This window comes from Tardiphaga sp. 20_F10_N6_6 (genome assembly GCF_052076045.1).
GTDB lineage: Bacteria > Pseudomonadota > Alphaproteobacteria > Rhizobiales > Xanthobacteraceae > Tardiphaga > Tardiphaga robiniae.
The window spans coordinates 2,486,262-2,543,197 of the sequence record NZ_CP197239.1 but is presented as its reverse complement, the minus strand read 5'-3'; the positions used below and the strand labels follow the sequence as shown (position 1 = coordinate 2,543,197).

Sequence of the window (56,936 nt, the reverse complement as noted above, 5' to 3'; positions counted from 1 at the left end):
TGGATTTCCTCGATCACGTTCATGGCGAGAATATCGCCGTCCGGCTTGCGGGTGAACTTGTAGGCGCCGTGCGAAGTGCCCATGGCAATCGCCAGCGCGTCGACCTGAGTTTCTTTGACGAACTTCACGGCCTCATCGGGATTGGTCAGCAACTGGTCATGGCTGAGTTGGCCTTCGGCGCCATGGCCGTCTTCGGCCTCGCCCATGCCGCTCTCCAGCGAGCCGAGCACGCCGAGTTCGCCTTCCACTGATATGCCGCCGAGATGCGCCATATCAGTGACGGTCTTGGTCACGCCGACATTGTAGTCCCAGTCCGCCGCCGTCTTGCCGTCCGCTTTCAGCGAACCGTCCATCATCACCGAGGTGAATCCGGCCTGGATTGCGGTCATGCAGGTTGCAGCTTCGTTGCCGTGATCGAGATGCACGCAGACGGGAATGTGCGGATAGATTTCGGTGACCGCGTCCATCATGTGCTTGAGCATGATGTCGTTGGCGTAGGAGCGGGCGCCGCGCGAGGCCTGGATGATGACCGGTGCATCGACACCCGATGCGGCTTCCATGATCGCCAGCGCCTGTTCCATATTGTTGATATTGAAGGCCGGCACTCCGTAATCGTGTTCTGCCGCGTGATCGAGCAGTTGACGCAACGTAATACGGGCCATGCAGGAAGCTCCTTGTAAATTGGGACAGGCGCAAACGCCGCGCCGAGGGATATATGGCTCTTAGCGCGAGGAGACGGCGAATCCAAGACGCCATCAGTCGCGCATACAGCCAACGTTAATCGCCACGATGGCCCAGCGTTCCAGCTAATGGAATTCCCAACGCGTTAGTATTTCCGAACGTCAGTGCTCGCTGGCGTCCTGCAAAGCGATCTGCTGCTCTACGGCTGCAAGCCGCTCTTCGAAATCACCGGCTGCTGAACGCATCATGACCAGCATCGCAGCGCCATCACGGCGTTGTTTGCGCACTAATGTCTCGACGCGCTCCAGACGGCTATCGACTTGCTCGAAACGTTTATCGGCCGCCCCGCGAAACGCAGCAACATCACCCTGAATTTTCTTCAGGATCTCGAACATTGCTGTTTGCACATTCTCGCTCATGGAAAGAACATACCATAAACATTGCGGCACCCACAAGTCTTGCGGGCAAAAATGTACCGCTGCTACTTCTTCAACACTTCCACACCCGGCAGCGGCTTGCCTTCCATCCATTCGAGGAAAGCGCCGCCGGCGGTCGAGATGTAGGAGAAGTCATCGGCGACGCCGGCGTGATTGAGCGCGGCCACCGTGTCGCCGCCGCCGGCGACTGAAATCAGCTTCTTCGCCTTGGTGCGCGCCGCTGCGTGTTTGGCGCCGGCAACCGTGCCGCGGTCGAACGGTGTCATTTCAAATGCGCCGACCGGGCCATTCCAGACCAGCGTGGCGGCATCGTCGATCGCTGCGTTGATGCGTTCGATCGACTGCGGACCGACATCGAGGATCATGCCCTCATCTGGGATCGCATCGAGGCCGTAGGCGTGAGACGGCGTATTGGCGGCGAAGTGGAATGCGACGATGGCGTCCACCGGCAGGATGATGGCGCAGCCGGAGGCTTCAGCTTTGTCGATGATCCGCAGCGCGGTGGCGGCGAGATCTTTCTCGCACAGCGACTTGCCGACCTTGACACCCTGCGCATGCAGGAAGGTGTTGGCCATGCCGCCGCCGATCACGAGCGCATCGACCTTGGTGACGAGATTTTCGAGGAGATCGATCTTCGACGACACCTTGGCGCCGCCGACGATGGCGATCACCGGCTTGGTCGGCGCGTCCAGCGCCTTGCCGAGGGCGTCCAACTCGGCCTGCATGGTGCGGCCGGCATAAGCGGGCAGCTTGTGGCCGAGGCCTTCCGTGGAGGCGTGGGCGCGATGTGCAGCCGAGAATGCATCGTTGACCCAGATATCGCCAAGCTTGGCGAGTTCGGCGACGAAAGCCGGATCGTTCTTCTCCTCAGCGGAATGGAAGCGCGTGTTCTCAAGGCAGAGAATGTCGCCGTCCTTCATGGCGCCAACGGCCTTGGCTGCGACGTCGCCAACGCAGTCGTCGGCAAAGGCGACCGGCTTCTTGATCACATCGGCAAGTGCCGCAGCCACGGGCTTCAGTGAGTTCTTGTCGTCGCGGCCCTTGGGGCGGCCGAAATGCGCGAGCAGGATGACCTTGCCGCCCTTGTCCGAAATTTCGGTGATGGTTGGCGCGATGCGTTCAAGCCGCGTTGCGTCGGTAACCTTGCCACTGTCCATGGGGACATTGAGATCGACGCGCACGAGAACGTGCTTGGACTTCACATCGACGTCGTCGAGGGTGCGAAATGTTGCCATGCGAGATTGGGCCGTTCTTGAAGTTTAAGGTTGCTCGCCCGGATAGCTCGGCGGTGTACTTTCAGGGTCGGTATTCACCGTCGCGCCTTGGCGGAGCGCAAAAACGATAAAGGCAACGAAAAGGACGCCGACTGGAATAACAATCCACCACGGAAGTGCCATTCCAGTCTCCTGTTCGTTGCCAAGTATATTTTAGAGCAGCTTGCCCATCGCGACGGCGGTGTCGGCCATGCGGTTGGAGAAGCCCCACTCGTTGTCGTACCAGGAGAGTACCCGCACCAGCGTGCCGTTCTGCACCTTGGTCTGGTCGAAGGCGAAGGTCGACGAATGCGGATCGTGATTGAAGTCGATCGACACGTTCGGATGCGAAGTGGTGCCAAGCACGCCCTTCAGCTCGCCGGCCGCAGCCTTCTTGATCGCTTCGTTGATCTCTTCTTTTGTGGTGCTCCTTTTGGCGATGATCTTGAGATCGACCACGGAGACGTTCGGGGTCGGTACGCGGATCGAAACGCCGTCGAGCTTGCCGGCCAGTTCGGGCATCACGAGGCCGATGGCCTTCGCGGCGCCGGTCGAGGTCGGAATCATCGACATCGCAGCGGCGCGGCCGCGATAGAGATCGCTATGCAGCGTGTCCAGTGTGGGCTGGTCGCCGGTGTAAGCGTGGATCGTGGTCATGAAGCCGGTTTCGATGCCGACGGTCTCGTTCAGCACCTTGGCGACAGGCGCCAGGCAGTTGGTGGTGCACGAACCGTTGGAAACGACCAGATGCTCCTTGGTCAGGGTCTTGTGGTTGACGCCGTAGACGATCGTGGCATCAGCACCATCGGACGGAGCCGAAACCAGCACGCGCTTGGCGCCTGCGGTCAGATGCGACGTCGCCTTCGCCTTGGCGCTGAAGATACCGGTGCATTCGAGCGCGATATCGATGCCGAGATCCTTCCACGGCAACGTGTTCGGATCGCGCACCGCAGTGACCTTGATCTTGTTACCATTGCCAAGCTGGATGCTGTCGCCGTCGACGGTGACTTCGCCGGGGAAGCGGCCATGCACGCTGTCGAAGCGCAGCAGGTGGGCGTTGGTTTCAACCGGCCCCAGATCGTTGATGGCGACGACTTCGATGTCGGTGCGCTTGGACTCGTAGATCGCCCGCAGGACGTTGCGGCCGATGCGGCCAAAACCGTTGATCGAAACCCGGACTGCCATTCAACTTCTCCCTTTTATTAGGCTCAAACCTCGCGTGAGGGCCTTCATATAGTGACGTGTGACGGGCGTTTCATGCCCTGAATGGAACGCTGGTGCAATGTGTCAAATTTACCAGCGTTCCGATAGAGTTAAGCCGCGTTGTGCTTGCAGGTTGCAGCCTCGACCACGGCCTCGGCCGTGATGCCGAACAGCTTGTAAAGCTCCTTGGCCGGCGCGCTCGAGCCGAAGCCCTTCATGCCGATGAAGGTGCCATCGTGTCCGATCACGGCATCCCAGCCGAACCGGACCGCGGCTTCGACGGCGATCTTGATCGGCGCGTCGCCAATGATCGCCTTCTGGCGCTCTTCAGGCTGCTCCAGCAGTAGTTCGAGCGAGGGGACCGATACGACCCGCGTCGCGATGCCCTTGTCGGCCAGTTGCTTCTGCGCAGCGACTGCGATCTCGACTTCCGAACCCGAGGCGAAGATCGACACGGCGGCTTTGCCCTTGGCCGCGATCAACTCATAGCCGCCAGCGGCGCAGAGATTGTCGTCGTGATGGGTGGTGCGCACCGGCGTCAGGTTCTGGCGCGACAGGGCCAGCATGGTTGGGCCGTTGGTCTTCTCCATGGCGAGCTGCCAGCATTCGGCCGTCTCGACCGTGTCCGCGGGGCGGAACACGCGCATGTTCGGCATCGCGCGCATCGCCGCCAGATGCTCCACCGGCTGATGGGTCGGGCCGTCTTCGCCAAGGCCGATCGAGTCGTGGGTCATGATGTAGATGACCGGGATCTGCGCCAGCGCCGAGATGCGCATCGCCGGTCGCGCATAGTCGGTGAAGCACATGAAGGTCGCGCCGGCCGGGATGAAGCCGCCATGCAGCGCGATGCCGTTCATGGCTGCGGCCATGCCCATTTCGCGAATGCCGTAGTGAATGTAGCGACCCTTGAATTCGCCGGGCTTCACTTCGATGGCGCCCTTGGTGCGGGTGTTGTTCGATGGCGTGAGATCGGCTGAACCGATCACCATTTCCGGCACGACCTGCACCAGCGCTTCGAGCGCGAGTTCGCTCGCCTTGCGGGTCGCGACGGTCTGCGGCTCGGCGATCAGCTTCTTCTTCAGCGTGAGGATCGCGTCCGCTATGGCTGTCGGTCGAACGTGATCGTTGCGGCGGGTGAATTCGCTGCGCTTGTCGTCCGGAAGGGCATCAAAACGCTTCTGCCAGTCCGCGTGCGCCGATGCGCCCTGCTTGCCGACATTGCGCCAGGCCTGCAGGATATCATCGGGCACCTCGAACGGGCCGTAATTCCAGTCCAGTGCCTTCTTGGCGCCTGCGAGTTCTTCCGCGCCGAGCGGTTCGCCGTGGGCCTTCGAGGTACCGGCGCGGGTTGGTGCGCCAAAGCCAATCTTGGTCTTGCAGGCGATCATCGATGGGCGGTCGGACGCCTGCGCTTGCTTGATCGCAGCGGCGATGGCGACCTGGTCGTGGCCATCGACATGCACGGCATTCCAGCCATGGGCCTTGAAGCGTGCGACCTGGTCGACGCTGTCGGCAAGCGACAGCGGACCGTCGATGGAAATCCCGTTGTCGTCATAAAGGAAGATCAGCTTCGACAGCTTGAGATGACCGGCCATGGCCAGAGCTTCGTGGCTGACACCTTCCATCAGGTCACCATCGGAGCACAGCACGTAAGTGTAGTGATCGACGATATCGCCGTATTCGGCGGCCAGCATGCGCTCGGCGAGCGCGAAGCCAACGGAGGTGGCGATGCCCTGACCGAGCGGGCCGGTCGTGGTCTCGACGCCCGACGTGTGGAAATTCTCGGGATGGCCGGGGGTCTTCGAATGCAGCTGACGGAAGTTCTTCAGCTGGTCGAGCGTCATCTCCTTGTTGCCCGTCAGATAGAGCAGGGCATAGAGCAGCATCGAGCCGTGGCCGGCCGAGAGGATGAAGCGATCGCGATCCGGCCACTTCGGATCGGCCGCGTCAAATTTAAGGAACTGTGTGAACAGCACGGTGGCGACGTCGGCGGCGCCCATCGGCAGCCCAGGGTGACCGGATTTGGCCTTTTCCACGCCGTCCATGGCGAGGGCACGAATCGCGTTGGCCATTTTCGAGTGATCAACCTGCGCCATGTCGGTTTCCGTCTAAATTGAAGGGAATGGAATATTCTGCGTCCGCAAGAGGGGCGGTCTGCAGCGAGATGTTGGGATCGCTTTGGAGAAACTGGTGGATAGCATCTGGGTTCCTGGGAGTCCAAGGTCTCCCGGACAGTTCTGGTCTGTGGATATCTACCGGCGGTTTTTGTCGGCTTTGCGGTGCATAGCTTTTAAGCTTTGTTGCGTCCGGCTCGCTTGCAACCTAAGTTTCAGGGCCTAAAGGCTTGCGGAGCCGTGGTTTTTGAGCTCCCGTCGCATCACACCCAAGGTCCCGCGTAACCCAGTATGATCGAACGACCCGCCCATCTCACAGCCTCCGATCCCGCCAATGGCGGTGCGGCCGAGATCGACTCTGCCACGCGGCGGTTGATGGCAGCGCTGGATGCTCTGGAAAGTGCGGTCGAGCGCCGCCGTGAGGCGGATCGCGACGAGGATGAGCTGGCCACCCGCATTCAGGCGCTTGGCGCCGACCGGTCCCGGCTGGCGGATGAGCTTGATGGCACGCTGGTGAAATCGCGCCGGCTGGAGCGCGCCAATCGCGACATCGCCGACAAGCTCGACACCGCCATCGGCACCATCCGCGCGGTGCTGGCGACTGACAACGCGCATGAGTAAAGCGAGATGAGCCACGTCAACGTTACAATCAATGGCCGGCAATATCGCATGGCCTGCGAGGAGGGGCAGGAGACCCGCCTGCTGCGGCTGGCGGAAAGTCTTGAATCCCGCGTCGAAAACCTGCGTGGCAAATTCGGTGAGATCGGCGATGCGCGGCTGACGGTGATGGCGGCGCTGACCATTGCCGACGAACTGGTCGATGCCAATCAGCAGATCCGTGCCCTGCAGGAAGAACTCGCCGCATTGCGCGATGTGCGCGTTGTCGCCGCAGATCGCGCACGGGCGACGCAGACGGCGGTTGCCGCGGCCCTGAATGCTGCGGCAGAGCGGATCGAGAAGACCACCCAGGTGCTCAACCGCACCATCGGCGGCGGCGTTGCTATTGGATAACGCAGGCTTTGATGCCAAGCGGGCACTGGCGCATCCGTCTCATAACCCCTACATTGCTCAGGCGAGGCTGCGTCGCGCGTCAGGAGCCATATATCCCCGGGGCCTTATCGATCCTTCAGGGAACTGTCCCTGACCAGGTCCGTGGACCTGGTCACATGGTGCCCACCTACTTTCGTAGGTGCTCCGGGATCGAGTGCTTCAACGGCCATCGTGGCTTCGCACTTTTACTTTTTTGATGGCTGTGGCCCTTGCATGGCGTTTGCCGTGCAATCTTGGCCTCGCTCGCCAAAGATGATCGCGAAGACCGGTCCTGCGCTTCCGCAGGCTCTGCGGACAGCATATCGTGCGGCATGTCCGACACGCCGCCCACTCCGACAAAGATTGAACTCCGCATAGCCGCGCTGGCACGCCGCACGGCGCTGAGCGAGGCCGAACGGTCGGCAGCCGCACAAGCCGTCGCAGCGCGTGGGCTGCCTTTCCCGGTCAGGGCCGGCGACATCGTCGCCGGCTATTCTCCCATCCGCAGCGAGATCGATCCGATCCCGCTGATGCAGCATCTCGCCGCCCAGGGTGCGCAACTGGCGCTCCCTGTGATCATCGCCCGTGACGAGCCCCTGATGTTCCGGATCTGGAGCCCGAACGATGCGCTGGTGCGCGGTTCACTGGGCATTCCGGAACCAGCACCGGAAGCGCCACCACTGATTCCCGATATCCTGCTGGTACCACTCGCGGCATTCGACCGCGCCGGCCACCGCATTGGCTATGGCGCAGGACATTACGATCGCACTTTCGCGCAACTGCACGCCATCAAGCCATTTATCTCCGTGGGCGTCGCCTTCGACACCCAGGAAATCGAGGCCATTCCCATGCAACCGCACGACGTGGCGCTGGATTATGTGCTAACCGAAACCCGGACGATCTATTTTCGGAGCATCTGACTTGCGTATTCTCTTCATCGGCGACGTGGTCGGCAAAACCGGCCGCGTGGTGATCCTCGAAAAACTGCCGGGCCTGATCCGCGACTGGAAGCTCGATCTTGTCATCATCAATGGCGAGAACGCCGCCGGCGGCTTCGGTATCACCGAGACGATTTATAACGATCTTGTCGACGCCGGCGCCGATGCGGTGACGCTCGGCAATCACGCCTGGAATCAGAAAGAGGCGCTGGTGTTCATCGAACGCGCGCCGCGTCTGATCCGTCCGTTGAACTTCCCGCGCCACACCCCCGGCCGCGGTTCTGCGCTGATTGACGCCAAGAACGGTGCGCGTGCGCTGGTGATCAACGCCATGGGCCGCGTCTTCATGGAGCCGCTCAACGATCCGTTCAGCGCTGTCGGCAAGGAAATCGATGCCTGTCCGCTGGTGGAAGCCGCGGACGCCATCGTGGTGGATTTCCATGGCGAAGCCTCGAGCGAAAAGCAGGGCATGGGTTACTTCTGCGATGGCCGCGTGAGCCTCGTCGTCGGCACGCATACGCATGTGCCGACCGCCGATCATCAAATCCTCGCAGGCGGCACCGCCTACATGACCGATGCCGGCATGACCGGCGACTATGATTCCGTGATTGGCATGCAGAAGGAAGAGCCTGTCAGGCGCTTCACGACCGGCATTCCCTCCGGCCGTTTCGAGCCCGCCTTCGGCCCGGCGACTTTGTCGGGCGTTGCGGTCGAGACCGATGACAAGACCGGCCTCGCATCACGCATCGCGCCGGTGCGACTCGGTGGCCGCTTGTCGCAGGCCGTGCCCGAGTTCTGGCTGAACTAGTTCGGCCTACTGCTCCGTCTGTTTGCGCAGATCCGCGACATCGCTTGCCGTGATCTGCGATCCCTTGCTGCCGAAGCGCGCGGTCACGTAATTCGCGACAGCCGCGATCTCCGTATCTGAATGGCTCTTGCCGAAAGCTGGCATCGAGAGTGCGCCTTGCGGCGTATGCCGCTTGGTGCCGGAGATCACGATCTGCGCCACGTTCGTCGCGCCGGGATCGTTAACGGCCCACGCGCCAGTTAGCGTAGCCATGGGCGAGAGTGCGCTCTCGCCTGTCCAGCCATGGCAGCTCACGCAGGCGCCCTGGAAGACCGTCTTGCCAAGCGCGTTCGCTGTCATGCCGTCCCTGTGCGAGGGCGGTGCGGGTGGCGCGAGTTTCGCGGGCAGATCAGGCGAGGGCATCGCCGGCACTGTGCGCAGGAATGCGACCATCGCCTTGATATCCGTCGGCGCCATCTTGCTGAAACTGTGATCCACGGCTTCGCCCATCGGCCCCGAAGCGGTGCCGTGACCTTTGGCATGTCCGATCGACAGATAGGAAACGACATCGTCGTCGCTCCAGCTGCCAAGGCCTGTCGTCTTGTCCGAGGTGATATTGAAGGCCCGCCATCCGGCGGTCAGGGCGCCAGCGAATTTCTTGCGGTTGTCGAGTGCGAAGCCGAGATTGCGCGGGGTATGGCATTCGCCGCAATGTGCCAGCGCTTCGACGAGATAGGCGCCCCTGTTCCATTCCGGGCTTTGCGACGTATCGGGTTCGAAGCGCGTATTGGGATTGAACAATGCCGACCAGAACGTCATTGCCCAACGCTGATTGAACGGAAAGGCAAGCGTATTCTCTGGCGGCGCTGCGCGCACCGGTGCGAGGCTGAACAGATAGGCCTTGACCGCGAGCGTGTCCGCATCGGTCATGTAAGTGTAGGACGTATAGGGCATCGCCGGATAGAGCCGGGCGCCGTCGTGGCGCTTGCCGCTTCGAACGGCGTCGAGAAACTGCTGATCGGTGTAGTTGCCGATGCCTGTCTCTTTGTCCGGTGTGATGTTGGTCGAGTAAAGCGTGCCGAACGGCAGCTTGAATGCGAAGCCGCCGGCATATTCCTTGCCACCGGGCGCAGTGTGGCAGACCATGCAATCCGCCGCACGCGCAAGATATTCGCCGCGCTCGATCGGGCTGGCGTTGGCCATGTTGGCGGGAACGCCCGTGGGATTGGGACCCTTGTAATCGGCCAGCGCCACCTTCGGGCCGCCCGAGAAGGCCATCGGTCCGGGACCGCGAACATAGAGCGCGGCGCCGGCTGCAGCCACGACACCGATCACAATGACGCTGCCGAGAATGCGACGTGCGGCGGGCGTCATGACTTCTTCCTTTCGGCGATCGCATCGCGGTCGATCGGCATCCTCCGCAGCGCAACGCCAGTCGCAGCATAAATTGCATTGCGCAGTGCCGGCGGTCCGCCGATCACGCCGCACTCGCCTATGCCGCCGGGCGCTTCGCCGCTCTTGATGAGGTGGACATTGATTTTCGGCATCTGGTCGATCCGAAGCATGCGGTAGTCATGGAAATTGGACTGCTGCACGCGCCCCTTCTCGATGGTGATGTCGCCATAGAGCGCGGCGGTGAGGCCGAACACGATGCCGCCTTCGATCTGCGCCACGATGGTGTCGGGATTGACAGCGATGCCGGTGTCGACCGCCACGTTGACCTGACGCAGACGGATCTCGCCCTGAGAATCCACCTCCGCTTCGACCACAGTCGCGATCGAAGTATCGAAGGTGGGCTGGATGCTCACGCCGCGTCCGACGCGCGCTGGCAGCGGCTGACCCCAGTTGGCCTTCTCCGCCGCGAGATTGAGGGCCGCCAGCATCCGTGGTGCCTTGCCGAGCAATTCACGCCGGAACACGACGGGATCCTTGCCGGCCTTGCGAGCGAGCTCATCCATGAAGCTCTCGATCGCGAACACGTTATTGTTCGGGCCGACGCCGCGCCAGAAGCCGGTCGGCACCGCCGGTGGTTCGACACGGACATATTCACACTGGAAATGCGGGAAGTCGTAGGGCTGGTCCGCGGCACTATCGATGGCGTCGATGTCAATGCCCTTCTGGAACGCAGGCGGCAGCCAACGCGCGATCACGGCCGAGCCTGCGATCTTGTACTTGAAGCCGACCACTTTGCCGTTGGACAGTGTCGCCGAAATGTTGTCGCGATAGACGGGGCGATAAATGTCGTGCTGGATGTCCTCTTCGCGGGTCCACACCACCTTGACCGGTCCATTGACCTGTTTGGCGATGCGCACCGCCGCCACGACCATGTCGGGCTCAAGCCTGCGGCCGAAGCCGCCGCCAATCATGTGCTGATTTACTGTGACCTTGTCGATCGGCAGGCCCGCGGCCTTGGCGGCTTCGGATTGCACCCGCGACATGATCTGCGTGCCCGTCCAGACCTCGCAGGAATCACCCTTGAAGTGCACCGTGCAATTCAAGGGCTCCATGGTCGCGTGCGCAAGGAACGGCATCTCGTAGGACGCGTCGATCCGTTCGCCGGTCGCGAGACCCTTGGCGATGTCGCCGACGGATTTGGCGATTACGCCGTCCGTCTCGCTGGCCGTGCGCAAATGCGCCCAGATGTCCTTCGAACTGATCTTCGCGTTGGGCCCTTCGTCCCAGGTGATGTCGAGTGCTTCGAGCCCAGACTTGGCGGCCCACATGTGGTCGCCGACCACGGCCACGAGGTCGTCGAGCACCACGATCTGCCGCACGCCCGGAATCTTCTTCGCCGCGCGGTCATCGACCTTGGCGAGTTTGCCGCCGAACACCGGGCATTGTGCCAGCGTCGCGAATGTCATGCCCGGTATCATTGCGTCGATACCGTAGATCGTTTTGCCGTTGACCTTGTCCGGTGTATCGAAGCGCTTCAGCGGCTTGCCGATCACCGAGAAGTCTTTCGGGTCCTTGAGCGCGACGTCCTTCGGCGGCGTGAGTTTGCCGGCGGCGTCGCACAACTCGCCATAAGACAGTTTGCGCCCGCTGGCCGTATGCATCACTTGCCCGTTCGACGCCGTGCAGCTCGCAGGTTCGACCTGCCACTGTTCGGCTGCGGCTTGCACCAGCATCGCACGCGCGGTTGCACCGGCATTGCGCAGCGGTTTCCAGAATGCGCGCACCGAAGTCGATCCGCCGGTCGCCTGGATGATGAAAATTGGATTGCCGTAGAGCTTGTCGCTGGGCGGCGCATGTTCCAGCGTGATCTGCGCATAGTCGGCGTCGAGCTCTTCGGCGAGGATCATGGCGATGGCGGTATAGATGCCTTGCCCCATCTCGACTTGCGGCATCACCAGTGTCGTCTTGCCGGTGGTGTCGATGCGGATGAAGGCGTTGGGGGCGAATTTGCCCTCCGTCGTATCGGGAGGTTGCGTCGGCTCATTGGCCGCGCGTACCGGAAGCTGGAAGGCGAACATAAAGCCGCCGGCAAAGGCGCCAGCGAGCAGATTGCGCCGTGACAGGCCAGAAGGCTTGTTTGCAGGACTGGTCGCAACAAGCATGTTGTCTGCAAGTTTCATGACCGACTCCTAGGTTTGCCGTTCGGAGGCAGCATGCTTGATGGCTTCACGAACCCGGACATAGGTGCCGCAGCGACATATATTTCCGGCCATGGCGGCGTCGATGTCAGAATCGTCGGGGGTCGGCGTAGAAGCGAGGAGCGCGGCCGCCGACATGATCTGCCCGGACTGGCAGTAACCGCATTGAATGACTTCGAGATCGAGCCAGGCCTTCTGCACCTTGGCGCCGACCGGTGTGGTGCCGACGCCTTCGATTGTGGTGATGGCGCGTCCGCTCACCGCACTGACCGGCAGCAGACAGGAGCGCACGGCCTTGCCGTCGACATGCACGGTGCATGCCCCGCATAGCGCAACGCCGCAGCCGAATTTTGTGCCGGTCATGCCGAGAATATCGCGCAGCACCCAGAGCAGGGGCATGTCGTCTGGTGCGTCGAAGGACTTCTGCTCGCCGTTGATATTGAGATTTGCCACAGTGAGACCCCCGTTTGCTCGACTCGATGATGCAATGGCGAATGGTTCGTCATCGACCAACGACGGTACTATAGGCGTACGGTCATCATTTCAAAAGCAGCAATAAGATGCAGCAGGACTATACATTGGTTTGTATGTCGCGCGAGCGTGTCTGTCGGATAAATCGCGGTAAAATCTGCGCGACGTCATCCGACGCCCTCTTCGTGGGCGTCGGATGACTTTTATTCAAAAGAATATTGCGGTTGCGTTAGGCTCGGCCTGCCCGAAAAACGTTACGCGATCTGCCGACTGTGGGGCTAGTACCGCTCCGGCACATACATTTCGGCTGGCACCGGCGTGCGGTGATAGTCGGGATTGCGTACGCGCGCAGGCAGGACCACAGGCGGATGCTCGATCTCCTGATAGGGAAGCTGTTCGAGCAGATGCGCGATACAGTTCAGGCGGGCCTTCTTCTTGTCGACGGCCTGCACCACATGCCACGGGGCTTCCGGAATATGCGTATGCTCGAGCATCGCTTCCTTGGCCTTGGTGTATTGCTCCCAGCGGGTGCGCGCCTCGACATCCATCGGGCTGAGCTTCCACTGTTTGAGCGGGTCGGCGATACGCATCGAGAAGCGCAGGTGCTGCGCTTCGTCGGTGATCGAGAACCAGTATTTGACCAGGATGATGCCCGAGCGCACCAGCATGCGTTCGAATTCCGGCACCGAGCGGAAGAATTCCTCCACGTCATCCTCGGTGCAGAAACCCATCACGCGCTCGACGCCGGCGCGGTTGTACCAGCTACGATCGAACAGCACGATCTCGCCGCCGGCGGGGAGGTGCGAGACGTAACGCTGGAAGTACCATTGGGTGCGTTCGCGCTCATTCGGCGCGGGGAGTGCGGCAACGCGGCAGACGCGTGGATTGAGCCGCTGGGTGATCCGCTTGATGACGCCACCCTTGCCAGCGGAATCGCGACCCTCGAAGATCACCACGACCTTGAGCTTGTTCTGCTGCACCCAGCTCTGCAACTTCACCAATTCGCCCTGCAGGCGGAACAGTTCCTTGAAATAGAGGCGTCGCTCGATGGTCTCCGCCGGGCTGTGGTCGGACATTTCGTTGGTCAGGGCGTCGAGACGATCGTCATCGATCTCGAGCTCGAGTTCTTCGTCGAAGCCGTCCAGCATCTCTGCACGAATGCGGTCGTGGATTGCTTGCGCGTCGTCGAGGGAATGTTCGGTCATGGCAGCTCCGCTTGTATCGAATGGGTTCACGGTTATGGACCGATGCAAATGTCAGCGGTGTGACACTGCCCCCCAGGCCCGGGGCGAATGGGCAAACGGCCCCAATGGGTCTCGCCGCTGCTGTCCATGCAGGACGGGGTACCGCAAGCCGAAATTCAACTACGCGTGATTGGCGCTACCTTGAGAGCCAAGCGTGCGCATCTGAGGTCGCGGGGCTCGTTGACCAAGGAAAAATGTGATGAATAAATTCATTCTGTTGGGCGCCGCTTTACTGATCGCTGGCACTGCGAGCTGGACCGCGCAGGCCAAAGACGGGCATAGCGCTGCCAGCAAGCATCGACGGATCATGTCCTCTCACGCGCGGTATGAGGGAAGCGCCCCCGTAACGGTCTATCGCGGATTTGGTGCCGGCCCCGGTTCATATGGATACAGCGCGCCATATGGATATGGCGGCGGTTCATACGGCGGAGATGACAATGCGGAAGGCCGAACGAGCGGCGGCTAGGACGCCTTGGCAGTTTCGGCTGCTAGCCCACTCGCAGACGGAATAGGCGGCGCTGCGCCAGGTTTCAGGTGGCAGCGCAGCGCCGTGTGCAAACCCAAATCATAATTTGTACGCCGTGCGGAAGCCGCCCCAATGGCGTCCCTGTATGCGCACAGGCACGTCGATCTCGCGCATCATCACGGTCTGGCCGTTGCCCATGTCGCGGGCATAACTCTGGATCAGGTAGGAACGTGTATTGCGACCGGCGGCCAATCCAGCCGGATCGTTGAAGATGCGGCGATTGCGGCAGTTGGCCGTGTTCCAGGCGACATCACCCGGGCGCTGCGGCTTGGAATAGATGCTGTTATGTACCGGTAGATAGCCGTTGCGGTCGATCATGGCGCAGAACGCCATGCGGCTGTCCTTGGCGAGAAATGCATCCTGGAATTCGGGGAGTGCGCGGTCGGCCCAGCCGAGAACCTTTGTCCGGTACTGCACCGGACTGGAGCCAGGGATTTCGACGTAGTTGTCGTCGAACATGTCGTCGATGCTGATAGCGCCGGATGCAATACCGTCGGCAAAGATCTTGTTGAGCACGGCGCCGGCGTCGATGGCGCGGGTGACGAATTCGGTGTTCTCGTCATGGATCGCCCATAGTCGGTCTTCGATCCGGCTGATGAGAGCCCCGTCGGGCGCGACGAACAGTGCCTGTGCGCCGGCGGGGGAATGTTCGGCAATGCGCAGGCGGCAGGGGCCGACCTCGCTGAGTTCAGCAGCAACGATGTCGTGCAACGGAAGCCGGTTCGCGTCCGGTCCGCCGATGAGAATGCCGTCCATCGAGATTTCATAGACCGGCGCGCTGATCTGGCCGGCGCGCGCCTGAAGATCGACGTTGAGGTGACATGGCAGCTTTTCGCGTCGTCGCTCGTCTTCCCGCTCGCTTTGTTTGAGCAGCACCGCGCAACGCGACTTCAGCCGCGAGGCAAACATCGTCACAGCCTGGCCGGCCTGCGCGACATGCTCGCCGTGCGCAGCCGCTTCCTTTGCAGCGCTATCGATTTCTGCGGCGCTGTCGCCGACCGAGACGATGAATTGCGAGGCAGTGGCAGCGTTATGCGACATCTCGCTGGTCGTCGCGTTCTGTTCGGCGACCGCGCCGTTGACATTGGCAAAGACCGGGCGGATCGCGTCGATGGCGGTGGAGATGCGATGCACGGCGTCGACCGAACTCGCAGCGTCGCGCTGCAGGGTATCGATCTTCTTCCTGATCTCTTCGGTGGCGTTCTGAGTCTGCACTGCCAGCGCCTTGACCTCGGTGGCGACGACCGAGAAGCCGCGGCCTGCAGCGCCGGCGCGTGCCGCCTCGATGGTCGCGTTCAGCGCCAGCATTGTTGTCTGCCGGGCAATCTGCGCGATCAACTCCAACACATTGCTGATGGCAGCGGAGGAGTCGCGCAGGCGATCCACATTGGCGCTGGCTTCATGGGCGGCGGCGCCGGCCTCGTCCGCGAGCCGGCTGGCATCGCGCACCTGGGTGCCGATGCCCTCGGCCGAATGGGTGAATTTGTCGGCGGCCTGCGCAAAGGTGATGGCGGTGGATTGCGCGGCGCTGCTGCGGTCGGCCAGCACGTCGGTGCGGGCGCGGATGGCGGAGAGGGTGGTGGCGGTCGATTCGGCGCCGCCGGCGACGGATGTCGCGGCACGCTCGAGCTGGCGGATAAGCGCGCCCAGCTCGAGTTCCAGCAACTCAAGGATGTCCCGAGCGGTATCTGGTTCAGGATGCTGCGGTGCCACAGAAGGTGCTGTGTTTTCAGCAATCATCACCACTTCAGCCGCTTCCGGCTGCCGCTTGCGGAACAGTCCAAACGCCATCGGTGACCCCAATGAATACAATCTATGCGGGTAACCTTGCACCTCGGCGTGAAGTGATGGTTAAGGTCGGTCGCGGTATTGCGAAGATCTGCCGGATTCGGCTGCAAATTTTTGATTTTGCCGATTTCGCGGCCTATAACCCCGCGCCGCAGCCCTAACTACCCTGACGCTTCAAGAGAGACCGCATGGCCGGACATTCCCAATTCAAGAACATCATGCACCGCAAGGGCCGGCAGGATGCCCAGAAGTCCAAGCTGTTCAGCAAGCTGGCGCGCGAAATCACCGTCGCTGCCAAGATGGGGACGCCCGACCCGTCGATGAATGCCCGTCTGCGCTCCGCCGTGATCGCCGCCCGGCAGGAGAACATGCCGCGCGACAACATCGAGCGTGCCATCAAGAAGGCGATCGGCAGCGATGGCGAGAACTACGATGAAATCCGCTACGAGGGCTACGGCCCCGGCGGCGTCGCCGTCATCGTCGAGGCGCTGACCGACAACCGCAATCGCGCCGCCTCCGACATCCGTTCTTACTTCACCAAATCTGGCGGCAATTTGGGCGAAACCGGCTCAGTTTCCTTCATGTTCGACCATGTCGGCGTGATCGAATATGACGCCGACAAGGCCTCTGCCGACGACATGCTCGAAGCTGCCATCGACGCCGGCGCGGATGACGTGGTGTCGGGCGAGGGCGGCCATGAGGTCTATGCCTCGCAGGAGACGTTCCGCGAGGTTGCCAAGGGACTGGAAGCCAAGTTCGGCGAAGCCCGCAAGGCGGCGGTGATCTGGAAGCCGCAGAATACGCTCTCGGTCGATGACGAGACCGGCGAAAAGCTGATCAAGCTGATGGACCTGTTGAACGAGCATGACGACGTGCAGAACGTCTATGCCAACTTTGAGGTGTCCGACGCACTGATGGCCAAGATGGGCGGCTGAGCAGGGGCTCAGCTTCCCTCTCTTTCCTTTGGGACGGCTTCGCGTTTCTATTTCGTTCCCTGCCCTCCGGCGTTATCCCTGTGGGATGACAAACCCTGCGATTCGCCCTCCTGTCCGTATCATCGGCATCGATCCGGGCCTGCGCCGCACCGGCTGGGGCGTGATCGAGATCGACGGCAACCGGCTGACCTATATCGGCTGCGGTTCGGTGGAACCGCCGGACAATCTGCCGTTGGCAAGCCGGCTGCTCGGCATTCATGAAGGTCTCGCCAAGATCCTCGGCGACTTCCAGCCGGCCGAAGCTGCGGTGGAGCAGACCTTCGTCAACAAGGACGGCGTCGCGACGCTGAAGCTCGGCCAGGCGCGCGGCATCGCCATGATGACGCCGGCGATGTTCGGCATTGCCGTCGCCGAATACGCGCCCAATCAGGTGAAGAAGACCGTGGTCGGCGCGGGCCACGCCGACAAGAACCAGATCCAGGTGATGCTGAAGATCCTGCTGCCGAAGGCTGAGCCGAAATCCGCCGATGCGGCCGACGCGCTGGCCATCGCCATCACCCATGCGCATCACCGTCAGAGCACGGCACTGCGCCTCAAGGTCGTCGGCGCGTGATCGGCAAGCTCAAAGGCCTGATCGACAGCTATGGCGAGGACTATGTGATCCTCGACGTACAGGGCGTCGGTTATCAGGTGCATTGTTCCGCTCGCACGCTGCAGGCACTGCCGCAGGCGGGCGAAGCTGCGGTGCTCGCCATCGAAACCTATGTCCGCGAAGACCAGATCAAGCTGTTCGGATTCCGCAGCGATATGGAGCGCGAATGGTTTCGCCTGCTGCAGACCGTGCAGGGCGTTGGTGCCAAGGTCGCGCTCGCCGTGCTCAGCACGCTGCCGCCGGCCGACCTCGCCAACGCTATCGCGCTGCGCGACAAGACGGCCGTGGCGCGCACGCCGGGCGTCGGTCCTAAAGTGGCCGAGCGCATCGTCAGCGAATTGAAGGACAAGGCGCCGGCCTTTGCGTCCGTCGATCCGGTGGTCGCGCAACTCGCCGGTGCGATGGACGACAACCGCGCACCAGGCGCCGTCAGGGATGCGATCTCCGCGCTGGTCAATCTCGGCTATGGCCAGCCACAGGCGGCGGCCGCCGTCGCAGCCGCGTCGCGCAGCGCAGGCGAGGGTGCGGAAACGGCGCAACTCATCAAGCTCGGGCTGAAGGAATTGGCGAAGTGAGCCTGGCCAGAATCGCCCGTGTGATCGGCATTGTCGCGATCTTCGGTATTGTCGGTTCGCTATCCGTGGCTGCGCTCGTATCGTTGCTCGTCGTCGGTCTGGGTGCGTCGATCCTGCAATTGATCTTCTCTGTCGCCGATCTCGATGGTTTCAGATCGCTTGTCTCGATTGCACTGTGGCTGCTGGCATTCGTTGCTGCATTGGCGGCGCTGCTGCCGTCGCTCGGTGCCGGCGTCGTCTTCGCGCTGTCGGCCGTCTATGCCGGACAAAACGCGATCTGGATGGCGTGGCTTGCTGCGGCCGTCGGCATTGCCGGCTTCATCGGGTTTGGAATGTTCGTTCAGCCCTCGGAATCGTCGGCGGTGATTTTGCCCGGCGTTCGATCACTCACGCAGGCGCTGTCACTGTCCGCATTGCTCGCGGGCATTGCCGTGATTCCAGCCAGCCTGTGCTGGTGGTTCGCGCGGCCGTTGCACCGTGGTAACGTCGCATCATGAATACGCCACCCGATCGCATCATCACGCCCGAGCGCCGTTCCGACGATGTCGGCGACACCACGCTGCGCCCGCAGTCGCTGTCCGATTTCGTCGGCCAGGCACAGGCGCGCGCCAATCTGCAAATCTTTATCGATGCCGCCCGCAAGCGCGGCGAGGCGCTGGATCACACATTGTTTGTGGGCCCGCCCGGTCTCGGCAAGACCACGCTGGCGCAGATCGTGGCGCGCGAACTCGGTGTCGGATTTCGCGCGACATCCGGTCCCGTCATCGCCAAGGCCGGCGATCTCGCCGCATTGCTGACCAATCTCGAAGAGCGCGATGTCCTCTTCATCGACGAGATCCACCGTCTCAGCCCCGCAGTGGAAGAAGTGCTCTATCCGGCGATGGAGGATTTTCAGCTCGACCTCATCATCGGCGAAGGTCCTGCCGCACGCTCGGTGAAAATCGAACTGTCGAAATTCACGCTGGTCGGCGCGACCACCCGTGCGGGTCTGCTGACCAATCCGCTGCGTGATCGTTTCGGCATTCCGCTGCGGCTGAATTTCTACACGATCGACGAGCTCGAAAAGATCGTCACGCGCGGTGCTCGCGTGCTGGACATCGGCATGACCCCTGAAGGCTCTAACGAGATTGCGCGCCGTGCCCGCGGCACGCCGCGCATCGCCGGGCGTCTGTTGCGCCGTGTGCGTGACTTTGCCTCCGCTGCGGATGCGTCAGCGATCGATCGCAAAATCGCCGACCACGCGCTGTCCGCATTGGAAGTTGACAGTGCGGGTCTCGATGCCATGGATCGCCGCTATCTCACCACCATCGCCATGAACTATGCCGGTGGTCCCGTTGGCGTCGAGACCATGGCGGCCGCGCTGTCCGAGCCGCGTGATGCCATCGAGGACATTATCGAGCCCTATCTGATCCAGTGCGGCTATCTGCAGCGCACCCCGCGCGGCCGGCTGCTCACCTCGCATGCGTTCAAGCATCTCGGACTGAGTGAGCCGAAACGGGATGAGAGCCAGATCGGCTTGTTCGGATCGAGCGAAGAAGAGTAGCACACAATGACCGACAAGATGATCGGCGTGGTCGCCGCGCTAATCCGTGACGATAGAGGGCGCATGCTGGTGGTGCGCAAGCGCGGCACCGTGGCCTTCATGCAGCCGGGCGGCAAGCGTGATGCTGGCGAGGACGATCTGGCCGCGCTGGGGCGCGAGATCAGCGAGGAGCTCGGCTGCCGGATGGTGCCGGGCTCCGCGCAAGCACTCGGACAATTCACCAGCGTCGCCGCGAATGAGCCGGGATGGCGGGTGCAGGCCAGTGTTTATGCGGTGAAGGTGGATGGAGCGATCGCGCCCCAGGCCGAGATCGCCGAAGCGATTTGGATCAATCCAACTGCGCCTGAGGCTATCGTCTTGGCGCCATTGACGCGTGATTATGTGCTGCCACTCGCAGCTCACGGCTTTTCGTTATGACAGGTTCTACGACCTTCCATCTCGACGGCCTGCATCGCATACAGGTGGGGGTTTATTACGAGGGCGCCGATTTGGCGGGAAGCTTGTAATTGTCTTTCGGGGAAGAGACTTTAACGCGCCCAATTCTAAAGACCGGACTATTGCAAATCTTTCGCTTGGCTTCGGTAATTCTCAGATAGCAGGCTTGCCCAATATTGGCGGCCGCTAGGCCTGAACCGTCGATGCGGCGATCTCGTCCAGTACTTCGGTCAATCGGTCTACGGCCCAATCCACTTGTGACTCGTCGATAATCAAGGGCGGCGCAAAGCGTATCGTGTTCCGGTGAGTATCTTTGGTCAGCACTCCCGCCTGAAGCAAGCGGCTGATCACCGTACCGGCACTAGCCATGTTGCGGTGTAACTCGACCCCCGCAAACAAACCGCGACCGCGCACCTCGCGAATGATCGGATTTTTGATCGCGGAGAGCCGATCGAGGAGATGCGCGCCGACAGTCGCGGCGCGTTCAATCAATCGCTCGTCGATCAGTGTGTCGAGGGCGGCTAATCCAACCGCTGATGCAATCGGGTTGCCTCCGAACGTGCTGCCGTGGTCACCGGGAGTGAAAACCTGCATGACCTCGCGACGGGCGAGGAAAAGCGAAACCGGCAACATCCCGCCGCCGAGCGCCTTGCCGAGCATCAGACCGTCGGGTGTTACTCCTTCATGCTGACACGCGAGCAGACGTCCGGTGCGTCCCAGACCGCTCTGGATCTCGTCGCACAGCAGCAGCACGTTGTTCGCCTTGCAAATGCGCGCGACCTCAGCGAGATATCCAGGGGGCGGCACATTGATCCCGCCTTCGCCTTGAATTGGTTCGACCAAAAAGGCCGCGGTGTCAGGGGTAATGGCCGCGGCGAGCGCCGACGCATCGCCGAACGGCACGCGCGTGAAGCCGGGCGGGAACGGCCCGAAGCCGTCGCGATATTGGGCTTGCGAAGAAAAGCCGACGATCGAGATGGTGCGGCCGTGGAAATTTCCTTCCGCGACGATGATTTCGGCCCGGTCAGTCGGCACTCCCTTGACCCTGTAGGCCCATTTACGTGCCGCCTTGAGCGCCGTCTCGACGGCTTCCGCGCCGCTGTTCATCGGCAACGCGGCGTCCATACCGGTAAGTGCACAAGCCTTCGCGAGGAAAGGCCCCAGCCGATCGCTGAAATAAGCGCGCGAAATCGTATCCAGGCGTCGTGCCTGTTCTGTCAGCGCCTTGACGAGGCGCGGATGGCAATGGCCGAAGCTCGCCGCCGAATATGCGCCCATCATGTCGATGTAGCGTCTGCCAGCCTCGTCCCACACGTAGACACCAGCCCCGCGGACGATCGTGACCGGCAACGGTGCATAGTTTCCTGCGCCAAAACGGGCTTCGAGACCGGCGAAATCAGTCATGACAAGCGCTCCTGCCGCGTTCCTCCCCGCACCGGTTCGGCATGCCATCCCGACCGTTGGTGAGGGCGCACAAGCACAACTACATCGTGAGATCACCGCTCATGGCGCGCTCTCCCGATTGGGCGCGCGTAAGGCGATGCGCACCTTAGTTCTGATGTAGGAAGGCCGACGCAGAAAAAACAGGTGTGAGGGCTCAAGACAGGCACCGCCACCTCTCCCGTTCTGCTATAATCCGTTCATGACGATCGGGATTACCGGGCCCGAACGGAAGACGCCAGGGCGAAACGCCGTGGTCGGGGTGATTGTGACTGCCATCTTCTCCGGAATTTGCCTGATCCTTCTCGCGATTGTCGGCGACTTCCTGGTCGACTGGATGTGGTTCTCCGCGGTCGGCTATTCGCAGGTTTTCTGGACATCGATCGGCGCGAAAGCCGCCGTCTTTTCCGTCGTCTTCGCGGCAACTGCCGTCATTGCGTGGGCGAACGCCCGGCTGGCACTTTTTCTTGTCCGACGGCGGCGAGGCGGGCTTCCCGTCGGCTTCGACTGGAAGCTCGCGGCCACTGCGGTGCCGCCCGATCCGTTCGAATTCATGCGCGATCGGTTGCCATGGCGCCTTGCCATCGCTGGCGGCGCCGGATTCCTCGCTCTGCTTGTTGCATGGGAGGAGGTCGGCAACTGGAGCATCATTCTGCAGTTCCTCTATCAGGTGCCATATGGCGCGAATGATCCGCTGTATGACAAAGATATTGGATTCTATCTGTTCTCTCTGCCCGCCTATATCGCCATCAAGAATTGGGCATTGCTAACGCTGTTCATGAGCGCACTTCTCGCCGCAGTGATCTATTGGCTGCATGGTCAGATCGAATACCAGGTCCAGCGGTGGTCGATATCACCGACAGCGGTTGCTCACGGCTCGGCGCTGCTCGGCTTGCTCTTTGCGGTGAAGGCATGGTCCTACGGACTCGACCGTTATTTGCTGCTCTACGGAGACAATGGCGTAGTGGTTGGCGCGAGCTACACCGATGTCCACGTTCAGCTACCCGTTCTCTGGTTGCTGATCGGGCTTTCGATCGTCGCGGCATGCGCCGCGTGGGCGAACCTGTGGGCGCGTACCTACTGGCTCCCCACTGCCGCGATGTTGCTCGTCTTCGGGGGCGCCTTCCTGCTGTCCGGCGTGATCCCGACGCTGTTTCAGCGGTTCTACGTGAAACCGAACGAACTGGAACTGGAGCGGCCCTACATCGAGCGCAGCATCCGTCTGACCAGGGAAGCCTATAATCTCGACAAGATCGCCGCCAAGCCCTTTCCTGCCGAACAGGACCTTACCTTCGCGACACTCGAAGCCAACAAGGCGACCATCGAGAACATCAGATTGTGGGACGGGCAGCCGCTAGCCGATACCTACGCCCAGCTGCAGGAGATACGCACTTACTACAAATTAAGTGACCTGGATGTCGACCGCTACTGGCTTCGCGGCACCTACCAGAGCGTGATGCTGTCGGCACGCGAGCTCAGATCCTCACTGCTACCGCCGAACGCCCAGACGTGGGTCAACCTCCACCTGCTGTTCACCCACGGCAATGGAGCGGTGATGAGCCCGGTAATGCACAAGAGCGCTGAAGGGCTTCCGCTGCTTTACCTGCGGGATATTCCTCCCGTTGCGGACGGAGGCCCCGAAATCCGCGAACCGCGCATTTATTATGGACAAGAGGAGAGCCACTACGTTGTCGTCAGGACGACCACGCCGGAATTCGACTATCCGAAGGGGAGTGAAAACGCATACACGGTCTACGACGGTGCCGGTGGCGTACCGCTGACGGGTATGGTGCGAAAAATCATCTTCGCTCACCACTTCAACGACATGAACCTGCTGCTCTCCAGCTACATCACCGACGACAGCCGGATCATGATCCGGCGCAATATCGGGGAACGGCTACGCACGATCGCCCCGTTCCTCAGCCTCGACCACGATCCCTATCTGGTCATCAGCGAGGGGCGGATGTTCTGGATCCAGGATGCCTATACAACGAGTAACTATTTTCCCTCTGCGCAGCCCGCGCCCGGCCGCAATCTGAACTACATCCGCAATTCCGTGAAGGCCGTCATCGACGCCTATAACGGCAGTGTCGACTTTTATCTGATGGACCAGGCGGACCCGATCGTAGCCACCTACCAGCGAATCTTTCCGGGGCTATTCAAGCCGTTTGCGGCAATGCCGTCCGATCTGCAAAAGCACATTCGCTATCCCGAGGACCTCTTCCTGATTCAGGCGCAGCTTTACCAGACCTATCACATGGCATCTGCCGACGTTTTCTATAACCGGGAGGATCTTTGGCAGTTTCCGCGCCAGCCGGCCGGCGACGGCGTCGCGCCGATGGTCCCTTACTACATTGTGATGCGGCTGCCCGGAGAAACCCAGGCCGAGTTCTTTATCATGATCCCCATGGTGCCAAGCCAACGCGACAACATGATCGCATGGCTGGCAGCGCGCTGCGACGCTCCAGACTATGGAAAATTGATCGTCTACGAATTTCCCAAGGAGAAGCTCGTCTACGGACCGTTCCAGATCGAGGCGCGCATTCATCAGAACACGGAGATCTCCCAGCAAATATCGTTGTGGAACCAGATGGGTTCACGGGTGATCCGCGGAAACCTGCTGGTGATCCCGATCGAGAATTCGATCCTGTACGTATCGCCGCTGTACCTGCGCGCGGTCCACGGACACTTGCCGGAGCTCAAGCGCGTGATCGCCGCCTACGGCGAGCATGTCGTCATGAAAGAGACGCTTGCCGAGGCCTTGTCCGCGCTTTTCATCGAAACTAACGCGTCGCCGACATCGCTGAGTGCTGCGACGGAAATGCCACGTGCGAGCCCTGCGGAAAACAGGGCGCAGGAGGCGCTTGATCGCTATAACGAGGCAATGAAGCTGTTGAGGTCTGGGGATTGGGCAGGCTTCGGCACGCAGATTGACGCGATGCGCGGTCTTTTGGAGAAAATGAGCCGGGAATCAGCCGGACACTGACCAACGCCGGCTGATTGTCATTCGACAAAGAGATGCGCGTTCCCGCGACCAAGATTCCAGGTGCATCCCGAGCAAGGTTCAAGCCCAAAGCGATTGGCACTTGCTGGGGAAGGTGCCTCTGTGCAAGACGGTTACTCTCCGAAGTGTGATAAGAGGAATCTCCCTGTGACAGCCTCTCTTGATGGCGAAATTCGCGATGGTCGTCATCATATGCGGGTCCGCGTTTATTTCGAAGATACTGACGCCGGCCAGATTGTTTATCACGCGAATTTTTTGCGCTTCATGGAGCGCGGCAGAACGAATTACTTGCGTTTGCTCGGAACGAGTCAACAAGAGCTGCTGAAAGAAGCGCGAGAGGATGCGCCCGGCTTTGCCTTCGTTGTTCGTTCGATGAAAATTGAATTTCTAAAACCGGCAGTCCTGGACGATCTGCTTGACGTCGTCACGGTTCCACAAGAGGTGAGGGGTGCCTCGATCATGCTGGGTCAGGAAGTGCGCCGCGGCGATGAGTTGCTGCTTGAGGCCAAGGTCAAGGTGGCCTTCGTGTCCGGCGGCCGCGCCAAGCCGATCCCGAAAGCGCTGCGGATTGCCATGAAGGCCGATCAGATTTAGCAATCGCCCCATAGGTGAAACGGCATCGACTCCGCATGCAGCAGGGCTACAATCCCGGCATATCGCAAAGCTGAGGGTCCCATGTCGCGTCCACCGTTTCCGCCCTTCACCCGAGAAACCGCCGCCCAGAAGGCCCGCATGGCCGAGGACGCCTGGAATTCACGCGATCCGGTGAAAGTGTCGCTGGCCTATACCGAGGACAGCGTCTGGCGCAATCGCGGCGAGTTCTTTCAGGGGCGCCCGGCGATCGTCGAATTCCTCACCCGTAAATGGGCGAAGGAGCACGAATATCGGCTGATCAAGGATTTGTGGGCGTTCGACGACAATCACATTGCCGTGCGCTTTCAATATGAATGGCATGACGACGCCGGCAACTGGCATCGCTCCTATGGCAATGAGCAATGGGAGTTTGACGAGGCCGGCCTGATGCGCCGCCGCGAGGCGAGCATCAACGACGTTGCGATTGCCGAGAAGGATCGCCGTTTCCTGTGGCCGGCGCCGGGGCCGCGTCCGGCCGATGTGCCGGGTCTCGGCACCGACCCGTTCTAACTAAAGCGAGCCGCTATCGACCACGAATTCGACGCGCTCGGCGACGAAGCGCGAATGCGTAGCGCTTAGCGGCGTGCCGTCGGCATCCACATCGATGGAGTCGACAATCAAGATCGGGCGCCCGAGGGCGACACCAAGCCGTGTCGCATCGGTCGCGTCGATGATCCCCGCGGTGACCTTGGTCGAGGCGCGGCGATAGTCCTTGATGCCGTAATGCGCCAGGGCCTTGGTCATCGAGCGCACGCGCTCATAGACCTTGCCGAAATCGGGAAAGCGTTCGGCCGACAGCCAGTTGGTGCCGACGCAGATCGGCGTCTTGTCCGCCAACCGCAAGGCTTCAATGCGGATCAGCGGAGCGCCGGCTTTGAGGCCAAGCTGCCTTGCGAGATCGCGTGTTGCCACATCGTCCCAGGCTCCGATCAATTGCGCTTGCGGCTCGCGCCCGCCGGCACCGGCAATTTCCGAGAAGCGCGTGCGTGATCGCAGGGGATATGCAAGCTTTGGCGATTCCACATAGGTGCCGCTGCCGCGCTCGGCGCGCACCAGGCCGCGTTCGGCCAGGGTCGCGAGGGCGCGGCGCACGGTGTGGCGATTGACGCGGTAGATGTCAGCCAGTTCAGTCTCGCCGGGCAGCTTTTCGCCAGCACCATAGCGGCCATCTGCAATGCCGCGCTCGATGCCGTCGGCCACATGCCGCCAAAGTGCCACGCCTGTTGGCTTGTCCTGAATGGTCACAAAATCGGTCCCGGAATGATGTCGACCACGCATTAGCGAAAAATCGTGCCGCTGTCACGAAACGGTCATTGCCTCCGCCTATAAAGTTGTCTAGTAAATCATACAACTTGTTGAGTGACGGTGACATGACTTCATCCTCCCTGAACCACCAGCAGGCCCGGCGCCGTGAGGCGATGGGGGTGCTTGGGCACTGCGCCACGGCGGATATCGCCGGATATCTCGATGCTGTGGCTGTTCCCGCCCATGAACATCTGCGTCAGCCGGAAAACGGCCTGGTGATGCTGCGTGGCCGGATCGGCGGCGATGGCGCGCCATTCAATCTCGGCGAGGCGACCGTGTCGCGTGCCGCTGTACGGTTGGCATCAGGCGAGGTTGGCTTCGGCTACACGCTGGGCCGTGACGGGGCGAAGGCGCAGCTGATCGCGCTTTGCGACGCACTCATCCAGACCCGTGAATTCTCGGATGCTATCGAGACCAAAGTGCTGACGCCGCTGCGTGCGCGCGTCGTCGCCGATGTCAAGCGGAAGGCCGCAGAGACGGCAGCGACCAAGGTCGATTTCTACACACTCGTGCGCGGGGAGGGCTGATCATGACGACAGTTGCGGAAATGCCAGCCGGTTTCGCGGATAAGGTCCTCGCGGCGCAATCGACCTTCCGTTCGGTGATGGATGCGATGGCGCGTCCGGGTACCGTGCAGCGCATTCAGGCTGTTTCGGGTGTGCCCGCGCCAATGATGCGCGGCGCGGCGGCCATCGCGCTGACGCTGTTCGATCAGGACACGCCGGTCTGGCTCGATAGCAAGTTGGCGGCGACGATGGATGTTGCCAAGTGGATTAAGTTTCACACCAGCGCGCCGGTCATCGCTGATCCCGCCGTGTGTGCCTTCGCCGTGGTGGCTGATGCTGCCGCGCTACCGTCCTTCGAGCACTTTGCCTTCGGCACCGGCGAATATCCGGATCGCTCCACCACCATCATCCTGCAGGTTGCGAGCCTGACCGAAGGCCCGGCTTATGAGCTGCGCGGTCCGGGTATTGACGGCGCCACGATCCTGCGCGCCGCAATCGGCGTGCCGGATCTGCTGGATCGTCTCGCGCTGAATGCCTCGCTGTTTCCCCGCGGCATCGATCTCGTGCTGGTCTCCGGCGAATCCATCGTCGCGCTGCCGCGCGCCACGCGCCTTGTTGCGAAGGAGGGCTGAGCATGTATGTCGCCGTCAAGGGTGGCGAACGCGCCATCGAGAATGCGCATCGTCTGCTGGCTCATGAACGCCGCGGCGATCGCGACGTGCCGGAAGTATCGGTGGCGCAGATTTCCAATCAGCTCGGCCTCGCGGTCGATCGCGTAATGACCGAAGGCTCGCTCTATGACCGCGAGCTCGCTGCGCTGGCCATCAAGCAGGCGCGCGGCGACATGATCGAGGCGATCTTCCTGCTGCGCGCCTTCCGCGCGACGCTGCCGCGGTTCGGTTCGAGTGAGCCCGTCGATACGTCGCAGATGCAGGTGCGTCGCCGCGTCTCCTCGACCTTCAAGGACATGCCGGGCGGCCAGGTGCTCGGCTCGACCTTCGACTATACGCATCGTTTGCTCGATCCGGTGCTGACCGGCGAATCCTCGCCCGAGCAGCCGGCCATGACCGATGCAGAGCCGGGCGTGATGCCGCGCGTCACCGATATTCTTGGCCGCGACGGCCTGATTGAAACGTCGCCCATCGAAGATCCCGAGAAGCCGGTCGGCGATCTCACGCGCGATGCGCTGAGCTTCCCGGCAGACCGCGATCTGCGCCTTCAGAATCTTGCACGGGCCGATGAAGGGTTTCTTCTGTCGCTCGGCTATTCATCGCAGCGCGGCTATGGCCGCAACCATCCTTTCGCCGGTGAAATCCGCCTCGGCGAGGTCGAGGTTGAATTCATGGCCGAGGATGTTGGCTTCGCGGTGCCGCTGGGGTCGATCACGCTGACCGAATGCCAGATGGTCAATCAGTTCAAGGGCTCAGATACCGAGGCGCCGTGTTTCACGCGCGGCTATGGCCTCGCTTTCGGCCAGAGCGAACGCAAGGTGATGTCGATGGCGTTGGTCGACCGCACGCTGCGCGCGCGCGAGCTTGGCGAGGACATCAAGGCGCCGGCACAGGACGAGGAATTCGTCATGTCGCATTCCGACAATGTGCAGGCGACCGGCTTCGTCGAGCATCTGAAGCTGCCGCATTATGTCGACTTCCAGTCCGAGCTCGGCTTGCTCCGCAAGCTGCGCAAGGAATTCGCCGACGCCAACGAGACGCCCGTTGCTCTTCGGGAGGCCGCGGAATGAACGCGCCGACATATAACTTCGCTTATCTGGACGAGCAGACCAAGCGAATGATCCGCCGCGCCATTCTCAAGGCGATCGCGATCCCCGGCTATCAGGTGCCGTTCGCCAGCAGGGAAATGCCGATGCCCTATGGCTGGGGCACCGGCGGCGTGCAGGTCACGGCGGCGATTCTCGGCCCCGTCGACAAGCTCAAGGTGATCGACCAGGGCTCTGACGACACCACCAACGCGATCTCGATCCGTAAATTCTTCGAGAAAACTGCCGGCGTTGCCGTGACCACGAGCACGGGCGATGCGACTGTGATCCAGACACGGCATCGCATTCCCGAAGCGACGCTGCAGGCGCATCAGGTGCTGGTCTATCAGGTGCCGATCCCCGAGCCGCTGCGCTTCCTCGAGCCGCGTGAGACCGAAACACGGCGCATGCATGCACTCGCCGAGTACGGGCTGATGCACGTGAAGCTCTATGAAGACATCGCCCGCTTCGGCCATATCGCCACGTCCTATGCCTATCCGGTGAAGGTCAATGCGCGTTACGTGATGGACCCATCGCCGACGCCGAAATTCGACAATCCGAAGATGGACAACTGCGCGGCGCTGCAACTGTTCGGTGCCGGCCGCGAGAAGCGCATCTATGCGATCCCGCCTTACACGTCGGTGGTGTCGCTGGATTTCGAGGATCATCCATTCAAGCCCTACAAGCACAAGGCCTGCTGTGCACTGTGCAACGCCGAGGATAGCTATCTCGACGAGATCGTCACCGACAACAAGGGCAGCCGGATGTTCGTCTGCTCCGACACCGATTATTGCGAAACGCGGCAATCACAGGGGCATCGCGGCTGCGAGAATGCTGCGCCCTATGCGGAGAGCGCAAATGCTTGATGTGACAGCTAATTCAACTGCACCGGGAGGGCGCGCGGCTGCGAGTGACGAGCCGTTGCTCGTTGCGGCAAACCTGGGAAAATCTTATGGCCGTCTTGCGGCATGCCGCGACGTGTCCTTCGAACTCTATTCCGGCGAGGTGCTGGCTATCGTCGGCGAGTCCGGGTCCGGCAAATCGACACTGCTGCAGATCCTCTCCGCCCAGTTAGCGCCGACCACCGGCAGCGTCTCCTACCGGATGCGCGACGGCGTGACCCGCGATCTCGCGACGATGGGCGAAGCCGAGCGGCGCTTCCTGTTTCGCACCGACTGGGGCTTTGTGCATCAGGACCCGGCGATGGGGCTGCGCATGGCGGTCTCGGCCGGAGCCAATGTCGGCGAGCGGTTGATGGCTGTGGGCCAGAACCACTACGGCAAGATTCGTGACACGGCGACCTCGTGGCTCGAGCGTGTGGAAATTTCGCCCGAGCGGATCGACGATGCGCCGCGGACCTATTCCGGCGGCATGCGGCAGCGGCTGCAGATCGCGCGCAATCTCGTTACCGAACCGCGTCTCGTGTTCATGGACGAACCGACTGGTGGCCTCGACGTCTCGGTGCAGGCGCGTTTGCTGGACATGATGCGCACGCTGGTCTCCGAGCTCGGTCTCTCGGCCATCGTTGTGACGCACGATCTCGCGGTGGCGCGGCTGCTGTCGCATCGCGTGATGGTCATGCAGGGTGGACGCGTAATCGAGACCGGACTGACCGATCAGGTGCTCGACGATCCCAGAGAGCCCTATACGCAACTGCTCGTTTCCTCGATCCTGCCGGCGTGAGGTCAACATGATTCCGATGATCGATATCCGCAACGCCGAAAAGACCTTCATCATGCATTTGCAGGACGGCATCCGCCTGCCTGTGGTACGCAACGTCTCGTTCCATGTCGCGCCCGGCGAATGCGTGGTGCTGTCCGGTCCCTCGGGTGCCGGCAAGTCGTCGATCCTGAAGATGATCTTCGGCAACTATCGCTGCGACGGCGGCACCATCGGAGTGCGCCACAACGGCGACGTCGTCGATATCGCGACCGCCGAGCCGCGGCAGGTGTTGAATGTGCGCCGCGACACCATCGGGTATGTTAGCCAGTTCCTGCGCGCGGTGCCGCGTGTCGCCGCCATCGATGTCGTGGCCGAGCCGCTGCTCGCTGCCGGCGTAACGCGTGAGGAGGCGCGTGCGCGTGCGGGGGCGTTGCTTAAACGTCTCAACATTCCCGAGCGGCTGTGGAAGCTGCCGCCCTCGACCTTCTCCGGCGGCGAGCAACAACGCGTGAATATCGCGCGCGGTTTTATCTCCGATCTGCCGATCCTGCTGCTGGATGAACCGACTGCGTCGCTCGATGCCGCTAACCGAGCCGTGGTCGTTGAACTGGTCGCCGAGAAAAAACGTGCCGGCGTCGCCATGGTTGCCATTGTGCATGACGACGAAGTGCGGCACTTGATCGCCGACCGGCTGGTGGACGTCGCATCCTTCGCCGCTGCTGCCTGAGAAAGAGAACCATGACCGCATCATCGACCGAAACCGTCATCGGCAACGCCAGGATCGTTCTTGCCGACCGCGTCATCGACAAGGGCTGGATCGCCTTCGCTGGTGGACGCATCGCCGAATTCGGCGAGGGTGATGCGCCACGCGGTAGCGACGATGCGCGCGGCGATCTGATTATGCCGGGTCTTGTCGAACTGCATACCGATCATCTCGAAGCCCATTTCATGCCGCGGCCCAAGGTGTTCTGGGATCCCATCGCTGCCGTCGTCTCCTATGACGGCCAGCTTGCTACGTCGGGCATCACCACGGTGCTCGACTCGGTGCGGGTCGGGTGTGAGGACTCAAGCCAGGGCATCGACAGCTATGCCGGCGTGCTGGTGGATTCCATTGCTTCTGCCGGCGAAGCCAGTCTCCTGCGGGTCGATCACTTCCTGCACCTGCGCTGTGAGATTCCGATGCCAACCGTGGTCGAGGAAGCGAAGGCGCTATTGGCGAAGCCGAACGTTCGGCTGATGTCGCTGATGGACCACACGCCCGGCCAGCGCCAGTTCCGCGACGAAGAGAAGCTGCGTACCTATTATCGCGGCAAGGGCGGCAAGTCCGATGCCGAGCTCGATGTGATGTTCGCGCAACGTCTGGCTTGCCAGCAGCAATATGCGGCAGGCAATATGCGGGCGATCGTGGCGCTGGCTCACGGGCGCAATATTCCGCTGGCGAGCCATGACGACACTACGGAAGACAACGTGACCGAAGCCGTTGGAGACAAGGTCTCGGTGGCCGAATTCCCGACGACGCTGGAAGCGGCCCAAGGCCTGCACAAGGCTGGCATCGGCATCCTGATGGGGGCGCCGAATGTCGTCCGCAACGGTTCGCATTCCGGCAATATCGCGGCGATCGATCTCGCCCGCGAAGGCATGCTGGATATTCTGTCGTCGGACTATGTGCCGTCGAGCCTTCTGATGGGAGCCCTGCAGCTCTCGAGCAAGGTACCCTCGATAGATCTGGCGAGCGCGATCCGCACCGTGACCAAGCGGCCCGCGGAAGCCGTTGGGCTCATGGACCGCGGCGAGATTGCGGTCGGCAAGCGCGCCGACGTGATCCGCGTCCATGTGGCGCATGAAGTGCCGGTGGTGCGCAATGTCTGGCGCGAAGGACGTCGCGTGGCATGACCGACACCGCGGCGATATCCGAAGCGCAAGCAGGCCGGATCGGCCCCGGCCGGTTGGTGCTGGTGGTCGGCCCGTCGGGTGCCGGCAAGGATACGCTGATCGGTCTGGCGCAGGCCGCCTGCGCGGATGACGACAATGTGGTGTTCACGCGCCGCGTGGTGACGCGCGAGGCGTCGGAATTCGAGAATAATGCGCAGGTCACGCCGGAGGCGTTCCGTCAGGCACAGGCCAGCGGCGCTTTCGCCGTCCACTGGGAAGCGCATGGTCTTTCTTATGCACTTCCGCGCTCGATCGATGATGCGCTTCGCGCCGGCCGCAATGTCGTTGCCAATATCTCACGAACGGTTATCCCGGCGCTACGTGCCGCTTATGAAGATGTCGTCGTCGTGTCGATCACGGCGCCGCCGGACGTGCTTGCGGCGCGACTTGCGGCGCGGGGACGCTCAAGCGATGGCCCGATCGGCGATCGGCTCAAGCGCAGCGTCGAGACATCAGGTGCGGACGTCACGATCAACAATATTGGTGTCGCGGAAGATCATGCGGATGACCTGATACGGGTCATCAGGGGTCAATAGATACGGCGGAGGGCAGTGCGGCCATGTCGGTGATCGAAACCATCGAGCAGCTCGAGGAGATCTACGGCCGTTTCGATGACATCGGCGAAGCATCCACCGCCAAGGTGGCGGACTGCGTAACGGCGCAATATCGCCGGCTGATCGAGGTCTCGCCCTTCGCCGCTCTGGCGACCACCGGCCCGGAGGGGCTGGATTGCTCACCACGCGGCGACAAACCGGGCTTCATCCGGATCCATGACGAGCGCACCTTGATGATGCCGGACCGCCGCGGCAACAATCGCGTGGACTCTCTGCGCAACATCGTGCGCGATCCCAAGATCGCGCTGCTGTTCCTGATCCCCGGTGCCGGCACCACGCTCCGCATCAACGGGACGGCGCATCTCTCAACGAACCCGGACCTGCTGGCGTCCTTCGCCGTGGAGGAGAAGGCTCCCCGCACGGTTATCGTGATGACGGTGGGGGAGATCTATTTCCAATGCGCCCGCGCCATCGTGCGGTCCGATCTCTGGAACCCTGACAAACGCGTCGATCCGAAGACCCTGCCGACGCCCGGCGAGATCCTGGCGGAGATGAGCGAGCGCCGGGTCGGTGGTCCGGAATACGATCGGCAATGGCCGGAAAGGGCGCGCCAGACCATGTGGTGAGGGGGCGAATCTGGGGGTGATTTTTGCAGTGCGCTTCTGTCGCCTGCCGCGACTCCGTAGGCCCCTTAATCTAAGTATTTTGCGCTTGCGAGGGTCCTGAAACCCTGCCGTACAAGTCGAATCGGGGTTTGATGGTCAAAAAACATCATTTTTCCCGGCAAAATCTGTGAAAATTTCATTGAGCACGGGTTTTTTCCCGTAATTCCTCATAGTGTCTGTCTCACCGAATCACGGCAAACCAAAAGGTGCAAAATGGCAGACCAAATGACGAAGTCGCAGCTCATCGAGAAAATCGCTGAGACCACTGAGCTCTCGAAGAAGGACGTCAAGGGCGTTATCGAGACCATGGCGACCCTCGGCTATAAAGAGCTGAAGAAGAGCGGCGTGTTCCTCGTTCCCGGCTTCGCCAAGTTCGTCGTCATCAAGAAGCCTGCCACCAAGGCACGCAAGGGCACCAACCCCTTCACCGGCGAAGCCATGACCTTCAAGGCCAAGCCGGCCCGCAAGATCGTGCGCGCCCGCCCGGTCAAGGCTGCGAAGGACGCGGTCTAAGCGGACCCTCGGCGCGGTCGCCCATGAGGTGACCGCAGCCGACCAGAATTGAGGACGGCGCGGCATTCCTTGGGGATGCCGCGCCGTTTTCGTTTGGGGGAGTGCCTTACCTCTCCCCGCTTGCGGGGAGAGGTCGACTGCAACGCGCGAAGCGCGTGGAAGTCGGGTGAGGGGGCTCTCCATTCGCTCCGCGCCTGCGGAGGCTCCCCCTCATCCGTCGTCGCTTCGCGACGCCACCTTCTCCCCGCAGGCGGGGAGAAGGCAGTTAGCGCGGCTCTAATCGTTCACGCGCTTCTTGTAGGCGACCGCGTCCATATCCCTGATATCGACGCTGAGGCTTTTGGTGTGCGGCAGCAGCAAAACCATTGCCGCGCGCAACGCCTCGCTCACGGCGACTTTCTGCTCGGGTGTGCGGCCCTCCAGCATCGAGACCGACAGGTGGCAGAAGCCTTCGGCCCGGCCGGCCATCAGGTGATGCGCATACGGGATCGCGCGCACCTTGATGTCGGCAGCCTTCATTACCCCGGTGGCGGCGCCGGCATTGTGCAACGCCTGCATCAGGCTGGCGATGTCGAACGCGTCGCCATGGCCGTCGGTGGAATGTTCGATGACGATATGGGGCATGAGACGACAATTCCTGGTGCGTGTTCAATCTCGGACCTCATGGTGAGGAGGCGCCACTTGGCGCCGTCTCGAACCATGAGTGTAGGGCTCCTCATCCTTCGAGACGCGGCCAAGTGGCCGCTCCTCAGGATGAGGGGACAGCGTTAAAGAAGCAGCGGCTTCACCGAATACGCGGCATCGCGCAGCAGCGGCAGGAAGCGGTCGATCATTTCCCCGGTGGAGACGCGGTCCACATGGGCGCCCATATTGATGGCGGCGACGATGGCGCCATCGTAGCGCCGCACGGGCACGGAGATTGAGCGGAAGCCCGGTTCGGCCTCGCGGTCGACCAGCGAATAGCCTTTCTCGCGGTCGGTGATGATGGTGGCCTTCAGCAGTTCCTTGTCGATGACCGTGAACGGCGTCATTGCCACGAGGTCCATGGCATCCAGCGTCGCGGTGAGGTCGTCGTTGGAATACTTGCCCAACATGGCGCGGCCCACCGACGAGCAGAAGGCGGGCAGCCGATAGCCGAGATCGATGCCGGCAGAGAACACGCGCGCCGGGCTGGCGCGCGCGACGAAGATCACCTCGTGGCCCTCGAGCACGGCGAGTGAAGAAATCTCCTGCGCGTCGCTGGAAATGCTGTCGAGCACCGGCTGCAGGATGGTGACGACCTGATTGGACGTCATGTATGAGCCGGCCAGCGCCAGGACGCGCGGTGACAGCGCGAACAGCTTGCCGTCGCTGGTCACATAGCCTTTGCGTTCCAGCGTAAACAGGATGCGGCGCGCAGTGGCACGCGGCAGCTCGGCGGCCTTGGCGACATCGCTCAGTGTCATCGGGCGGGATTGTGTGCCGAACAGTTCGAACACGCGCAAGCCGCGATCGAGGCTCTCGATGAAGTCGGTATTGCCGCGTTCGTCGTCGGGGCGCTTGATCTTGGGCATAAGCCGTGGGTCCGCCCTATTTGCCTGCTTCGAATTTTTTCAGATCGAATGACAGGTCGGCGGCCTGTTCTGGTGTCGGCGACAGTGACGCGGTGATCAGGCGACGCGCGATCATCTGGTCGCCGGGCCGGTTGATACTGTCGACGGCGGTGAGGTTGCCGTCGCGATAATAAAACACCGAGAACTTGCCATCATCCATCGACCCGCGGATCACCGCGCTGTCGGTCGGCGCGGAGAGGCCGACGATCTGCAGCTTGGCGTCATATTGATCCGACCAGAAACGCGGCACTGCGTCATAGGCTTCGGGTCTGCCGGCGAGCATCGCACCCACAGCCTTGCCCTGATCGGTGGCGTTCTGCACGGCTTCCAGCCGCACGCGGCGGCCGGCGAAGCCGTTGTGGTGATTGCTGACGTCGCCGGCCGCATAGATGTTCGGCACGCTGGTCAGGCCATGTTCGTCGACATCGATGCCATTGGTGCAGGTGATATCTGCCTGCGCGGCCAGCTCGTCATTGGCGATGCCGCCAATGCCGGCGACGATCAGGTCGGCGCGCACCCGCAGGCCGCTGGAGCAGACGACCTCATGCACCGCGCTGTTGCCTTCGATGGCAATGACGGATTCGTTGAAGCGGATGTCGAGGCCATGGGAGCGATGGCTCTCCAGAAGGAACTGCGAGATCAGCGGCGATACCGCGCGCTCCAGCAGGCGCGACTGCGCCTCGATCAGCGTCACCTTCTTGCCGGCTTTGGCAGCAGTCGATGCCACTTCGAGGCCGATGAAGCCGCCGCCGACGATGACAACATCGTTGGCTGCTTCGAGCCGCGGCTTGAGATGCAGCGCGTCATCGAGGGTGCGCAGATAGACGATGCCGTCGCGCTCATGGCCGGGCACGCTGAGCCGTCGCGCCCGTGAGCCGGTGGCGATGACGAGCTGATCGAACGGCAGGCTGTCGCCGCCGTCCAGTGCGATCCGGCCGGCCGCGCGATCGAGCCCGATGGCGCGATGGCCGAGCACCAGTTCGATGCCCTGGGTCTTGAAATAGTCCTCGCCGCGGAGGAAAAGACTGTTGTGCGCGACGTCGCCGGACAGAAATGCCTTGGACAGCGGCGGTCGCTGATAGGGCAGATGGATTTCATCGGCGACGATGCGGATGGGCGCCTGATAGCCCTTCTCGCGCGCGCTGATGCCGGCCTGGACGCCCGCGTAAGAGGCGCCGATGATCACGAGGCCGCTCACGAGCGCGCTCCCTGGGTCCGATCCACACGCGAATTCAAAGTCTTCGACATCATCAGCTCCTGAATTGCGTCCGTATATTGAACAAGTGTTCGCTCCGCGCAAGGTGATGCTTTGGGCGTGAATTGCTGCATATGCTCAGTGACGCGGCAAATCCTGCTGCAAAATTCTGCTTGCTTAGAATTAGTCCAACGCTAAAATTCGTACATAAGTTCAATAGACGAACAAAAGCGCTGCAAGAATTGACTTAGCTCAGCGGACCGAAGCGCTTCGATCCAGCCAGAGCAAACCGAGGAAGGGTCCCACGCCATGATGAGCCAAGAGCAGAACGACCTGATCACCCGTATCGGGCCCAAGGCGCCCGCGGGCAAGCTGATGCGTCAGTACTGGCAGCCGGCGGCGCTGGTCGATGAGCTCGAAGGGGATCGTCCGATCCGTCCGGTCAAATTGCTCGGCGAAGATTTTGTCCTGTTCCGCGACGAGCAGGGCCGCTACGGCCTTTTGGATCGCGACTGCCCGCATCGCGGCGCAGATCTGGCGTTCGGCCGTCTCGAAGGTGGCGGCGTGCGCTGTGCGTTTCATGGCTGGCTGTTCGACGTCGAGGGCAAGTGCCTGGAAACGCCGGCCGAACCGAAGACTTCGAAGCTCTGCGCCGGCATCAAGCAGCGTGCTTATCCCGTGGTCGAGAAGGGCGGAATCCTCTGGGCCTATCTCGGTGAAGGCGAGCCGCCGGCATTCCCGGAAATCGACTGCTTCGCCGCACCCGGTCAGTACACCTTCGCCTTCAAGGGCCTGTTCGAATGCAACTGGCTGCAGGCGCTGGAAGTCGGCATCGATCCTGCGCACGCCTCGTTCCTGCATCGCTTCTTTGAGGATGAGGACGTCAAGGCGTCTTACGGCAAGCAGTTCCGCGGCGCATCCGCCGGCACCGAACTGCCGATGACCAAGATCCTGCGCGAATATGATCGCCCGATCATCAATGTGGAATCGACCGAATACGGCCTGCGCCTGATTGCGCTGCGCGAGCTCGACGAGGAGCGTACCCATGTGCGCGTCACCAACCAGCTCTTCCCGCATGGCTTCGTCATCCCCATGAGCACGGAAATGACGATCACCCAGTGGCATGTGCCGGTGGATGACGAGAACTGCTATTGGTATGCGATCTTCACCAGCTACACGACGCCGGTCGACAAGAAGAAGATGACCGACCAGCGGCTCGAACTTTACGAGCTGCCGAACTACACCTCGCGCAAGAACAAGACCAACGACTATGGCTTCAATCCGCACGAGCAGAAGCACGAGACCTATACGGGCATGGGCGCCGACATCAACGTCCACGACCAGTGGGCAGTGGAATCCATGGGCAAGATCCAGGATCGCACCCGCGAGCATCTCGGCTCCAGCGACAAGGCGATCATCGCCTATCGCAAGCTGCTGCGGGCGGAGATCGAGAAGGTCGCCGGCGGCCAGAAGCCGATGATGTCCCTCGATGCGGACACCGCGCGCAGCATTCAGGGCCCGGGCACCATGGACGGCATCGGGCCGACCAAGGGCTGGGAAACCTACTGGATGGAAGTCGACGTCGCCCGTCGCCGTGGTGCGCCATGGATGGCAGCTGCTCCGGCCGATCAGACCGAGCCGGGGTCCAATGTCATCCACCTGCCGGCGGCAGAGTGAAGATCGATCAGAACAGCCGCGGGAGAGTGCGTTGAGTTTCGTTGAACGTCACGGTTTGTGGTCCGCGGAGCAGAAAGAAGCAGCCGTCCGGCTGCGCAGCATGGTCGAAGAGCATAAGCTCGAAGTGATCCGGCTGTCGTTTCCGGATCAGCACGGCATCCTGCGCGGCAAGACGCTGATCGCCAGCGAGGCATTGCGCTGTCTCGAAAGCGGCTGCTCGATCACCACGACCATGTTCGCCAAGGACACGTCGCACAAGACGGTGTTTCCGGTGTTCACCGCCGGTGGCGGCTTCGGCATTCCTGAAATGCAGGGCGCGGCCGACGTGTTGATGATCCCCGATCCCAGCACGTTTCGGATATTGCCCTGGGCGCCTGAGACCGGATGGGTTCTGTGCGACGTGCATTTCGCCGACGGACGTCCGGTGCCGTTCGCGACGCGCAACCTCTACAAGAAGGTGCTCGGCGATCTCGGCGCACGTGGCTATGATTTCGTCGCCGGTCTTGAAGTTGAATTTCATATCTTCAACGTCGAGAACAACCGCATGAAGCCGGAGGATGCCGGCCAGCCCGGCAATCCGCCGGAAGTCAGCCTTCTCTCGCACGGCTACAATTACCTCACCGAGCAGCGCTACGACCAGATGGAGCCGGTGCTCGAAATCATCCGGCGCGACGTGATCGCGCTTGGTCTCCCATTACGTTCGGTGGAGGTCGAATACGGCCCGAGCCAGTGCGAATTCACCTTTGCGCCGACCGTCGGCCTCACGCCCGCCGACAGCATGGTGCTGTTTCGCAGCGCCGTGAAGCAGATCGCCCATCGCCACGGCTACCACGCCACGTTTATGTGCCGGCCGAAGATTCCGAACGTCGTGTCGTCTGGCTGGCATTTGCATCAGTCAATCGTATCGCGTGCAACCGGCGCAAACGCGTTCATGCCGACCGACGGCACGCAGCCGCTGTCATCGTTCGGGCAAGGCTATCTCGCAGGTCTTCTCGCGCATGCGCGCGCGGCGACCGTGTTCACGACGCCGACCATCAACGGCTACAAGCGTTATCGCTCCTATTCGCTGGCGCCGGATCGGGCGATCTGGGGCCGCGACAATCGTGGCGCGATGCTGCGCGTCCTCGGCGGTGCCGGCGATTCCGCGACGCGTATCGAAAATCGCGTCGGCGAACCCGCCGCCAATCCCTATCTCTATATGTCGTCGCAGATCCTGTCGGGTCTCGACGGCGTCGATCGCAAGCTCGATCCAGGGCCATCAGCCGATACGCCTTACGAGACCAATGCCGATCTGCTGCCAAAGTCGCTGCGCGAGGCGACCTTCGCGCTCAAGGAAGATCCTTTCTTCCGCGAGAAGATGGGCGCGACGATGGTTGACTATTATACGCATATCAAGAATGCCGAGATCGATCGCTTCCAGGCGGAAGTCTCCGACTGGGAGCAGCGCGAATATTTCGAGATGTTCTGACGCGTCATTTCGGCGCGCTGATGCCGGATCAAACGGGCCATCTCGGCACGTTTATTGAATACAGGTTTGCCGAATAGTTTTCTTAACTTTCCAACGGGGACAACCGCAAATGAACAGACGCAGCCAATCCATTCTTGCACTGGCCGTTCTCGGCCTGATGACCGGCACGGCCTCCGCCGACACCATCAAGGTCGGCGTGATCGGCACCATGTCGGGTCCTTACGCGCTGTTTGGCAAGAACTTCAAGATGGGCATCGACGCCTGGGTCGCCGAGCATGGCACCAAAGCAGGCAAGCATGATGTCGAATTCATCTATCGCGATGAAGAGAGCCCGAATCCCGCCAAGTCGAAGGCGCTGGCGCAGGAGCTGCTGGTCAAGGACAAGGTGCAATATCTCGCTGGCGTCTACTTCACGCCGAATGCGATGGCCATCGCGCCGCTACTGGAAGAATCCAGGACGCCGCTGATCGTAATGAATGCGGCGACCTCGTCGATCGTCGAGAAGAGCCCCTATATCGTCCGTACCTCCTTCACGATGTGGCAGAATACCGTGCCTGCCGCGAAAATTGCGTTGAAGAACGGCGCCAAGAAGGTGGCCATCGCGGTCAGCGATTACGGTCCGGGTGTCGATGCTGAAGCGGCATTCAAGAAGACGTTCGAAGGTGAGGGCGGCGTAGTGGTCGAAGCGGTTCGCATTCCGCTCGCCACCACCGACTTCAGCCCGATCATGCAGCGCATCAAGGATTCCGGCGCGGACACCATCTTCACCTTCCTGCCATCCGGCCCGCCGACGTTGGGTTTCGTCAAGGCCTATATCGACAACGGGTTGAAGGCCGGCGGAGTCAAGCTGATGTCGACCGGTGACGTCGTCACCGAGCCGGATCTGCCGAACATTGGCGATGCCGGCATCGGTATCCTCTCGACCTATCACTATTCAGTGTCGCACGACTCCAAGGAAAACGCGGCCTTCCTTGCCACCATCAAGAAGGGCGGCGGCAACCTCGACGAAGTCACCATGACGTCGGTCGCGGCCTATGACGGCGCGCGCCTGATCTACAAGATGATCGAGGCCACTGACGGCAAGCGCGATGCCGCCAAGGCGGTCGATGCCGTCAAGGACATGAAGTGGGTCTCGCCGCGCGGTCCGGTGTCGATCGATCCGACCACGCGTCATATTCGCCAGAACGTCTATCTGCGCAGTGTGGAGAAGGTGGACGGCAAGCTGATCAACAAGGAGAGCCAGACCTTCGCCGATCAGCCGGACTGGGCGCTGAGCACGAAGTGACGGCAGAGCCGTCATTCCGGGGCGCGAGCGCCACTTGGCGATCGCGAACCCGGAATCTGGCGATGTTTATCACCACACCGGGATTCCGGGTCTGTCCTTCCGGCGGCTTTGCCGCCTACAAGACATCCCGGAATGACAGCCTCTTGATCGATCATCGCCGAAGATTTCCAACTTGATGACCAAGTCCGCTCCATCGCTTCTGCTCACCAATGCCCGCATCTATCGTTCTGCCTGGGATGATACCCCCGCGGACAGCATCGTCGTCAGCGATGGCAAGGTGGTCTGGATTGGTGCAGCGGATGTTGCGCCATCCGCCGACGAGACGATCGATCTCGCGGGCGCCACCGTCATTCCCGGCCTGACCGATGCGCATATCCATCTGTTCGCGATTGCGCATGCGCGCTTGCAGGTGCCGGTGACGCCGCGTGACGCGCCCACGATATCCGATGTGCTTGATTTGCTGGTTGTGCGTGCGCGCGCCATTCCCTGTGATAAATGGGTCTACGGTGCGGGCCTCGATGAGAACGGGCTGGCGGAGCATCGGCTGCCGACACGGGCCGAGATCGACGTCATCATTCCTGATCATCCGGTGCTGATCCGCCGCTTCTGCGGTCATGTTGCCGTCGTCAACAGTGCCGCGCTGCGACTGCTGGGCATCGACGATGCCACTGCCGACCCGGAAGGCGGGACGTTCGGGCGCTCCGAGGATGGCCGACTGGACGGCAGCGCCAAAGAAAGCGCAGCCGAACTGATATTCCGTGCTGCGCCGCCGATGGATCGCAATGAGCTCACCGCGGCTCTGCGCGCGACAATTGCCGATAGCGCCAGGTTAGGTCTTGTCGCTGTCGTAGAAGCCGCGGTCGGATTCACCGTCGGCTTCGATGATGAATTCGCTATCTGGAACGAGATCCGCGCAAATGGCGATGTGCTGCCAATGCGGCTCGGCTTCATGAACCAGCTCGACCCGGCTGAAGCGGCGGCGCGTGGGCTGGTGCCGACGCAAGACGCCGACTGGCAGTCGATGACGCTGAAATATTTCGCCGATGGCATTGTCGGCGCGCGAACTTCGGCGGTGAGCGAGGATTTCTTCGATACGCCGTCCCGCGGCATGTTCATGCGCGATACAACCGACCTGCAGCGCGTGATCGCCGAGGCACATGAGGACGGCTGGCAAGTCGCCGTTCATTGTACCGGCGATCGCGGTATCGACTGCATCATTGAAGCCTATGAGAAGGCGCAGGCAGCGTATCCCCGCGCCGATGCCCGGCATCGCATCGAACATTACTTCGTGCCGCCCGCCGGTGGGCTGGCGCGGATGAAGGCATTGGGCGCGCTCGTCGTCACCCAACCAAGTTTCCTCACCCGGATGCGGCGCTCGATTACCGGTGCTTTCGGTCCGCGCGCCGATTGTTGCTATCCGGGCCGCTCGGTGATCGACGCGGGCGTCACTTACATCGCCAGCTCAGATGCGCCGACCGGGTCGTGGTCTCCGTGGGATGGCATCGCCGATGCGGTGAGCCGCGCCTCGGACAGCGGTGCGCCGATCGGGCAGGGTGAAGCCATCAGCGTCCGCGAAGCCATTCACAGCTATACGGTCGGTGGCGCCATCGCGATGAGGCAGGAAGACTGGCGCGGCACGCTGATGCCGGGTATGGCGGCCGATCTGATCGCCCTTGATCGCAATCCCTTCGCCGCCGACTGCCTCCCTCTGAAAGAGACCAAGGTGTTGCTCACCATAGTGCGCGGCGCCGTCGTCCATGACGCCATGCCGCAGTTTCCGGAATGGCGCTCGGGCGCTGCTTCGGCATAGGATCAATCATGCGTACCGTCTTCAGCATCATGACCGACGCCGTCGCCTACGGGATGGTGCTGTTCATCATTTCCATCGGCCTGTCCATCATGATGGGGCTGATGCGCGTCGTGAACCTCGCCCATGGTGCTTTCGCCATGATTGGCGGCTATCTGGCTTCCTATGCGATCCGCGACCTGCATGTGCATTACAGCGTCGCGATCCTGATGGCAGTGGTCGGCACCATCATCGTGTCGATCCCGTTTGAGATTCTGCTGTATCGCCGGATCTACCGGAAGTCCGATCCGCTGATCCAGGTGCTGATGACCATCGGCATCACGTTCTTCATCATCGGCATCGTCAATTTCATCTTCGGCCCGTCGTTGAAATCGATCCCGCTGCCGCAGACCCTCAGTGGTCCGCTCGATATCGGTTTCCGCATGCTGCCGACCCATCGCATCTTTGTCATCGCCTGCGGCGCGGTTACGGCGCTGGCGCTGTGGCTGCTGATCGAGAAGACGGAGTTCGGAATCAAGCTACGCGCCTCGGTCGATCATAGTGGTATGGCGGACGCCTTGGGCATCCGCACCGAAATCATCTATGCGGTGACCTTCGCGCTGGCGATCGGGCTCGGCGCATTCGGCGGCGTGGTCGGCGCGGAGATCCTGCCGATCGAACCGTTCTATGCACTGCGCTATATGGTGACGTTCCTCGTTGTCGTCTCTGTCGGCGGCGCAGGCTCGATTCTTGGCGCTCTGTCGGCGTCGCTCCTGCTCGGCCTCGCCGACACCACCGGCAAATATCTCGCGCCGGAGTTCGGCGACTTCTTTTTCTATCTGTCGGTGATCGTCGTCGTGTTCCTGTTTCCGCATGGCCTATTTGGCAGGTCGCACGCATGAGCGAGATCGTCGCGACCCACGTTCCGCACAAGCGCAGCATTCCCTTCGGTCAGGAGGCGGCAGGTGCGCTGAGTATCATCGTGCTCGGTGCCATCGGCTACTTTCTGTATCCGGACGATCTGGCGTTCCTGACGCGGCTGATCGGCATCGCATTCCTGGTGCTGTCGCTCGATCTGGTCACAGGTTATTGCGGCGTCGCCACCCTCGGCCATGCCGCGCAATTCGGCGTCGGCGCCTATGCCGCCGGCATTGCTTGCGTGCGTGGCATCGCCGATCCCATTGCGTTGCTGGCGATCGGTGTATTCGCGGGAACGGTCATGGGGCTGATCTCCGGTGCGCTGATCACGCGGTTTCGCGGGCTCCCACAACTGGTGCTGTCGATTGCCGTGGGGCAATTGGTCGCCGCACTTGCCAACAAGCTGTCGTGGCTGACCGGCGGCAGCGACGGCCTGTCAGGCATCACACCGGGCAAGGTGTTCGGCATCTTCAATTTCGACATGTATAGCCGCACGGCGTTTTTGTTCTCGCTGGGTGTGCTGGTCATTGTGTTCGTGCTGCTGCAGCGTTTCGTGCGCTCGCCGTTCGGTCTGATGTGCCGCGGCATCAAGGATGACGATCTGCGCGCCAAGATGATCGGCGTCTCGATCTATCCGCGCCTTGTCGTGATGTATGGCGTCGCTGGTGCTGTTGCCGGGATCGGTGGAGCGCTGACGGCGATCAGCACCGGCGTCGTCGGTCTCGATAGCGTCAGCTTCGAACGATCAGCCGAAGTTCTGGTGATGCTGGTGCTTGGCGGTGCAGGGCATCTGTGGGGCGCGCTGGCGGGGACGATCATCTTCATGATCTTCGAGCATATCGTGGCCGCCGCCAATCCGTTCCACTGGATGACGCTGGTCGGCCTGCTGCTGATCCTGATTGTGGTGTTCGCGCCGCGCGGGCTGATCGAACCGGTGCTGTCACTGGCCTCCCGCTTCAAGCGCAAGGGAGAGGCGGCATGACCAATCTCCTCGAAGCCCGCGGCGTGTCGTGCTCGTTCGGCGGTCTGCATGTGACGCGCGACGTCAATTTCAAATTGGCTGCCGGCGACCGCGTTGCGCTGATCGGCCCGAACGGTGCTGGCAAGACCACGCTGGTCAATCTGATCACCGGCGACATTGCGCCGAGCGAAGGCCAGTTCTTCATGGGCGGTGACGAGATCACCGGTCTCAGCATTCCGGATCGCGTGCGTCGCGGTCTGGTGCGCACGTTCCAGACCACGCGGCTGTTTGCCAATCTCACTGTCGCCGACAATGTCGCGCTGGCGATCATGCAGCGCAAGCGCATCACGCGGCGGTTTTTCTCGAGCTCGACGGAGCTGCCGGAGGTGCGTGCCGAGTGGAGTGAGATCCTTAGCCATCTAGGTCTCGACAGGCTGGCCTATCGCAAGGTGGTCGAGCTCGCCTATGGCCAGCAGCGCCTGATCGAGCTGGCCATCGGCCTTGCGCTGCATCCGAAGGTGCTCCTGCTCGACGAGCCCGCCGCGGGCGTGCCGCATGACGAGGCGCCCAAAATCCTTGAGGCGATCAATCGGCTGCCACCTGATATCGCCGTGTTGATGATCGAGCACGACATGGATCTGGTGTTCAAGTTCGCCAGGCGTGTGCTGGTGCTGGCGGCCGGGCGGTTGATCTTCGAGGGATCGCCTGATCAGGTCACCGCCGATCACGAAGTGCGCCGCGCGTATTTGGGGAGCTATGCCGATGCCCGCCGCGCCACTTGATATCCAGAACCTGAGCGCCGGCTATGGCCCGACGCGGATCATCGAGGGCATTTCGTTCTCGGTGAAAGCAGGTGATCGTCTCGCCGTGCTCGGCCGCAACGGCATGGGCAAGACCACGCTGCTGGCGACGCTGATGGGCCTGACGACGCGCCATGGCGGCGAGATCAGGATCGGCGACCAGGACGTCACGGCCAAGCGAACCTCGGCGCGCGCCGATCTTGGTATCGGCTATGTGCCGCAGACCCGCGACATTTTCGCCTCGCTGACGGTGGAGGAGAATCTGCGCACCGGGCTGAAGGGGCGGCCGGCGTCGGCGCTCGATGAAGCCTATGCGATGTTCCCGCGGCTACGCGAACGCCGCGGCAATTACGGCAAGCAGCTGTCAGGTGGAGAGCAGCAGATGCTGTCGATGGCCCGCACACTGTTGGGCAAGCCGTCGATCCTGTTGCTGGACGAGCCGCTGGAAGGCCTCGCGCCCGTGATCTGCGACGAGCTGATGGCATTGCTGGCGAAGCTGGCCGCCACCAATGAAGTCACCATCATTCTGGTTGAGCAGCAGATCGAGCGGGCGCTGGATTTCGCGAGCAGCGTCATGGTGATGGAGCGTGGCCGCACCAGCTGGAGCGGGGCGCCGGATGTGCTGACCGCCGACCGCGCGCTGGTCGATCGGCTGGTCGGCGTCGGCATTCACTAGACCCCGGATTGGCGCGCCGCCCGGCGCGTCAGGCCCGAAAGATCGTGATCCCCAATACCAGCAGCACGATGCAGATCACCAGGAAGATATAAAAAAGCACGCGCGCGACGTCCGCCGTGGCGGCGGAAATGCCGGTGAAGCCGAACAGGCCGGCGGCGATGGAAATCAGAAAGAAGATCAGCGCCCATTTCAGAAGGCTCATCGGGGAACTCCGGTTGCAGCAATTCCGGAACGCCGCGCTGCGAGATTTGGTTCCGGCTCGCAACCAAAGCTGCCGCACCTACCTAGCTCGCTAATGCGGCACCGGTCCGGGGGAGGCGTAACAGCCTACTAATTAGGCAGCGCAAAGGTATTGGTTAGCATTTTAAACCCGCCCTTAACCAAAACATCCCTAATGAATGGATAGTAGACCTGCTCCCCGCAGTGGATTTGTGGTTCGGGGGACAAAGGGTTCAGTATGCGTGTCGCGGTCGGTCATGGGTGGTTGCGCTGGGTGAGCACCGTTACGGCGCAGGGATGTGCGGTGCCAGCGCCCCGTAGTAAAGTCTGACGCGCATGTTCACCAAACGCGCCATCGTTACGAATACGGAAGCCGCCGATGGCGCGGCGGGCGAGAGTCCGCTGCTCAGGGTTTGGCGCAATCGTAGCCTGTTCGGCGCGGTGTTTCTCGGCGTGATGATCCTGACAGTCATTGCGCTGGTTGTGCTGCCCGTGCGCTATCTCGCCACAGGTTCGGTGATCGTCGCCGAGCAGGAGCCCAGCAACAGCAACGCCTCGGCCGCCTGGGCGCAGAAGATCGGCGATCCCGCCGACGTCGAGAGCCAGCTGCTGATTGCGCGCTCGCCGCGGGTGATGCGGCTCGCCATGCAGCAGCCGGGCGTCACGGAAGCCGCGATTGAAGAGTGTCAGAGCAGGAGCAGCAGCTCCAGCTGCGAAAAGATGAAGACCGATACGGCGGCGCTGATCGACTATGTGTCGGGAAATTTCGCTATCGGTGCTGTCGGACGTTCGCGCGTCATCAATATCTCCTACACTTCGTCGATCCCCGAAGTCGCGCAGAAGATGGCGAATGCGTTGACCAATGCGTTTCTCGACGAGCAGCGGACATCGGGTGCGAGCAGCCGCGAGGTTGCCGCGTCATATCTTTGGAAGGAAGCCAAGCAGCTGGATGCAGAGTTGCGCGATGCCGATGCCAAGATCCAGGCATTTCGCCGCAACAAGGGCCTGATGCGCGGATCGCTGGCGCCGATCAGCTCGGAGCGGCTGAGCAGTATCAGCCAGCAGCTGTCGACCGCCGAGACCGCGCGTGCCGATGCGCTCGCCCGCCTGCAGGAAATCAAGACCAATCAGGCGCGCGCTGCCGACTCGCCGTCAGTGCTGTCGAACCGTTCGATCGCCGATCTCAAGCAGCAGCTCACGGTTGTCACTGCGCAGCTCGCCAGCCAAGCCAATGTACTGGGGCCGCGGCACCCGTCGCTGCGTGCGCTGGAGCAGGAGCAGTCCGCGATCAAGGAGCGCATGGCCACGGAAGTGGCGAGCATTGCAGCCAGCGCGCAGAAGGCGTTCGACGCCAATGATGCCCTCGTGAACGCACTCAAAAAGCAGATGGATGCCGTGAAGGCTGAAGTCGGCTCGGCGACATCGGACGAAGCCTCGATCGAGAGCATGGTGCGCAGCACCGAGATCAAGCGCCAGCAATATGCCGATCTCTACAAGCGCGCCAGCGAACTCGAAACCGAGCGGCGCGTGCTCATTGGCAATACACGACTGGTCAGCCTTGCCGAACTTCCGACCAAGCCGTTTTTCCCGAAGAAAATTCCGTTCCTGGCCGCTGGCGGCACGCTCGGCCTGCTGCTCGCATTCGTCGCAGCCTTCTTCGGCGATCGCGTCAATCTTGCGGGTCTGTCCCGGCTGCGGACTGCAACTATTCGCCCGACGCGCGCAGCCGCGCCAGCGCCCACGCCGGAGCCTGTCGCCGTTGTTGCGCCAGTCGCTCCGCCGACACCTGTCCAGGCGACTGCCCCAGTGGCGCCGCGTCCCGGACCACCGCCAGCGGCGGCATTGTCATCGGAGCTGGCCGTCGTCACCGGCGCACCCATTCTGGCACGATTGCCGACCGTCAAGCGCGATCCGTCGGAATCGCCGATCGGTGCGATCCTCACGGCGCAGTCCGGCGCCTCGCTGTCGCGTGCGCTGCCGCTCGCGCTGCAGGATAGGCACTATCAGGATGCACTCCGCGATCTGGCGACGGGCCTGCTGACGTCGAACGACGCCAGGACACGCCGCAAGATTCTGGTCGCGTCGCCGACGACGGCCGAGGGCAAAACGTTTCTGACCCTGACCCTGGCGCAATATCTCGCAACGGCTGGCCGCAGCGTGCTGGTGATCGAATGCGATTTCGGCGCGCCGAAGTTCGAAACAGCCTTGGGCTTGCGCAGCAGCATGGGGCTGCAGGGAATTCTGCGCGGCGACATCACGCCGCGCGAAGCGGTGGTCCGCACCGCGACTCCCAATCTCGACGTCATTCCTGCCGGGCCGTTCTCGGCATCCGCCGAATTGCTGATGCGTAAACCGCTCGGCGATCTCCTGCTCTGGAGCCAGATCTACGACGTTGTCCTGATCGACGCGCCGTCGCCGGGCATCCAGACCGATCTGGGCGTGCTGGCCAGGCAGGTCGATGGCGTGCTGCTCTGCATGCGTTCCGGCCGCTCGTCGATCGGGCAGGCAGTGGCGACATCCAGCGCGATCCGTGTCGCGGGCGGCAGCGTCTTCGGCATTGCCGTCACGATGATGCCGGACGCCAATACGCCGAGCGGCACAGACCGGGTTTCGAATAATGCCTATGCCGGAGCGACGTGATGCCCGCTCCCAGCGTTCTGTTCGTCTGCCATACGGGCTCGATCTCCGGCGCTGAACTCGTGCTGATCGATCTCGTTCAGCCATGGGCGGGCGAGGCGGCCTTCCTGTTCGAGGATGGCCCGCTGCATCAGGCGCTTGCAGCTAAGGGCCTGAAGGTGCGTGTGTCGCGCTGGGGCGAGGGGCTCTCGGATGTCAGGCGCGACAGCTCAATCCTGAAAGCCTTTCCGCTGATTGGTCGGCTCGGGGCCATCATTGCCGAATTGACGCGCGAGGCGCGCCGCCATGACGTCATTTATGCGAACTCGCAGAAAGCCTTTGTGTTATCGGCCGTCGCCGCCACGCTGGCGCGGCGTCCGCTGATCTGGCACCTGCACGATATCATCAGCAGTGAGCATTTCGGCGCCACGCAGCGCCGCGTGCAGGTGGCGCTGGCGAATTATTGTACGGCAAAGGTGATCGTTCCTTCGCAAGCTGCTGCAGATGCCTTCATTGCCCAAGGCGGCCGCAAGCAGCTGGTCGCGATCGTGCCCAACGGTCTTGATGTGCCGCCGGACGCTAGCACGCCGCTTGAGATCAGGCGCGAGTTGAAATTGCCCGAAGGACCGCTCGTCGGCGTCTTCAGCCGCCTCGCGGCCTGGAAGGGGCAGCATATCGTGTTGCAGGCTCTCGCAAAGACGCCGGGCGTTAGCTGTATTATTGCAGGAGCTGCGCTGTTTGGCGAAGAGCCTTATGCCGAGAAGCTCAACCGGATGGTGGCGGATTTCGGTCTTGGCGATCGCGTGCATTTCCTCGGCCAGCGCGGCGACGTGCCGAGGCTGATGCGCGCCGTCGATGCGATGATCCATCCGTCGATTGATCCCGAACCCTTCGGTCGCACACTCGTCGAAGCCATGCTCGCGGATGTGCCTGTGATTGCGACGGATGCCGGTGCGGCGTCTGATATTCTCGAAGCCGGCAAGGCGGGGACGCTGGTGCCGCCAGGGGATGCCGATGCGCTGGCCGCCGCTATTGCCAAGGTCATGTCGCGCCCGCCAGAACTGGCGAGCCAGTTGCAATATGCCGAAGCGCGGGCTCGGTCGCATTACAGCGTCGATCAGATGCTGCAGACGGTTTCAAACCTGATCGGGCGAGCGGCCGCGGGAGCGCCCGTGTGACCGCACATGGCCGATCAGTTTGCAATTTGAGTTCCTGGACGGCCCCTGATCGGGCCGTAGCGGCGCGCTTATGAGCGGTGCCCGGCATTCGACGCGGAAATTTACGGCGATTCTCATCAGCGGTGCGCTGACCAGCAAGCTGCTCGGTTTCGGCCGCGAGATATTGATGGCGCAGGTGCTTGGCGCTTCGCTGGTCGCCGACGGCTTTCGTGGCGCGATTACGGCGGTGATGCTGCCGCTGGCCTTCTTGCAGAATGAAACCGTGCCCGCCGTGATGATCCCGATGCATCGGGATGCGCTGAAGGACGGCAACGGACCTCAACGCCTTGGCGCCATGACGGTGGCGATCACCGGCATCGCCGTGATCCTGATGGTCGGGCTGCAGGCGCTCGGCGAGCGGGCTGTGGACGCGCTGGTCGGAGGCTTTTCGGCTGAGGGGCGTAGCCTCACTCTCGATTTCATTCGCATCATGGCGCTGGGCATGCCGGCCTCGGCGATGATCAACGTACTGGCTGCGGGTGAAATCGCACTCGGCCGGACACGCCTGACGAATATCCGCGCCAGCATCCTGAACATCGCCGTGCTGATGGGCATCGCACTGGTCGCTGTGTCCGGCAACTTCCATACGCTGGCCTGGTCGTTCTCGGCTGCCTTCAACGCGCTCGGCGCCTGGGGGCTCTACACGATGTGGCGCGAGGGCGTGCTCAGCTTCAAGGGCCTGTCGCTGTCATCGGTGTTGGCGTCAGGCCGCGAATTCTTTCGTCGGTTGCGACCGCTGCTCGCGCTACCGGTCGCCGAACAGGCCAATGTCTGGATCGAACGCCTGCTGGCATCGCGGGTCGGGACCGGTGCAGTGGCCTCGCTGGACTATGCACGCACGCTGACCGAAAGCGCGTTGCTGCTGATCAGCCAGCCGGTCGGGCTGGCGGTGTTGTCCAGCCACCCGCCGAAGGACGTCGGCGCGCAGATCGAAGGGATCGCTCGGCCTATTCTCGCACTCGCGGTGCCGGCATCGGTCTTTCTCGCCATGTTCGCGCCGGAGATCGTGCGGCTGGTTTTTCTGCGCGGCGCCTTCAACGAGCAGGCGCTGTTCCTGACCAGTCAGGCCTTGCGCGGCATCGCGCTTGGCCTATGGGCTGCGACGCTTGGCTGGATCCTGATCCGCATCCTCAATGGCGCAGGCCGGAATTTTGCGGCCGCTGCCATCATCGTCACTGCCTATCTGGTTAATATCGTAGTTAACCTTCTCACCTCATACCTGCCCACGGCGCATGAATGGGGCACCTTGTTGCTTGGACTGGGTGAAGCCGCCCGTGGTATCGTTCTTCTGGCTGGCGTCATGATCGTCCTGGGGTCCCGGCGCAAGCTGCTCTACCTGATGTTTCTCGCGTGTTTCCCGGCAGCGCTGATGGCACTCTTCAGCTGGCAAATTCATGAGGTTCTGACGGGCCCGTGGCAGCGGCTTTTCGCCGGTGGCTTCGCCTATCTGGTCTGCCTCGCGCTGTCTGTCGCGATGCTGATGCCGGGCGTCTACATTGCGGCATTTGCGCGCGTCCGGGGGCGCTTGTGATTTTGATATGTGTTTTTGTATTAGAGAGTGCCTTGATCGTCTGAGGACTTTTCGATGAAGCACCTGTTATCCAGCGCCGCCCGACGCATGGCGTCTTCCGAAGCGCTGGTTCGCCCGATCAGCATGGCTGCCGATATGTTCATGGGCACGCGTGGCTGCCTGATGACCTTTCATCGCGGCGCCTCCGCTCGGGCCTGGGAAAAACTGCCGAACCGCGATTTCTATCTCGATACGAATTTTCTCGATCAGTTCCTGTCGCATCTGAAGCAACGCGGCTGGGATGTCGTGACGATGGAAGAAGCGATCCAGCGCTCGAAGGCTGGAAAGTCCAACGATCGCTTCGTCAACTTCTCCGTCGACGATTGCTATCGCGATACCTATGAGGAAATCGTGCCGCTGTTTCGCCGCCACAATGTGCCGGTGACGTTATTTGTCACGACCGGCATTCCTGACGGTACGCTTCCGCTATGGGCCGCAGGTCTGGAAGATACATTGCTCAACAACGATCGCGTCATTCTCGAGGATGGTGCGATCGACGTGCCAACGTCTGATGCCAAGCGTGCGGCATTCCATCGGATTGCGGATCGTTGGGATGGTCCGCAGGCATCAGCCTCTTACAAGAAGTTTTGCGAACTCAATGGTGTCGACATCGACGCGATGCACTGGAAGTACGCGATCACCTGGGAGATGCTCGAAGAGTTGCGCGACGATCCGTTGGTGGAGATCGGCGGCCACACCGTGACGCATGCCCGTATTTCGTCGTTGTCGCCGGATGGTGCACGCTTCGAACTCAAGGGCAGTCGCGACCGGTTGGTCGAGCGCCTTGGTATTCCCGCCAGGCATTTCGCATTTCCCTATGGACGTTCGGGCGATTGCGGTCCGCGCGATTTCGCGATCGCGCGCGATGCCGGTTATGCGAGTGCAGCGACAACGCGCAAGGGCCTCGTGCGCAACGGCCAGGATGCCTACAACCTGCCACGCTGCACGATCAACGGCGCGGATCGCAGTCTCGCAACTATGGAGCTCCATCTGTCTGGCCTGACGGGTGTGGCCGCGAGGATGACGGGGCGTGTCTAGCAGTCGTCGTCTCAAGGTCCTCTCGATTGCACATTCCGCCGTCAGCCGCGATGCGGGGCGTCTGCGATACTATCCACTCGTCGGGCGCGATGACGTCGATATGCATCTCGTCGTTCCGGCTACGTGGTATCAGTTCGGCCGTACGATCATTGCAGATCCGTCCGACGATCCCGGCATGACCGTACATGTGATGCCGATCCGCCTGCCGCGCGCTGGCCCGATGAGCTGGTATCTGCATTTTTATCCGGGCTTGCGGCGTCTCATCCGTGAGGTCGATCCCGATGTAATCCATCTCTGGGAAGAGCCGTGGAGCGTCGTTGCGATGCAGGCGCGCATCCTCAAGGGGCGCGCCGCGATGGTCCTGGAAGTCGATCAGAACATCCTGAAGCGCTTGCCGCCGCCGTTCGAATTCGTCCGCAAGGACGTGCTGCGGAACACCGACCATATTCTCTCGCGCAGTCCGGAGGCGACAGCAGTCGTCCGCGCGCGCGGTTATGCGGGGCCAGCGTCGCCGATCGGCTATGGCGTCGATCTCGCAACCTTCAATCAGACCGGGGCGCGCCAGGCGCCGATAGCGCCCGGGCGGGGACTACGCATCGGCTATGTCGGGCGTCTCGTCGAGGAGAAGGGTCTCGACGACGCGCTCGACGCCATGAAACGCGCCACGGCGGATGTGACATTGGCGGTCATGGGCGAAGGCCCGCATGAGCCTGCGCTGAAGCTGCGCGTCAGCGAACTGGGCCTGACCGATCGTGTCACATTCCGGGGCTGGGGCAAACCGGCCGATGTCGCGTCATTCCTGAGCGGTCTCGATGCAATGATCCTGCTGACGCGCACCACCAGCGCCGTGCGTGAGCAGTTCGGCCGGGTGATCGTCGAGGCGCAGGCTTGCGGTGTACCGGTGATAGGTTCGACGGGCGGTGCTATTCCCGATGTTGTCGGCAAGGGCGGCTGGACCATTCCCGAGCGCGATCCGGATGCGCTGGCGACACTGCTGGATCGGCTTGCTGCCGACCCGCAGCAGTTGCTGGACCGCGGCGCGGCCGCGCGCGACAACGTACTGACGCGCTTCACTTACGAGGTGGTGGCGAATGCGCTAGTGTCGGCCTGCCAGCAGGCCGACGATGCAAAGCGGGGGGCTGATCGGCCGCGCCCTTGAAGCAGGCGCTTGCGATCAGGCGCCGACCGCCATGGCGCCCGGCGCAAATTCGTTCTTCGACGCCTGCACCTGCTCCAGCAGCTCGATGTAGCGCGAACCGACATAGTCCCAGCCGTAATTCAGTGCCGTGGCATGCGCGCCTTCGCACAGCCGGGCCAGTGTCGCCGGATCGGAGAAAGCCATCGCGATCTTCTCGGCGATATCTGCGCCGTCCATCTTGATCTGATAGCCGTTTACGCCATCGACGAGATAATCTTCGATGCCGCCAACCGGCGTTGCAAAAACCGGCGTCGAGCAGGCCATGGCTTCCATGCAGACCAGCGAGAAAGTTTCATAGGCAGTCGGCAGTACAAAGGCGTCGGCCGCGGCGTAGAGGGCCGGCATATCGGTACGCGATCCCGCGAAGACCAGCCGATCGGCGGAGGTTGTCGCCAGTTTGCGATAGGGCGCGGGATTATCCGAGCCCACCACAAGCATCCAGACATCCGGGCCGAGGCGTTCGAGCGCGCCGATGGCATGCGCCAGACCCTTGCGGCGAAATTCATGACCGGCGAACAGCAGAAGCCTGGCGTTCGCGGGGATGCCGAATTCCTGACGGATCCTGAGACCGGCCGCGGTGTCGCGGGCGAAGCGATTGAGGTCGATGCCGTTGGGGATCACGCGGATGCGCGACGCTGGCACCTTGTAGATCTGTTGCAGTTCAGTTGCGACGCGCGGCGAGACCGCGACATACATGCGATAGCGCAGGCCGCCGATCATCCAGCGATCACGCAGGGCTACCCACAGATGCATGGGATTCAGCATCCATGACAAGGAGCCGGCGTTGCGCTTTTCGGCGAGGCTCTGCGCATTGACTGCGTGCACGACCAGCACGTCGCCCGTCAGGCTGTCACCGTGACTGATGATGACGGCCTTGGGATGATGATAAGCGGCGCGCGTCGCCAGCAATGTGAAGGTGGGTACAACAAAAGCGCGACCGAGATAGCGCAGGATGCCGCGCGTCTTGATGTGCGAAAGCCAGGCGCCGACGCGCTCGATCCGCGTACCTGGCGTTGCCTTGTCGCCGACGGCGCTGGCGAGAACAGTGTTGGCAATTTTGGCGCGGCTGAAGGCGCATGCGAGTTCGCTGGCCACGCTTTCAACGCCGCCGACCGAACTCAACTCCTGGACGATCTGGACGATCTCGATGGTCATGGGCCGACACTATGAAAACGGGTGAACGCCAATACCGTAGGTGCGCTGATAAGTCGCAATTTCATCAATATCCTGCTTTCGCAGGCTTTTGTCACCAGCACAACGTCTAAGATTTGACCTTCGAGATAAGGCATATCGGCGGAAACACTTGGACACAGTCGAGCAAATGCAGCCCTGCCGCGCCAAGTAGTATTCCGCTCCACCTGGAGTCGGTAGTTGGCGCCGTCGCATGCGTCTTATGGGTGCGATCCTACGTCGACGACGATCTCGTAGGCACCTTTCACCAGCGCTTGGGGCCGAATGGTGAACGGCGTCTTGAAGTGACATCTGAAACAGAGCGCGGAAATGGATGTTGTGACCCCGATTCAATATCGAGTCATGCTTAACGCGCGCTGTTCCAAATTGATCACGCAGGTTTCAAAGAGACACAGCACTGATCGAGCGTGGGACAGTTACGGCCAGGCCGCATAGGACGGGCCGTGCTGACTTGGATCAAGCCGCGCGCGACGCCGATAGGCGCCTGGCGACGCATTCTGATACTTGCGGAAGAAGCGATTAAAATAGCCGGGATCGCGGAAGCCGAGGCCATAGCCGATCTGCTCGACTGGCAGATCGAGCTGCCGCAACCGCATGCAGGCTTCGTGGATCAGGCGCTGATGCACGATGGCGCGCGGGCTGTAACCTTTCTCGCGCTTGCAATGCGCGTGCAGCTTGTCGTCAGTGACGCCGAGTGCAGCCGCATAGCGTGCGATGGGCCAGCCGTCGCGATAATGCAGTTCGACCATCTGCAGGAAATTGCCGACGAGGCGAGGGCCGTCGCCGCGCTGTGCAGCATTGTCGGTGGCTTCCTCCGAAATCACCGAGCGCCAGAGGTGGAGGCACAGCAGCAACACATGCGTCGATGTCATCGTCGCGCTGCCGCGGCCCGGCGTATTCAATTCACGCACCAGCGTGCTGCAGGATTCTGTGATGGCCGCAAAAGTCGTCGCGAGTTGCGCGCCTTCGCGCAGGACCAGCCGGTCAATGGTTCGCCGCAGATGCAGCGCCTCGGCACTGCCGGCGACGGTGCGGGTGAGGACATCGTCCGACACTGAAATCAGATAGCCTTGCGCGCCGGCTTCGACCTCCAACGTGCCCTCGTGATCGCCGGGAAGCCACAACAGGCCCGGGGACTGAATGGCAACTGTGGTGCCCCGCATCGTGGCTGTGCCGCGCCGGGTTTCGATCACCAGCAGGTGCGAGCGCCTGGCAACCGACTGCCGGATGATCCAGCTGCGCGGCGCCAGTCCGGGTGCGAATCTTTCCGCATGCAATGCCGGAAGCGGCTTCTCCGCGAAGCCGGTGGGACCTGAAACGATGTGCGCGGTCTCAAGCACTGGGACAATCCGTCG

The 56,936-nt window shown here is 62.1% G+C and carries 56 protein-coding genes and 1 other RNA gene (1 of these 57 only partly in view); 38 read left to right on the top strand and 19 right to left on the bottom strand.

Annotated features, from left to right (window positions below; translation table 11 throughout):
• From fba to tkt, 6 genes are all read right to left on the bottom strand, one after another.
• Positions 1-662: the 5' portion of a class II fructose-bisphosphate aldolase gene (fba, locus tag AB7813_RS12350; RefSeq protein WP_315843266.1), read on the bottom strand. It extends 406 nt beyond the left edge of the window; the window shows 662 of its 1,068 coding nt (coding positions 1-662); its start codon is at positions 660-662; its stop codon lies off the left edge, out of view.
• Between the two features lie 180 nt (positions 663-842).
• Positions 843-1,100, bottom strand: a complete 258-nt coding sequence (locus AB7813_RS12345; protein ID WP_439062840.1) for a hypothetical protein — start codon at positions 1,098-1,100, stop codon at positions 843-845.
• A 62-nt stretch (positions 1,101-1,162) separates the two neighbouring features.
• Positions 1,163-2,353, bottom strand: coding sequence for a phosphoglycerate kinase (locus AB7813_RS12340; protein ID WP_439062839.1), 1,191 nt, complete (start codon positions 2,351-2,353; stop codon positions 1,163-1,165).
• Between the two features lie 24 nt (positions 2,354-2,377).
• Positions 2,378-2,515: a hypothetical protein gene (locus tag AB7813_RS12335; RefSeq protein ID WP_439062838.1), complete on the bottom strand. Its 138-nt coding sequence runs from the start codon at positions 2,513-2,515 to the stop codon at positions 2,378-2,380.
• 30 nt (positions 2,516-2,545) lie between these two features.
• A complete protein-coding gene (gene gap, locus AB7813_RS12330) occupies positions 2,546-3,556 on the bottom strand; it encodes a type I glyceraldehyde-3-phosphate dehydrogenase (protein WP_068735164.1) in 1,011 nt (336 codons plus the stop codon).
• Positions 3,557-3,684: 128 nt separating this feature from the next.
• Complete coding sequence (tkt, locus tag AB7813_RS12325; protein WP_439082983.1) at positions 3,685-5,670, bottom strand: transketolase; 1,986 nt, start codon at positions 5,668-5,670, stop codon at positions 3,685-3,687.
• Between the two features lie 309 nt (positions 5,671-5,979).
• Between tkt and AB7813_RS12320 the strand changes: the two genes are divergently transcribed.
• The 5 genes from AB7813_RS12320 (at position 5,980) to AB7813_RS12300 (ending at position 8,463) form a co-directional block, all read left to right on the top strand.
• Positions 5,980-6,309: a DUF4164 domain-containing protein gene (locus AB7813_RS12320; protein ID WP_089265387.1), complete on the top strand. Its 330-nt coding sequence runs from the start codon at positions 5,980-5,982 to the stop codon at positions 6,307-6,309.
• Positions 6,310-6,315: 6 nt separating this feature from the next.
• Complete coding sequence (locus AB7813_RS12315) at positions 6,316-6,699, top strand: cell division protein ZapA (RefSeq protein WP_068735170.1); 384 nt, start codon at positions 6,316-6,318, stop codon at positions 6,697-6,699.
• A 61-nt stretch (positions 6,700-6,760) separates the two neighbouring features.
• Positions 6,761-6,920, top strand: a non-coding RNA gene (ssrS, locus tag AB7813_RS12310) — 6S RNA.
• A gap of 129 nt (positions 6,921-7,049) precedes the next feature.
• The gene (locus tag AB7813_RS12305; protein WP_439082984.1) at positions 7,050-7,637 is read left to right on the top strand and encodes a 5-formyltetrahydrofolate cyclo-ligase; all 588 of its coding nucleotides are present in this window, start codon (positions 7,050-7,052) and stop codon (positions 7,635-7,637) included.
• Position 7,638: 1 nt separating this feature from the next.
• Positions 7,639-8,463 carry a TIGR00282 family metallophosphoesterase gene (locus AB7813_RS12300; RefSeq protein WP_439062835.1) on the top strand — a complete coding sequence of 275 codons (825 nt, stop codon included), beginning with the start codon at positions 7,639-7,641 and terminating at the stop codon, positions 8,461-8,463.
• 6 nt (positions 8,464-8,469) lie between these two features.
• Here AB7813_RS12300 and AB7813_RS12295 read toward each other — a convergent pair whose 3' ends face one another.
• From AB7813_RS12295 to AB7813_RS12275, 5 genes are all read right to left on the bottom strand, one after another.
• Positions 8,470-9,816: a c-type cytochrome gene (locus AB7813_RS12295; protein ID WP_439082985.1), complete on the bottom strand. Its 1,347-nt coding sequence runs from the start codon at positions 9,814-9,816 to the stop codon at positions 8,470-8,472.
• Positions 9,813-12,017, bottom strand: a complete 2,205-nt coding sequence (locus tag AB7813_RS12290; RefSeq protein ID WP_439082986.1) for a molybdopterin cofactor-binding domain-containing protein — start codon at positions 12,015-12,017, stop codon at positions 9,813-9,815. The genes AB7813_RS12295 and AB7813_RS12290 overlap by 4 nt, the downstream gene beginning before the upstream one ends.
• Before the next feature lie 9 nt (positions 12,018-12,026).
• On the bottom strand, positions 12,027-12,488 hold the full coding sequence (locus AB7813_RS12285; RefSeq protein ID WP_199712107.1) for a (2Fe-2S)-binding protein: 462 nt from the start codon (positions 12,486-12,488) through the stop codon (positions 12,027-12,029).
• Between the two features lie 296 nt (positions 12,489-12,784).
• Positions 12,785-13,711: a polyphosphate kinase 2 gene (ppk2, locus tag AB7813_RS12280; RefSeq protein WP_439082987.1), complete on the bottom strand. Its 927-nt coding sequence runs from the start codon at positions 13,709-13,711 to the stop codon at positions 12,785-12,787.
• 604 nt (positions 13,712-14,315) lie between these two features.
• Complete coding sequence (locus AB7813_RS12275) at positions 14,316-16,016, bottom strand: methyl-accepting chemotaxis protein (protein WP_439084206.1); 1,701 nt, start codon at positions 16,014-16,016, stop codon at positions 14,316-14,318.
• A gap of 62 nt (positions 16,017-16,078) precedes the next feature.
• On the opposite strand from AB7813_RS12275, the gene AB7813_RS12270 reads away from it, so the two are divergent.
• From AB7813_RS12270 to AB7813_RS12240, 7 genes are all read left to right on the top strand, one after another.
• Positions 16,079-16,225 carry a hypothetical protein gene (locus AB7813_RS12270; protein ID WP_158596842.1) on the top strand — a complete coding sequence of 49 codons (147 nt, stop codon included), beginning with the start codon at positions 16,079-16,081 and terminating at the stop codon, positions 16,223-16,225.
• Between the two features lie 27 nt (positions 16,226-16,252).
• The gene (locus AB7813_RS12265) at positions 16,253-16,999 is read left to right on the top strand and encodes a YebC/PmpR family DNA-binding transcriptional regulator (protein WP_439062831.1); all 747 of its coding nucleotides are present in this window, start codon (positions 16,253-16,255) and stop codon (positions 16,997-16,999) included.
• 85 nt (positions 17,000-17,084) lie between these two features.
• The gene (gene ruvC, locus AB7813_RS12260) at positions 17,085-17,612 is read left to right on the top strand and encodes a crossover junction endodeoxyribonuclease RuvC (RefSeq protein ID WP_184519190.1); all 528 of its coding nucleotides are present in this window, start codon (positions 17,085-17,087) and stop codon (positions 17,610-17,612) included.
• A complete protein-coding gene (gene ruvA / locus AB7813_RS12255) occupies positions 17,609-18,226 on the top strand; it encodes a Holliday junction branch migration protein RuvA (RefSeq protein ID WP_089265378.1) in 618 nt (205 codons plus the stop codon). Before ruvC ends, ruvA begins: the two co-directional genes overlap by 4 nt.
• On the top strand, positions 18,223-18,723 hold the full coding sequence (locus tag AB7813_RS12250) for a hypothetical protein (RefSeq protein ID WP_068735190.1): 501 nt from the start codon (positions 18,223-18,225) through the stop codon (positions 18,721-18,723). Before ruvA ends, AB7813_RS12250 begins: the two co-directional genes overlap by 4 nt.
• On the top strand, positions 18,720-19,769 hold the full coding sequence (ruvB, locus tag AB7813_RS12245) for a Holliday junction branch migration DNA helicase RuvB (RefSeq protein WP_439062830.1): 1,050 nt from the start codon (positions 18,720-18,722) through the stop codon (positions 19,767-19,769). The genes AB7813_RS12250 and ruvB overlap by 4 nt, the downstream gene beginning before the upstream one ends.
• A 6-nt stretch (positions 19,770-19,775) precedes the next feature.
• The gene (locus tag AB7813_RS12240; protein WP_439062829.1) at positions 19,776-20,186 is read left to right on the top strand and encodes an NUDIX hydrolase; all 411 of its coding nucleotides are present in this window, start codon (positions 19,776-19,778) and stop codon (positions 20,184-20,186) included.
• Between the two features lie 204 nt (positions 20,187-20,390).
• On the opposite strand, the gene rocD is transcribed toward AB7813_RS12240, so the two are convergent.
• Complete coding sequence (rocD, locus tag AB7813_RS12235) at positions 20,391-21,608, bottom strand: ornithine--oxo-acid transaminase (RefSeq protein WP_439062828.1); 1,218 nt, start codon at positions 21,606-21,608, stop codon at positions 20,391-20,393.
• Positions 21,609-21,846: 238 nt separating this feature from the next.
• Between rocD and AB7813_RS12230 the strand changes: the two genes are divergently transcribed.
• From AB7813_RS12230 to AB7813_RS12220, 3 genes are all read left to right on the top strand, one after another.
• Positions 21,847-24,630, top strand: a complete 2,784-nt coding sequence (locus tag AB7813_RS12230; protein WP_439082989.1) for a UPF0182 family membrane protein — start codon at positions 21,847-21,849, stop codon at positions 24,628-24,630.
• Between the two features lie 165 nt (positions 24,631-24,795).
• On the top strand, positions 24,796-25,242 hold the full coding sequence (ybgC, locus tag AB7813_RS12225) for a tol-pal system-associated acyl-CoA thioesterase (protein WP_439062826.1): 447 nt from the start codon (positions 24,796-24,798) through the stop codon (positions 25,240-25,242).
• Between the two features lie 81 nt (positions 25,243-25,323).
• On the top strand, positions 25,324-25,791 hold the full coding sequence (locus AB7813_RS12220; protein ID WP_439062825.1) for a DUF1348 family protein: 468 nt from the start codon (positions 25,324-25,326) through the stop codon (positions 25,789-25,791).
• Here AB7813_RS12220 and phnF read toward each other — a convergent pair whose 3' ends face one another.
• Positions 25,792-26,526: a phosphonate metabolism transcriptional regulator PhnF gene (gene phnF, locus AB7813_RS12215; RefSeq protein WP_068735417.1), complete on the bottom strand. Its 735-nt coding sequence runs from the start codon at positions 26,524-26,526 to the stop codon at positions 25,792-25,794.
• Between the two features lie 125 nt (positions 26,527-26,651).
• Here phnF and phnG point away from each other — a divergent pair, with 125 nt between their 5' ends.
• From phnG to AB7813_RS12165, 10 genes are all read left to right on the top strand, one after another.
• Positions 26,652-27,113 carry a phosphonate C-P lyase system protein PhnG gene (phnG, locus tag AB7813_RS12210; protein WP_439062824.1) on the top strand — a complete coding sequence of 154 codons (462 nt, stop codon included), beginning with the start codon at positions 26,652-26,654 and terminating at the stop codon, positions 27,111-27,113.
• Positions 27,114-27,115: 2 nt separating this feature from the next.
• Entirely contained in the window at positions 27,116-27,724 is a 609-nt protein-coding gene (gene phnH, locus AB7813_RS12205) for a phosphonate C-P lyase system protein PhnH (protein ID WP_439062823.1), read from the top strand.
• Positions 27,725-27,726: 2 nt separating this feature from the next.
• Positions 27,727-28,833: a carbon-phosphorus lyase complex subunit PhnI gene (locus tag AB7813_RS12200; protein WP_439082990.1), complete on the top strand. Its 1,107-nt coding sequence runs from the start codon at positions 27,727-27,729 to the stop codon at positions 28,831-28,833.
• Positions 28,830-29,714, top strand: a complete 885-nt coding sequence (locus AB7813_RS12195; RefSeq protein WP_439062821.1) for an alpha-D-ribose 1-methylphosphonate 5-phosphate C-P-lyase PhnJ — start codon at positions 28,830-28,832, stop codon at positions 29,712-29,714. The genes AB7813_RS12200 and AB7813_RS12195 overlap by 4 nt, the downstream gene beginning before the upstream one ends.
• Entirely contained in the window at positions 29,707-30,531 is an 825-nt protein-coding gene (gene phnK, locus AB7813_RS12190; RefSeq protein ID WP_439082992.1) for a phosphonate C-P lyase system protein PhnK, read from the top strand. Before AB7813_RS12195 ends, phnK begins: the two co-directional genes overlap by 8 nt.
• A gap of 7 nt (positions 30,532-30,538) precedes the next feature.
• Positions 30,539-31,237: a phosphonate C-P lyase system protein PhnL gene (gene phnL / locus AB7813_RS12185; protein WP_439082993.1), complete on the top strand. Its 699-nt coding sequence runs from the start codon at positions 30,539-30,541 to the stop codon at positions 31,235-31,237.
• Positions 31,238-31,248: 11 nt separating this feature from the next.
• The gene (locus tag AB7813_RS12180; protein WP_439082994.1) at positions 31,249-32,403 is read left to right on the top strand and encodes an alpha-D-ribose 1-methylphosphonate 5-triphosphate diphosphatase; all 1,155 of its coding nucleotides are present in this window, start codon (positions 31,249-31,251) and stop codon (positions 32,401-32,403) included.
• Positions 32,400-32,978, top strand: coding sequence for a phosphonate metabolism protein/1,5-bisphosphokinase (PRPP-forming) PhnN (gene phnN / locus AB7813_RS12175; protein ID WP_439082995.1), 579 nt, complete (start codon positions 32,400-32,402; stop codon positions 32,976-32,978). The genes AB7813_RS12180 and phnN overlap by 4 nt, the downstream gene beginning before the upstream one ends.
• 23 nt (positions 32,979-33,001) lie before the next feature.
• The gene (locus tag AB7813_RS12170; protein WP_439082996.1) at positions 33,002-33,622 is read left to right on the top strand and encodes a pyridoxamine 5'-phosphate oxidase family protein; all 621 of its coding nucleotides are present in this window, start codon (positions 33,002-33,004) and stop codon (positions 33,620-33,622) included.
• A 252-nt stretch (positions 33,623-33,874) separates the two neighbouring features.
• The gene (locus tag AB7813_RS12165; protein ID WP_068735221.1) at positions 33,875-34,174 is read left to right on the top strand and encodes an HU family DNA-binding protein; all 300 of its coding nucleotides are present in this window, start codon (positions 33,875-33,877) and stop codon (positions 34,172-34,174) included.
• Between the two features lie 276 nt (positions 34,175-34,450).
• Here the strand turns inward: AB7813_RS12165 and AB7813_RS12160 are convergent, their stop codons facing one another.
• From AB7813_RS12160 to AB7813_RS12150, 3 genes are all read right to left on the bottom strand, one after another.
• Positions 34,451-34,798, bottom strand: a complete 348-nt coding sequence (locus AB7813_RS12160; RefSeq protein ID WP_231079748.1) for a 5-carboxymethyl-2-hydroxymuconate Delta-isomerase — start codon at positions 34,796-34,798, stop codon at positions 34,451-34,453.
• A 143-nt stretch (positions 34,799-34,941) separates the two neighbouring features.
• Positions 34,942-35,727 carry an IclR family transcriptional regulator domain-containing protein gene (locus AB7813_RS12155; protein WP_439082997.1) on the bottom strand — a complete coding sequence of 262 codons (786 nt, stop codon included), beginning with the start codon at positions 35,725-35,727 and terminating at the stop codon, positions 34,942-34,944.
• A gap of 16 nt (positions 35,728-35,743) precedes the next feature.
• Positions 35,744-36,964 carry an NAD(P)/FAD-dependent oxidoreductase gene (locus AB7813_RS12150; protein ID WP_441228099.1) on the bottom strand — a complete coding sequence of 407 codons (1,221 nt, stop codon included), beginning with the start codon at positions 36,962-36,964 and terminating at the stop codon, positions 35,744-35,746.
• Between the two features lie 306 nt (positions 36,965-37,270).
• On the opposite strand from AB7813_RS12150, the gene AB7813_RS12145 reads away from it, so the two are divergent.
• The 8 genes from AB7813_RS12145 (at position 37,271) to AB7813_RS12110 (ending at position 46,532) form a co-directional block, all read left to right on the top strand.
• Positions 37,271-38,638 carry an aromatic ring-hydroxylating dioxygenase subunit alpha gene (locus AB7813_RS12145; protein WP_439062814.1) on the top strand — a complete coding sequence of 456 codons (1,368 nt, stop codon included), beginning with the start codon at positions 37,271-37,273 and terminating at the stop codon, positions 38,636-38,638.
• A gap of 31 nt (positions 38,639-38,669) precedes the next feature.
• Positions 38,670-40,106: a glutamine synthetase family protein gene (locus tag AB7813_RS12140; protein ID WP_439062813.1), complete on the top strand. Its 1,437-nt coding sequence runs from the start codon at positions 38,670-38,672 to the stop codon at positions 40,104-40,106.
• Between the two features lie 109 nt (positions 40,107-40,215).
• On the top strand, positions 40,216-41,391 hold the full coding sequence (locus AB7813_RS12135) for an ABC transporter substrate-binding protein (protein ID WP_439062812.1): 1,176 nt from the start codon (positions 40,216-40,218) through the stop codon (positions 41,389-41,391).
• Between the two features lie 175 nt (positions 41,392-41,566).
• Positions 41,567-43,201: an amidohydrolase gene (locus AB7813_RS12130; protein WP_439062811.1), complete on the top strand. Its 1,635-nt coding sequence runs from the start codon at positions 41,567-41,569 to the stop codon at positions 43,199-43,201.
• Positions 43,202-43,209: 8 nt separating this feature from the next.
• The gene (locus AB7813_RS12125; protein WP_093757322.1) at positions 43,210-44,079 is read left to right on the top strand and encodes a branched-chain amino acid ABC transporter permease; all 870 of its coding nucleotides are present in this window, start codon (positions 43,210-43,212) and stop codon (positions 44,077-44,079) included.
• Positions 44,076-45,077: a branched-chain amino acid ABC transporter permease gene (locus AB7813_RS12120; RefSeq protein WP_439062810.1), complete on the top strand. Its 1,002-nt coding sequence runs from the start codon at positions 44,076-44,078 to the stop codon at positions 45,075-45,077. Before AB7813_RS12125 ends, AB7813_RS12120 begins: the two co-directional genes overlap by 4 nt.
• Entirely contained in the window at positions 45,074-45,838 is a 765-nt protein-coding gene (locus AB7813_RS12115) for an ABC transporter ATP-binding protein (RefSeq protein ID WP_439062809.1), read from the top strand. Before AB7813_RS12120 ends, AB7813_RS12115 begins: the two co-directional genes overlap by 4 nt.
• On the top strand, positions 45,819-46,532 hold the full coding sequence (locus AB7813_RS12110; RefSeq protein WP_439062808.1) for an ABC transporter ATP-binding protein: 714 nt from the start codon (positions 45,819-45,821) through the stop codon (positions 46,530-46,532). The genes AB7813_RS12115 and AB7813_RS12110 overlap by 20 nt, the downstream gene beginning before the upstream one ends.
• Before the next feature lie 28 nt (positions 46,533-46,560).
• On the opposite strand, the gene AB7813_RS12105 is transcribed toward AB7813_RS12110, so the two are convergent.
• The gene (locus AB7813_RS12105) at positions 46,561-46,734 is read right to left on the bottom strand and encodes a DUF1328 domain-containing protein (protein ID WP_175368355.1); all 174 of its coding nucleotides are present in this window, start codon (positions 46,732-46,734) and stop codon (positions 46,561-46,563) included.
• A gap of 353 nt (positions 46,735-47,087) precedes the next feature.
• Between AB7813_RS12105 and AB7813_RS12100 the strand changes: the two genes are divergently transcribed.
• From AB7813_RS12100 to AB7813_RS12080, 5 genes are all read left to right on the top strand, one after another.
• Positions 47,088-49,391 (top strand): GumC family protein, encoded by a 2,304-nt coding sequence (locus tag AB7813_RS12100; RefSeq protein WP_439062807.1) that lies wholly within the window; start codon positions 47,088-47,090, stop codon positions 49,389-49,391.
• Positions 49,391-50,545 carry a glycosyltransferase gene (locus tag AB7813_RS12095; RefSeq protein ID WP_439062806.1) on the top strand — a complete coding sequence of 385 codons (1,155 nt, stop codon included), beginning with the start codon at positions 49,391-49,393 and terminating at the stop codon, positions 50,543-50,545. The genes AB7813_RS12100 and AB7813_RS12095 overlap by 1 nt, the downstream gene beginning before the upstream one ends.
• 70 nt (positions 50,546-50,615) lie before the next feature.
• Positions 50,616-52,115 (top strand): lipid II flippase MurJ, encoded by a 1,500-nt coding sequence (locus AB7813_RS12090; protein ID WP_439062805.1) that lies wholly within the window; start codon positions 50,616-50,618, stop codon positions 52,113-52,115.
• Between the two features lie 54 nt (positions 52,116-52,169).
• Entirely contained in the window at positions 52,170-53,192 is a 1,023-nt protein-coding gene (locus tag AB7813_RS12085; RefSeq protein WP_439062804.1) for a polysaccharide deacetylase family protein, read from the top strand.
• A complete protein-coding gene (locus AB7813_RS12080) occupies positions 53,185-54,351 on the top strand; it encodes a glycosyltransferase family 4 protein (protein WP_439062803.1) in 1,167 nt (388 codons plus the stop codon). Before AB7813_RS12085 ends, AB7813_RS12080 begins: the two co-directional genes overlap by 8 nt.
• Before the next feature lie 15 nt (positions 54,352-54,366).
• Here AB7813_RS12080 and AB7813_RS12075 read toward each other — a convergent pair whose 3' ends face one another.
• Entirely contained in the window at positions 54,367-55,545 is a 1,179-nt protein-coding gene (locus AB7813_RS12075) for a glycosyltransferase family 4 protein (RefSeq protein WP_439082999.1), read from the bottom strand.
• A 452-nt stretch (positions 55,546-55,997) separates the two neighbouring features.
• Positions 55,998-56,921 carry a helix-turn-helix transcriptional regulator gene (locus AB7813_RS12070; RefSeq protein ID WP_439062801.1) on the bottom strand — a complete coding sequence of 308 codons (924 nt, stop codon included), beginning with the start codon at positions 56,919-56,921 and terminating at the stop codon, positions 55,998-56,000.
• Positions 56,922-56,936: the final 15 nt, after the last annotated feature.

Coding starts and splice junctions, on each gene's coding strand:
- AB7813_RS12220 (WP_439062825.1), top strand. CDS start 25,324: ATGTCGCGTCCACCGTTTCCGCCCTTCACCCGAGAAACCGCCGCCCAG.
- AB7813_RS12125 (WP_093757322.1), top strand. CDS start 43,210: ATGCGTACCGTCTTCAGCATCATGACCGACGCCGTCGCCTACGGGATG.
- AB7813_RS12095 (WP_439062806.1), top strand. CDS start 49,391: ATGCCCGCTCCCAGCGTTCTGTTCGTCTGCCATACGGGCTCGATCTCC.
- AB7813_RS12195 (WP_439062821.1), top strand. CDS start 28,830: ATGAACGCGCCGACATATAACTTCGCTTATCTGGACGAGCAGACCAAG.
- ruvB (WP_439062830.1), top strand. CDS start 18,720: ATGAATACGCCACCCGATCGCATCATCACGCCCGAGCGCCGTTCCGAC.
- AB7813_RS12270 (WP_158596842.1), top strand. CDS start 16,079: ATGAATACAATCTATGCGGGTAACCTTGCACCTCGGCGTGAAGTGATG.
- AB7813_RS12180 (WP_439082994.1), top strand. CDS start 31,249: ATGACCGCATCATCGACCGAAACCGTCATCGGCAACGCCAGGATCGTT.
- AB7813_RS12160 (WP_231079748.1), bottom strand. CDS start 34,798: ATGCCCCATATCGTCATCGAACATTCCACCGACGGCCATGGCGACGCG.
- AB7813_RS12135 (WP_439062812.1), top strand. CDS start 40,216: ATGAACAGACGCAGCCAATCCATTCTTGCACTGGCCGTTCTCGGCCTG.
- AB7813_RS12100 (WP_439062807.1), top strand. CDS start 47,088: ATGTTCACCAAACGCGCCATCGTTACGAATACGGAAGCCGCCGATGGC.
- AB7813_RS12240 (WP_439062829.1), top strand. CDS start 19,776: ATGACCGACAAGATGATCGGCGTGGTCGCCGCGCTAATCCGTGACGAT.
- AB7813_RS12295 (WP_439082985.1), bottom strand. CDS start 9,816: ATGACGCCCGCCGCACGTCGCATTCTCGGCAGCGTCATTGTGATCGGT.
- rocD (WP_439062828.1), bottom strand. CDS start 21,608: ATGACTGATTTCGCCGGTCTCGAAGCCCGTTTTGGCGCAGGAAACTAT.
- ruvC (WP_184519190.1), top strand. CDS start 17,085: ATGACAAACCCTGCGATTCGCCCTCCTGTCCGTATCATCGGCATCGAT.
- AB7813_RS12335 (WP_439062838.1), bottom strand. CDS start 2,515: ATGGCACTTCCGTGGTGGATTGTTATTCCAGTCGGCGTCCTTTTCGTT.
- AB7813_RS12110 (WP_439062808.1), top strand. CDS start 45,819: ATGCCCGCCGCGCCACTTGATATCCAGAACCTGAGCGCCGGCTATGGC.
- AB7813_RS12305 (WP_439082984.1), top strand. CDS start 7,050: ATGTCCGACACGCCGCCCACTCCGACAAAGATTGAACTCCGCATAGCC.
- ppk2 (WP_439082987.1), bottom strand. CDS start 13,711: ATGACCGAACATTCCCTCGACGACGCGCAAGCAATCCACGACCGCATT.
- AB7813_RS12340 (WP_439062839.1), bottom strand. CDS start 2,353: ATGGCAACATTTCGCACCCTCGACGACGTCGATGTGAAGTCCAAGCAC.
- AB7813_RS12275 (WP_439084206.1), bottom strand. CDS start 16,016: ATGATTGCTGAAAACACAGCACCTTCTGTGGCACCGCAGCATCCTGAA.
- AB7813_RS12265 (WP_439062831.1), top strand. CDS start 16,253: ATGGCCGGACATTCCCAATTCAAGAACATCATGCACCGCAAGGGCCGG.
- AB7813_RS12345 (WP_439062840.1), bottom strand. CDS start 1,100: ATGAGCGAGAATGTGCAAACAGCAATGTTCGAGATCCTGAAGAAAATT.
- AB7813_RS12145 (WP_439062814.1), top strand. CDS start 37,271: ATGATGAGCCAAGAGCAGAACGACCTGATCACCCGTATCGGGCCCAAG.
- phnH (WP_439062823.1), top strand. CDS start 27,116: ATGACGACAGTTGCGGAAATGCCAGCCGGTTTCGCGGATAAGGTCCTC.
- AB7813_RS12075 (WP_439082999.1), bottom strand. CDS start 55,545: ATGACCATCGAGATCGTCCAGATCGTCCAGGAGTTGAGTTCGGTCGGC.
- AB7813_RS12085 (WP_439062804.1), top strand. CDS start 52,170: ATGAAGCACCTGTTATCCAGCGCCGCCCGACGCATGGCGTCTTCCGAA.
- AB7813_RS12200 (WP_439082990.1), top strand. CDS start 27,727: ATGTATGTCGCCGTCAAGGGTGGCGAACGCGCCATCGAGAATGCGCAT.
- phnL (WP_439082993.1), top strand. CDS start 30,539: ATGATTCCGATGATCGATATCCGCAACGCCGAAAAGACCTTCATCATG.
- AB7813_RS12315 (WP_068735170.1), top strand. CDS start 6,316: ATGAGCCACGTCAACGTTACAATCAATGGCCGGCAATATCGCATGGCC.
- AB7813_RS12230 (WP_439082989.1), top strand. CDS start 21,847: ATGACGATCGGGATTACCGGGCCCGAACGGAAGACGCCAGGGCGAAAC.
- phnK (WP_439082992.1), top strand. CDS start 29,707: ATGCTTGATGTGACAGCTAATTCAACTGCACCGGGAGGGCGCGCGGCT.
- AB7813_RS12320 (WP_089265387.1), top strand. CDS start 5,980: ATGATCGAACGACCCGCCCATCTCACAGCCTCCGATCCCGCCAATGGC.
- phnN (WP_439082995.1), top strand. CDS start 32,400: ATGACCGACACCGCGGCGATATCCGAAGCGCAAGCAGGCCGGATCGGC.
- gap (WP_068735164.1), bottom strand. CDS start 3,556: ATGGCAGTCCGGGTTTCGATCAACGGTTTTGGCCGCATCGGCCGCAAC.
- AB7813_RS12090 (WP_439062805.1), top strand. CDS start 50,616: ATGAGCGGTGCCCGGCATTCGACGCGGAAATTTACGGCGATTCTCATC.
- AB7813_RS12115 (WP_439062809.1), top strand. CDS start 45,074: ATGACCAATCTCCTCGAAGCCCGCGGCGTGTCGTGCTCGTTCGGCGGT.
- AB7813_RS12290 (WP_439082986.1), bottom strand. CDS start 12,017: ATGAAACTTGCAGACAACATGCTTGTTGCGACCAGTCCTGCAAACAAG.
- AB7813_RS12165 (WP_068735221.1), top strand. CDS start 33,875: ATGGCAGACCAAATGACGAAGTCGCAGCTCATCGAGAAAATCGCTGAG.
- AB7813_RS12170 (WP_439082996.1), top strand. CDS start 33,002: ATGTCGGTGATCGAAACCATCGAGCAGCTCGAGGAGATCTACGGCCGT.
- tkt (WP_439082983.1), bottom strand. CDS start 5,670: ATGGCGCAGGTTGATCACTCGAAAATGGCCAACGCGATTCGTGCCCTC.
- phnG (WP_439062824.1), top strand. CDS start 26,652: ATGACTTCATCCTCCCTGAACCACCAGCAGGCCCGGCGCCGTGAGGCG.
- AB7813_RS12155 (WP_439082997.1), bottom strand. CDS start 35,727: ATGCCCAAGATCAAGCGCCCCGACGACGAACGCGGCAATACCGACTTC.
- AB7813_RS12120 (WP_439062810.1), top strand. CDS start 44,076: ATGAGCGAGATCGTCGCGACCCACGTTCCGCACAAGCGCAGCATTCCC.
- AB7813_RS12105 (WP_175368355.1), bottom strand. CDS start 46,734: ATGAGCCTTCTGAAATGGGCGCTGATCTTCTTTCTGATTTCCATCGCC.
- AB7813_RS12130 (WP_439062811.1), top strand. CDS start 41,567: ATGACCAAGTCCGCTCCATCGCTTCTGCTCACCAATGCCCGCATCTAT.